The 42,812-nt window shown below is 41.9% G+C and carries 45 protein-coding genes; 8 read left to right on the forward strand and 37 right to left on the reverse strand.

All coding sequences use genetic code 11. The features are described from left to right. Positions 1-727: 727 nt before the first annotated feature. The 13 genes from deoC to gpr all read right to left on the reverse strand — a co-directional run bounded on the left by deoC (position 728) and on the right by gpr (position 15,932). Positions 728-1,399, reverse strand: a complete 672-nt coding sequence (gene deoC / locus ACFX4L_RS19385) for a deoxyribose-phosphate aldolase (protein WP_061464109.1) — start codon at positions 1,397-1,399, stop codon at positions 728-730. 156 nt (positions 1,400-1,555) lie between these two features. After that, on the reverse strand, positions 1,556-2,893 hold the full coding sequence (mtaB, locus tag ACFX4L_RS19390) for a tRNA (N(6)-L-threonylcarbamoyladenosine(37)-C(2))-methylthiotransferase MtaB (protein WP_289337326.1): 1,338 nt from the start codon (positions 2,891-2,893) through the stop codon (positions 1,556-1,558). Between the two features lie 6 nt (positions 2,894-2,899). After that, positions 2,900-3,652 carry a 16S rRNA (uracil(1498)-N(3))-methyltransferase gene (locus ACFX4L_RS19395; RefSeq protein WP_377405931.1) on the reverse strand — a complete coding sequence of 251 codons (753 nt, stop codon included), beginning with the start codon at positions 3,650-3,652 and terminating at the stop codon, positions 2,900-2,902. A gap of 140 nt (positions 3,653-3,792) precedes the next feature. Next, positions 3,793-4,734: a 50S ribosomal protein L11 methyltransferase gene (prmA, locus tag ACFX4L_RS19400; RefSeq protein ID WP_125160699.1), complete on the reverse strand. Its 942-nt coding sequence runs from the start codon at positions 4,732-4,734 to the stop codon at positions 3,793-3,795. 36 nt (positions 4,735-4,770) lie between these two features. Further along, the gene (gene dnaJ / locus ACFX4L_RS19405) at positions 4,771-5,886 is read right to left on the reverse strand and encodes a molecular chaperone DnaJ (protein WP_284470199.1); all 1,116 of its coding nucleotides are present in this window, start codon (positions 5,884-5,886) and stop codon (positions 4,771-4,773) included. Between the two features lie 328 nt (positions 5,887-6,214). Beyond that, a complete protein-coding gene (dnaK, locus tag ACFX4L_RS19410) occupies positions 6,215-8,047 on the reverse strand; it encodes a molecular chaperone DnaK (RefSeq protein ID WP_061464114.1) in 1,833 nt (610 codons plus the stop codon). Positions 8,048-8,083: 36 nt separating this feature from the next. Next, complete coding sequence (gene grpE, locus ACFX4L_RS19415; RefSeq protein ID WP_375166214.1) at positions 8,084-8,680, reverse strand: nucleotide exchange factor GrpE; 597 nt, start codon at positions 8,678-8,680, stop codon at positions 8,084-8,086. Between the two features lie 98 nt (positions 8,681-8,778). Then, the gene (gene hrcA, locus ACFX4L_RS19420) at positions 8,779-9,807 is read right to left on the reverse strand and encodes a heat-inducible transcriptional repressor HrcA (RefSeq protein ID WP_061464116.1); all 1,029 of its coding nucleotides are present in this window, start codon (positions 9,805-9,807) and stop codon (positions 8,779-8,781) included. Positions 9,808-9,931: 124 nt separating this feature from the next. Then, positions 9,932-11,083 carry a radical SAM family heme chaperone HemW gene (gene hemW / locus ACFX4L_RS19425; protein WP_377381461.1) on the reverse strand — a complete coding sequence of 384 codons (1,152 nt, stop codon included), beginning with the start codon at positions 11,081-11,083 and terminating at the stop codon, positions 9,932-9,934. A gap of 89 nt (positions 11,084-11,172) precedes the next feature. Next, a complete protein-coding gene (lepA, locus tag ACFX4L_RS19430) occupies positions 11,173-13,008 on the reverse strand; it encodes a translation elongation factor 4 (RefSeq protein WP_061464119.1) in 1,836 nt (611 codons plus the stop codon). 176 nt (positions 13,009-13,184) lie between these two features. Continuing rightward, positions 13,185-13,508: a YqxA family protein gene (locus tag ACFX4L_RS19435; RefSeq protein WP_377405933.1), complete on the reverse strand. Its 324-nt coding sequence runs from the start codon at positions 13,506-13,508 to the stop codon at positions 13,185-13,187. A gap of 19 nt (positions 13,509-13,527) precedes the next feature. Further along, positions 13,528-14,727 (reverse strand): stage II sporulation protein P, encoded by a 1,200-nt coding sequence (spoIIP, locus tag ACFX4L_RS19440; RefSeq protein WP_377405935.1) that lies wholly within the window; start codon positions 14,725-14,727, stop codon positions 13,528-13,530. Positions 14,728-14,813: 86 nt separating this feature from the next. After that, positions 14,814-15,932 carry a GPR endopeptidase gene (gpr, locus tag ACFX4L_RS19445; protein ID WP_284470195.1) on the reverse strand — a complete coding sequence of 373 codons (1,119 nt, stop codon included), beginning with the start codon at positions 15,930-15,932 and terminating at the stop codon, positions 14,814-14,816. A 275-nt stretch (positions 15,933-16,207) separates the two neighbouring features. Between gpr and rpsT the strand changes: the two genes are divergently transcribed. Further along, entirely contained in the window at positions 16,208-16,474 is a 267-nt protein-coding gene (gene rpsT, locus ACFX4L_RS19450; protein WP_034308554.1) for a 30S ribosomal protein S20, read from the forward strand. Positions 16,475-16,565: 91 nt separating this feature from the next. Here the strand turns inward: rpsT and holA are convergent, their stop codons facing one another. Then, complete coding sequence (gene holA / locus ACFX4L_RS19455) at positions 16,566-17,579, reverse strand: DNA polymerase III subunit delta (protein ID WP_377405937.1); 1,014 nt, start codon at positions 17,577-17,579, stop codon at positions 16,566-16,568. A gap of 344 nt (positions 17,580-17,923) precedes the next feature. On the opposite strand from holA, the gene ACFX4L_RS19460 reads away from it, so the two are divergent. Next, positions 17,924-18,058: a YqzM family protein gene (locus tag ACFX4L_RS19460; RefSeq protein WP_081108861.1), complete on the forward strand. Its 135-nt coding sequence runs from the start codon at positions 17,924-17,926 to the stop codon at positions 18,056-18,058. A 76-nt stretch (positions 18,059-18,134) separates the two neighbouring features. On the opposite strand, the gene ACFX4L_RS19465 is transcribed toward ACFX4L_RS19460, so the two are convergent. From ACFX4L_RS19465 to ACFX4L_RS19475, 3 genes are all read right to left on the reverse strand, one after another. After that, positions 18,135-20,441: a DNA internalization-related competence protein ComEC/Rec2 gene (locus ACFX4L_RS19465; protein WP_377405939.1), complete on the reverse strand. Its 2,307-nt coding sequence runs from the start codon at positions 20,439-20,441 to the stop codon at positions 18,135-18,137. A gap of 18 nt (positions 20,442-20,459) precedes the next feature. After that, positions 20,460-21,020 carry a ComE operon protein 2 gene (locus ACFX4L_RS19470; RefSeq protein WP_089361557.1) on the reverse strand — a complete coding sequence of 187 codons (561 nt, stop codon included), beginning with the start codon at positions 21,018-21,020 and terminating at the stop codon, positions 20,460-20,462. A 79-nt stretch (positions 21,021-21,099) separates the two neighbouring features. Then, positions 21,100-21,735: a helix-hairpin-helix domain-containing protein gene (locus ACFX4L_RS19475; protein WP_377405941.1), complete on the reverse strand. Its 636-nt coding sequence runs from the start codon at positions 21,733-21,735 to the stop codon at positions 21,100-21,102. 109 nt (positions 21,736-21,844) lie between these two features. Here ACFX4L_RS19475 and comER point away from each other — a divergent pair, with 109 nt between their 5' ends. Then, a complete protein-coding gene (gene comER / locus ACFX4L_RS19480) occupies positions 21,845-22,675 on the forward strand; it encodes a late competence protein ComER (protein WP_377405943.1) in 831 nt (276 codons plus the stop codon). Between the two features lie 102 nt (positions 22,676-22,777). On the opposite strand, the gene ACFX4L_RS19485 is transcribed toward comER, so the two are convergent. The 8 genes from ACFX4L_RS19485 to ACFX4L_RS19520 are packed head-to-tail and all read right to left on the reverse strand — an operon-like array spanning position 22,778 to position 27,791. Next, positions 22,778-23,521 carry a class I SAM-dependent DNA methyltransferase gene (locus ACFX4L_RS19485; RefSeq protein WP_125160706.1) on the reverse strand — a complete coding sequence of 248 codons (744 nt, stop codon included), beginning with the start codon at positions 23,519-23,521 and terminating at the stop codon, positions 22,778-22,780. Next, positions 23,518-23,874, reverse strand: coding sequence for a ribosome silencing factor (rsfS, locus tag ACFX4L_RS19490; RefSeq protein ID WP_057218744.1), 357 nt, complete (start codon positions 23,872-23,874; stop codon positions 23,518-23,520). The genes ACFX4L_RS19485 and rsfS overlap by 4 nt, the downstream gene beginning before the upstream one ends. Next, positions 23,874-24,446: a bis(5'-nucleosyl)-tetraphosphatase (symmetrical) YqeK gene (yqeK, locus tag ACFX4L_RS19495; RefSeq protein WP_089361560.1), complete on the reverse strand. Its 573-nt coding sequence runs from the start codon at positions 24,444-24,446 to the stop codon at positions 23,874-23,876. The genes rsfS and yqeK overlap by 1 nt, the downstream gene beginning before the upstream one ends. Continuing rightward, a complete protein-coding gene (locus ACFX4L_RS19500) occupies positions 24,436-25,005 on the reverse strand; it encodes a nicotinate-nucleotide adenylyltransferase (RefSeq protein ID WP_125160708.1) in 570 nt (189 codons plus the stop codon). Before ACFX4L_RS19500 ends, yqeK begins: the two co-directional genes overlap by 11 nt. Positions 25,006-25,016: 11 nt before the next feature. Continuing rightward, on the reverse strand, positions 25,017-25,307 hold the full coding sequence (gene yhbY, locus ACFX4L_RS19505; protein ID WP_061464130.1) for a ribosome assembly RNA-binding protein YhbY: 291 nt from the start codon (positions 25,305-25,307) through the stop codon (positions 25,017-25,019). Beyond that, on the reverse strand, positions 25,301-26,143 hold the full coding sequence (aroE, locus tag ACFX4L_RS19510) for a shikimate dehydrogenase (RefSeq protein WP_377405945.1): 843 nt from the start codon (positions 26,141-26,143) through the stop codon (positions 25,301-25,303). Before aroE ends, yhbY begins: the two co-directional genes overlap by 7 nt. Positions 26,144-26,163: 20 nt before the next feature. Continuing rightward, entirely contained in the window at positions 26,164-27,273 is a 1,110-nt protein-coding gene (yqeH, locus tag ACFX4L_RS19515) for a ribosome biogenesis GTPase YqeH (RefSeq protein WP_375166213.1), read from the reverse strand. After that, positions 27,270-27,791 carry a YqeG family HAD IIIA-type phosphatase gene (locus ACFX4L_RS19520; RefSeq protein WP_061464133.1) on the reverse strand — a complete coding sequence of 174 codons (522 nt, stop codon included), beginning with the start codon at positions 27,789-27,791 and terminating at the stop codon, positions 27,270-27,272. Before ACFX4L_RS19520 ends, yqeH begins: the two co-directional genes overlap by 4 nt. Before the next feature lie 465 nt (positions 27,792-28,256). Here ACFX4L_RS19520 and ACFX4L_RS19525 point away from each other — a divergent pair, with 465 nt between their 5' ends. Beyond that, positions 28,257-28,397: a sporulation histidine kinase inhibitor Sda gene (locus tag ACFX4L_RS19525; RefSeq protein WP_034311351.1), complete on the forward strand. Its 141-nt coding sequence runs from the start codon at positions 28,257-28,259 to the stop codon at positions 28,395-28,397. Between the two features lie 54 nt (positions 28,398-28,451). On the opposite strand, the gene ACFX4L_RS19530 is transcribed toward ACFX4L_RS19525, so the two are convergent. After that, complete coding sequence (locus tag ACFX4L_RS19530) at positions 28,452-29,237, reverse strand: phosphatidylserine decarboxylase (protein WP_377405947.1); 786 nt, start codon at positions 29,235-29,237, stop codon at positions 28,452-28,454. Positions 29,238-29,372: 135 nt separating this feature from the next. On the opposite strand from ACFX4L_RS19530, the gene pssA reads away from it, so the two are divergent. Further along, on the forward strand, positions 29,373-29,912 hold the full coding sequence (pssA, locus tag ACFX4L_RS19535; protein WP_061464135.1) for a CDP-diacylglycerol--serine O-phosphatidyltransferase: 540 nt from the start codon (positions 29,373-29,375) through the stop codon (positions 29,910-29,912). A gap of 66 nt (positions 29,913-29,978) precedes the next feature. Here the strand turns inward: pssA and ACFX4L_RS19540 are convergent, their stop codons facing one another. Then, positions 29,979-31,769, reverse strand: a complete 1,791-nt coding sequence (locus ACFX4L_RS19540) for a M3 family oligoendopeptidase (protein ID WP_377405949.1) — start codon at positions 31,767-31,769, stop codon at positions 29,979-29,981. 160 nt (positions 31,770-31,929) lie between these two features. Between ACFX4L_RS19540 and ACFX4L_RS19545 the strand changes: the two genes are divergently transcribed. Further along, the gene (locus ACFX4L_RS19545) at positions 31,930-32,232 is read left to right on the forward strand and encodes a hypothetical protein (protein WP_377405951.1); all 303 of its coding nucleotides are present in this window, start codon (positions 31,930-31,932) and stop codon (positions 32,230-32,232) included. Positions 32,233-32,426: 194 nt separating this feature from the next. Here ACFX4L_RS19545 and sigK read toward each other — a convergent pair whose 3' ends face one another. Then, entirely contained in the window at positions 32,427-33,149 is a 723-nt protein-coding gene (sigK, locus tag ACFX4L_RS19550; RefSeq protein ID WP_061464138.1) for an RNA polymerase sporulation sigma factor SigK, read from the reverse strand. A 189-nt stretch (positions 33,150-33,338) separates the two neighbouring features. Here sigK and ACFX4L_RS19555 point away from each other — a divergent pair, with 189 nt between their 5' ends. Next, positions 33,339-33,527 carry a hypothetical protein gene (locus ACFX4L_RS19555; RefSeq protein ID WP_377381427.1) on the forward strand — a complete coding sequence of 63 codons (189 nt, stop codon included), beginning with the start codon at positions 33,339-33,341 and terminating at the stop codon, positions 33,525-33,527. 381 nt (positions 33,528-33,908) lie between these two features. On the opposite strand, the gene ACFX4L_RS19560 is transcribed toward ACFX4L_RS19555, so the two are convergent. The 6 genes from ACFX4L_RS19560 to ACFX4L_RS19585 form a co-directional block, all read right to left on the reverse strand. Further along, positions 33,909-34,049, reverse strand: coding sequence for a YrzI family small protein (locus tag ACFX4L_RS19560; protein WP_081108862.1), 141 nt, complete (start codon positions 34,047-34,049; stop codon positions 33,909-33,911). A 491-nt stretch (positions 34,050-34,540) separates the two neighbouring features. Then, positions 34,541-34,807 (reverse strand): YrhC family protein, encoded by a 267-nt coding sequence (locus ACFX4L_RS19565; RefSeq protein WP_377381424.1) that lies wholly within the window; start codon positions 34,805-34,807, stop codon positions 34,541-34,543. A 115-nt stretch (positions 34,808-34,922) separates the two neighbouring features. Further along, positions 34,923-36,059 carry a bifunctional cystathionine gamma-lyase/homocysteine desulfhydrase gene (locus tag ACFX4L_RS19570; protein ID WP_089361565.1) on the reverse strand — a complete coding sequence of 379 codons (1,137 nt, stop codon included), beginning with the start codon at positions 36,057-36,059 and terminating at the stop codon, positions 34,923-34,925. A gap of 1 nt (position 36,060) precedes the next feature. Beyond that, on the reverse strand, positions 36,061-36,987 hold the full coding sequence (locus ACFX4L_RS19575; RefSeq protein ID WP_377381420.1) for a PLP-dependent cysteine synthase family protein: 927 nt from the start codon (positions 36,985-36,987) through the stop codon (positions 36,061-36,063). Between the two features lie 94 nt (positions 36,988-37,081). Beyond that, entirely contained in the window at positions 37,082-37,777 is a 696-nt protein-coding gene (gene mtnN, locus ACFX4L_RS19580) for a 5'-methylthioadenosine/S-adenosylhomocysteine nucleosidase (RefSeq protein WP_061464142.1), read from the reverse strand. A 16-nt stretch (positions 37,778-37,793) separates the two neighbouring features. Next, positions 37,794-38,432, reverse strand: coding sequence for a class I SAM-dependent DNA methyltransferase (locus ACFX4L_RS19585; RefSeq protein WP_061464143.1), 639 nt, complete (start codon positions 38,430-38,432; stop codon positions 37,794-37,796). A gap of 790 nt (positions 38,433-39,222) precedes the next feature. Here ACFX4L_RS19585 and ACFX4L_RS19590 point away from each other — a divergent pair. Further along, on the forward strand, positions 39,223-39,435 hold the full coding sequence (locus tag ACFX4L_RS19590; protein WP_061464144.1) for a DUF2536 family protein: 213 nt from the start codon (positions 39,223-39,225) through the stop codon (positions 39,433-39,435). A 68-nt stretch (positions 39,436-39,503) separates the two neighbouring features. Here ACFX4L_RS19590 and ACFX4L_RS19595 read toward each other — a convergent pair whose 3' ends face one another. From ACFX4L_RS19595 to greA, 3 genes are all read right to left on the reverse strand, one after another. Continuing rightward, positions 39,504-40,193 carry a YrrS family protein gene (locus ACFX4L_RS19595; protein ID WP_377405953.1) on the reverse strand — a complete coding sequence of 230 codons (690 nt, stop codon included), beginning with the start codon at positions 40,191-40,193 and terminating at the stop codon, positions 39,504-39,506. 86 nt (positions 40,194-40,279) lie between these two features. Continuing rightward, positions 40,280-42,031: a peptidoglycan D,D-transpeptidase FtsI family protein gene (locus ACFX4L_RS19600; protein ID WP_284470183.1), complete on the reverse strand. Its 1,752-nt coding sequence runs from the start codon at positions 42,029-42,031 to the stop codon at positions 40,280-40,282. A 122-nt stretch (positions 42,032-42,153) separates the two neighbouring features. Continuing rightward, positions 42,154-42,630, reverse strand: a complete 477-nt coding sequence (gene greA, locus ACFX4L_RS19605) for a transcription elongation factor GreA (RefSeq protein WP_056528546.1) — start codon at positions 42,628-42,630, stop codon at positions 42,154-42,156. Positions 42,631-42,812 lie beyond the last annotated feature (182 nt).

The following is a 42,812-nucleotide window of genomic DNA, read 5'->3' on the forward strand; positions in this document are numbered from 1 at the left end:
ATTTCCTCCTCAAAATTGCGCGCTTTAGCTTAATTTTGGGGCGTTTTCTTTTGCATTTTCATGACATTCACTCAATTTCGGTGCTTTACTCGTGAATTTTGCACTTTTACTCGTGAGTTTCAATTTCCTCCTCAAAATTGCGCGCTTTAGCTTAATTTTGGGGCGTTTTCTTTTGCATTTTCATGACATTCACTCAATTCCGGTGCTTTACTCGTGAATTTTACGCTTTTACTCGTGATATTGCGCTTTTACTCGTGAATTTCAGTGCTTTACTCGTGAATTTTGCACTTTTACTCATGAATTTCAATTTCCTCCTCAAAATTACGTGCTTTGGCTTAATTTTGGGGCGTTTTCTTTTGCATTTTCATGACATTCACTCAATTTCGGTGCTTTACTCGTGAATTTTACGCTTTTACTCGTGAGTTTTGCACGTTTACTCGTGAATTCCGGTGCTTTACTCGTGAGTTTTGCACGTTTACTCGTGAATTTCGGTGCTTTACTCGTGAATTCGCCGTTCTAACTCGTGAAACTCGCCGCTTGTGCGGTTTTCTTTAAAAGTTGCTGGTTCCAAAAATAACTAGTGAGAATTCAAAATAGATACATCTTTCATTTTTTGCCGTGGAGAGCTTTTTCTAGGACAGGAATGAAGCAAGCGCGATCAGACGTGGTGGGAAAAAGGGGAATAAAAAAAAGGCGGAGAAAAATTATTCTCCGCCTTTTAAAAAAATCAATAATCGGATTCAGCCGTTAAGCCCTTTACGATGGAGACACCTGCACTCGCACCAATTCTTGTTGCACCAGCTTCAATCACTTTCTGGGCATCACTCGTGTTGCGGACACCACCTGAAGCTTTGACACCGATATCGGGACCGACCGTTTTTCTCATGAGCGTGATATCTTCGACAGTCGCACCGCCGGTCGAAAAACCAGTTGATGTTTTAACATAATCCGTTCCCGCTTTTACTGCCAGTTCACAAGCACGGACTTTTTCTTCCTCAGTCAATAGAGAGGTTTCAATGATTACTTTCGATAGAGCCTTACCAGTGGATGCAGCTATCACAGCACGGATATCCCGCTCTACCAACTCATCATCCTTGTCCTTCAATGCGCCGATATTGATCACCATATCGACTTCGTGAGCACCATTGCTGATGGCATCTTTCGTTTCAAAAGCTTTAGTTTCCGGTGTGGTTGCACCTAGAGGGAACCCGATAACCGTACAAACTTTCACTTCTGACCCTTCCAAAAGTTCGCTTGCATACTTAACCCATGTCGGGTTTACGCATACGGAAGCAAAGTTATACTCTCTCGCTTCTTCGCATAATACCTTAATTTGCTCTTTGGTTGCATCTGCTTTTAATAACGTGTGGTCAATTAAACCTGCTACATTTTGTGACATTAATAATCCTCCTCAAAACAAACTATAACTAGTTGTACGTACCTCTAATCATACCATAATTTATCCACTTTGACGATATATATAGTCTTTACCCGAACGTTCCAAGAAAACACATCAAACAGAGAATAAAAAAAAAGACAGCGTAAATTAGCCGTCTTAAATATTTGATGCTTGTTGCAATGGTAAATCCTTTACGATCGTCACGAACTGTCCTTCACTAAATGGATAGCCAGACTTTGTAATTTTCACTTTTACGATTTCACCGACCATTTCATCTGAAGCCGGGAAAACGATTTTCATATAATTATCGGAGTAGCCTTCATAAAGGCCATTTTCCAACTTCGTTTCAGGAATGACTTCCAGAACTTCACCCTCGAATCGGGAGGCATACTCTTTTGCCAGCTGATCCGACAAAGCGATAAGCCGGTGGACACGTTCATTTTTGACATCTTCATCCACTTGATCCTCCATACGGGCAGCCGGAGTCCCTGTCCGTTTTGAATAAGGGAAAACATGAAGTTCGGAGAATTTATATTTTTCTATAAAGTTATATGTCTCCATGAATTCTTCTTCGGTTTCACCTGGGAAACCTACGATGACATCAGAGGTAACAGCAAGACCCGGAAGTGCAATTTTCAACTTTTCGATTCGATCACCGAAGAAATCCATCGTATATTTACGTCTCATCCGTTTTAGTACTGTATCGGAACCCGATTGGATTGGTATATGCAAATGACGTACGACTTTTTTCGAATTCGTCAGCACTTCAATGATCTCATCTGTAATTTGGCTGGCTTCAATGGATGAAATACGGATACGCTTCAGCCCATCGATTTTTTCCAAGTCCCGCAGCAGCATCGCCAAATTATAGTCCTTCAAATCGTCTCCGTAGCCGCCAGTATGGATTCCGGTCAGGACTAACTCCTTATAGCCTGCCTCGACAAGCTGCTCAGCTTGGTGAACGACTTCCTTCGGATCGCGGGAACGCATCAAGCCACGAGCCCAAGGTATGATGCAGAAAGTGCAGAAATTATTGCAACCTTCCTGAATCTTTAGCGAAGCGCGTGTACGGTCTGTAAAAGCAGGTACATCCAACTCTTCATAGACACGGTTTTTCATGATATTTCCTACAGCATTGATTGGTTCACGTTCCACCTTGAATTGCTCGATATAATCAAGAAGTTTAACCCTGTCCTGTGTTCCTACAACAATATCCACACCTGGTATGGCCATGATTTCAGCTGGCGATGTCTGAGCGTAACATCCCGTTACCGCTATGACGGCATTCGGATTTTTACGAATGGCACGACGGATGACCTGACGGCTTTTCTTATCGCCAGTGTTTGTCACCGTGCATGTGTTGATGACATATACATCTGATGTATTTTCAAACTCAACACGATCATATCCCCCAGTTTTAAATAATTGCCAAATAGCCTCTGTTTCATAATGATTCACTTTACAGCCTAATGTATGGAAAGCGACCGTTGCCATTTTTCATCACCTCAAAAGTTCTACATGATAAGAAACAGCGGAAAGTGCATATAAAGGTGCTGTTTCAGTTCTTAATATTCTTGGTCCAAGACCGCAAGCTACAAAACCGGCATCAGACAGTTTTTCAATTTCCTTATCTGCTAAACCACCTTCAGGACCAAAGACAAATAAGATCGATTGCCCTCCGGTGATATCCTTCAGGACCGAAGCGAGTACAGAAGTTTCCCCCCGCTTTGCCTCTTCTTCAAAAGCGATTAATTTATGATTGAAACCGGAAGCATACCCAGCTAGCTGATCTGCCGTCATCGGCTCCTTGATGGCAGGGATAACAGTGCGGTGAGATTGCTCGGCCGCCTCTTTTGAAATCTTCTGGAGCCTCTCCAATTTCTTGCCTACCTTTTTGTGGTCCCATTTTACCACCGAACGAGCAGCAATAAAAGGGATAAACTCAACCGCACCCAGTTCCGTACCCTTTTGTACGATATATTCCAATTTATCCCCTTTAGGCAGACCGCTCGCTATCACAACCCTCACAGGAAGTTCCTTTTCTTCATTCTTCCATTCGATAACAGTCCCTATAACAACATCATCAGTTATTTCGGAAATTTCCGTGACAGCAGTCATACCATTAGCTTTCACCGTGATTATCCGCTCTCCCGGTCCCATTCTCATCACCCTGGAGATATGGTGAAAATCATCACCTGATATCGTCACCCTGTTTCCATTGATGTCTTCTTCGTTAAGAAAATACCGTTGCACACTGCCACCTACTTCATCTAGTCTAAAATACATACAGCGGCTAACAGTCAGGTTTCCCGAATGCAAGCCATGCAAGGATTCAAGCTAAAAAAAGGTACTCTGACTATCAAAATACCCGATAATCAGAGTAACTTTTTCAATTAATCATTTCTTTTCGCTATTATTGCTACCCAATCTTCCATCAAGATCGTTTCCTCAATGGTGAATCCAGATCCTATAATCGCATCCTTCACATCTTGTTTCTTTGGTTGAATGATCCCAGAAGCGATGAAATATCCGCCAGGTTTAACCACTTTCGCTACATCATCCGTAAATCGCATGATCACTTCGGCAAGAATATTAGCCACGACGACATCCGCTTGTTCATTCACACCATCCAGCAAGTTGCCTTGTGAAACGGACACTTTATTCTGCACGTTATTAAGTTCCACATTTTGAATAGCTGACTGTACAGCCACTTCATCCAAATCAAGGGACTGGATTCGTTCTGCATCCAATAATGCAGCAGCAATGCTTAGAACCCCAGAACCCGTTCCTACATCAACAACTAAATCCCCTGGACGAACTGTACGTTCCAACGCTTGGATACACATGACCGTTGTCGGATGTGTCCCCGTTCCGAAGGCCATGCCGGGATCAAGTTCAATGATCAATTCGTCACTGCTGACTGGAGTATAATCTTCCCATGTCGGCACGATGGTAAACCGTTCGGAAATCTTGACGGGATTATAATATTTTTTCCAAGCCGTCGCCCACTCTTCTTCATTCACTTCACTAATTGAAACAACATTCTTCCCAAGGTCTATATCAAAATGAAGGAGATTATTAATTGATTCCTTTATAGCATCAACAGTTTCACCAAGGAAGCTGTTAACTGGCAAATATGCCTTAATCAATACACCTTCATCCGGATAATCATCTGGGTTTAAGTGGTAGATTTCGCCAAAAACATTTTCGCGTTCCTTGACTAATTCTAGAGGATCCTCAATGACAACACCGCTGGCACCTGCCTCATGAAGAATATTCGAAACAGGTTCAACCGCTTCATTCGTTGTTTGGATTGCAAATTCAGACCACTTCATAATCTACCAACTCCCAATTTGTTCTTTTACTTTTATTCACCTATCTTTAAAAGCACGCTTCACTTTTGAGAAAAACCCATCATGATGTTCATCAATACCTTGACCGCTGATATCGCTGAACTCACGAAGCAGGTCCTTTTGTTTTTCCGTTAATTTTTTAGGTGTGACCACTAATACGACCACATGCTGATCTCCTTGGCCATATCCTCTGACATTAGGAACACCTTTGCCTTTTAAACGGAAGCGCGTGCTCGTTTGTGTACCGGCAGGGATCTTCAGCTTCACTTTTCCATGAAGGGTCGGAACTTCTATTTCATCCCCTAGTGCGGCCTGAGCAAAAGTAACAGGCATTTCACAATAGATATCATCGCCATCCCGCTCAAAGAATTCATGACTGCGCACATGGAAGACTACATACAGATCTCCGGCTGGTCCGCCATTGATTCCTGGCTCGCCTTGTCCGGTTACACGCAATTGCTGGCCATCATCAATTCCTGCTGGCACCTTAACTTGGATCTTTTTACGTTTTTGGACTTTTCCGTCCCCGCCGCATGTTGAACATTTATTAGGAATGATTTTTCCTGTTCCTTGACAATGATGACATGCTCTCCGGTTCACAATCCTTCCGAACGCTGTGTTTTGTTCTACATTCAATTGACCGGTCCCATGACAATGTGAACAGTTTTCCACTTTTGTACCTGGTTTTGCACCTGATCCTTTGCATGTATCACAATTCTCTTCACGCGGAATTTCAATTTCAGTCTCTTTTCCAAATGCAGCCTCTTCAAAAGAAAGCGTCATCGTATACTGTAAATCCGCCCCTTGACGTGGTGCATTCGGATCTCTCCTGCGTCCGCCGCCCCCAAAGAAACTGCTGAAAATATCTTCAAAACCGCCGAAACCACCAAAGTCCTGACCGCCAAAGCCCTGATTTGGATCTGTATGTCCGAATTGGTCATAATGGGCCTTTTTCTGGTCGTCGCTCAATACTTCGTAAGCTTCCTTGATTTCTTTAAATTTATCCGCAGCATCGTCCGCTTTATTAATATCAGGGTGATATTGTTTGGAGAGCTTACGATACGCTTTTTTGATTTCATCCTTCGAAGCACTCTTCGAAAGGCCTAACACCTCATAATAATCGCGTTTACTCATATCTAAAATCCACTCCCGATTCGATTCACATAAAGGTAATATTATCACTGAACGAAGATAATAATCAACTAGAAAAGTACAAACGGCTTTAACACTTTTTTGTAAATTGTAATGCCAGTCCCAATTTGCACACATTTCTCTCTAAATTTCCATGATTCCCCACCAGCGATTGTAAGAACAAAAGAAAATCAGATGCCAACACTTCCTGGCAATGATTCCATCCACTGTAAAAAAAGCCAAAGTCAAGATAACCTGACTTTGACTTTTCTACAATGGCAGGCAGAAATCAACTGCCCAATATATATCAGTGTCCCGATTGGGTCACTTTTTATTTTTTCTCTTCTTCGTTAACTTCCGTGTACTCTGCATCAACTACATTATCGTCCTGAGCAGATTCGCCAGCACCGGCTTCGCCAGCTTGCTGAGCTTTTGCCGCTTCTTCATAAAGCTTCATTGTCAAAGCTTGAACGATTTCATTAAGTGCATCTTTTTTCACGCGGATTTCTTCAAGCTCATTTTTCTCGATTGCAGCTTTCAGTTCGTCCTTCGCTTCATTCGCTTTAGTTACTTCCGCTTCGTCAACTTTACCTTCTAGATCTTTAAGCGTTTTTTCCGTTTGGAAAACTAATTGATCAGCTTCGTTACGAAGTTCGACTTCTTCTTTACGTTGTTTATCGCTATCGGCATTTTCTTCCGCCTCACGTACCATGCGGTCGATTTCTTCATCAGAAAGGCCTGAAGATGATTTGATGGTGATCGCTTGTTCTTTGTTCGTGCCAAGATCTTTCGCACGAACGTTCACGATACCATTTTTATCGATATCGAATGTCACTTCAACTTGTGGAATTCCACGCGGTGCCGGTGGAATGTCACTCAATTGGAAACGACCAAGAGTTTTGTTATCCGCTGACATTGGACGTTCACCTTGCAGGACATGGATATCAACTGCCGTTTGATTATCAGCCGCTGTCGAGAATACTTGTGATTTACTTGTCGGAATCGTAGTATTACGGTCAATCAGTTTCGTGAATACTCCGCCCATCGTTTCAATTCCAAGTGAAAGTGGAGTTACATCCAGAAGGACTACATCTTTAACATCCCCTGTCAATACGCCACCTTGAATTGCAGCACCCATGGCCACTACTTCATCAGGGTTTACACCTTTGCTTGGTTCTTGACCGATTTCCTTTTTGATCGCTTCAACAACCGCAGGAATACGTGTAGATCCGCCAACAAGGATTACTTTGTCGATTTCAGATGCTGAAAGGCCAGCATCTTTCAATGCTTGACGAGTTGGTCCCATAGTGCGTTCCACAAGACCTGAAGAAAGCTCATCGAATTTAGCTCTAGTCATCGTTACGTCCAGGTGAAGCGGGCCAGCATCTCCAGCTGTGATGAATGGTAAAGAAATTTGAGTTGAAGTTACGCCGGAAAGATCTTTTTTCGCTTTTTCAGCTGCATCTTTCAAACGTTGAACCGCCATTTTGTCTTTTGAAAGGTCGATTCCGTTTTCTTTCTTGAATGCTTCTACTAGGTAATCGATGATGACTTGGTCGAAATCATCTCCACCTAGACGGTTGTCACCGGCTGTCGACTTAACTTCGAAAACGCCATCCCCAAGTTCCATGATCGATACGTCAAATGTACCGCCGCCAAGGTCGAATACAAGGATCGTTTGATCTTCTTCCGTTTTATCCAAACCGTATGCAAGTGCTGCAGCTGTCGGTTCGTTGATGATACGTTCCACTTCAAGACCAGCAATTTGACCGGCATCCTTAGTTGCTTGACGTTCTGCATCATTGAAATAAGCAGGTACAGTGATAACCGCTTTTGTAACTTTTTCGCCAAGATACTCTTCAGCGTATGATTTTAGGTATTGAAGGATGATTGCAGACACTTCCTGAGGTGAGTATTCTTTTCCTTCAATTACTTCTTTATGGTCGGTACCCATATGGCGTTTAATGGAAATGATCGTGTTAGGGTTAGTAATCGCTTGGCGTTTTGCCACTTCCCCCACTTGTCTTTCTCCATTTTTGAATGCCACTACGGATGGTGTTGTACGGTTTCCTTCTGGATTCGGGATTACTTTTGGTTCCCCGCCTTCAAGTACAGATACACAAGAGTTTGTTGTACCTAAGTCAATACCAATAATCTTGCTCATAGTTTCACTACCTCCCAATTATTATATGTAAAAATCTTATTCGTTCACTTTTACCATTGCAGGTCGAATAACACGGTCTTTAAGAAGGTATCCTTTTTGGAATTCCTCGACGACGATGTTAGAACCGAAGTTTTCATCTTGAACTTGCATGACCGCTTGATGCAAACGCGGATCGAACTCTTCACCAACCGAACTAATCGGTTCGATGCCTTCTTTAGTCAATGCATCAGTAATCGCTTTGTAGACCATTTCCATGCCAGATAGCAGGGATTTCGTCTGTTCATTTTCCGCTTCGATTTTTGTAGCTCTTTCAAAATTATCAAGAGCCTCCACTAAATCAACGGCAATACTTTGAACTCTATATTTTTGAGCCGCCTCCATATCAAGCTTGGCACGGCGTCTTGAATTATCAAAATCGGCCTGCAGACGAAGATAACGGTTATCCATTTCTTCGATTTTTGCCTGAAGCTCAGCAATCTTTTCATGAGCCAATTGAAGTTCATCTTTTTCAACCGGAGTTTCCTCCTGGTTTTGTTCAGCTGGAATTTCATCTTCAGCGAAAACTGCATCTGCAGCGCTTTCCTCGATTGTTTCATTTTCCAATGTTTGTTCTTCGTTTTTATTTTCTGTCACAATCTCACCTCCCTAAAAGGGTTATACAATTTATGCTAAAGTAATACGTCAGGCTGCGGAGTATGACCTCCGCCACCTTAACAATATTACCTTTGCTCCTATTTTTGATACAGTTTTGTCATCAGGGCCGTTAAATCTTTCGAGAAAAACGAAAGCAAACTGATCACTCTCGAATATTCCATTCTCGTTGGACCCAATATGGCTAATGTGCCCACTTGCTCCTGCCCGATTGAGTAGGTTGCCGTAATCAAACTGCAGTCATCGAGCACTGTGTTTTGATTTTCACGGCCAATCTTGACGTGGATGCCCGATGGATTTTGGGTAATGAGTTCATAAAATCCCTGTTCCTGCTCAATCATTGATAAAAGCGTGCTTACTTTAGCAATATCATGGAACTCCGGCTGCCTCAGCATATTCGTTTTCCCGCCGAAAAATATCTTTTCGGGTTTTGTGTCCGTCAGGGTATCCGCCAGGACCGAGACCATCGATCCATAGTTATGGATGTGACGGCTCAAAAGAACAGCCACTTCCTTATAAATCTTATCCTTTAGATCAACCAGCGGAACATCGACTAAACGGGAATTTAATATGTTCACCATCTTTTCAATTTCGTTTATATCCAAAGAAGGCGGTAAGGAAATCATTCGATTTTCCACATGACCTGTATCAGTGATAATGATGGCTATTGCCGTTTCTGGGCTCAGAGGAATGATCTGGATTTTTTTCAGCTTATGCTCATTCACTTTTGGCCCCAGTACAATCGCCGTATAATTCGTCAGTTCCGAAAGTATTTTCGCTGACTTTTGAACGATCTTTTCCAATTCATAAATTCGTTCTACAAAAACGGATTTTAATATCTTCATTTCATTCTTTTTCGGAGCTTGAGGAGAAAGTAAATGATCCACATAATATCTATACCCTTTTTCAGAAGGAATCCTACCGGAAGAAGTATGGGTTTTTTCTAAAAATCCCATTTCTTCAAGATCGGACATTTCGTTTCGAATTGTGGCAGAGCTGAACGTAATTTCATCTTTCTTCGACAAGCTTCGTGACCCAACTGGCTGTGCAGAATGGATAAAATCCTCGATTATCACTTGTAGAATCAATAATTGACGATCAGTTAGCATGTATGATCACCTCTGTTAGCACTCTGTCTCTCCGAGTGCTAATATACTAATAAATTATCAAATGAAGCTTATGATGTCAACAATGAAAACCCCTAATTCATCGTTAAAATAACATAGATTTACTTCACTCGGAATCAATAACGCCTAAAAATGATTGGAACACTTCATTTCCAAGCAATTTTCCCCGTTCGGTTAAGCGCACGAACCCGCCTTCTATCTTAAGCAGACCCTTTGCCGATTCTTCTTCGAGCGGTTTCCTGAAAATCTCCGTCATTTCAACAAAAAATTTATTCTTGAAGTTTTCCAATGAAACTCCTTCCGTTTTTCGGAGACCCAAAAACATCTCCTCTTCCATCCGTTCATGAAGCGGTACTGGGTGCTCCTCCAAAACAGGCAGCTGGTTCGCCATCAATGGTGCGATATATTTCTTCACCGGACCATGATTGGCCACTCTTGTTCCTCCAGTATAGCCATGTGCACCGGCACCAATCCCATAATACTCCACATTATCCCAATATGTCAGATTGTGCCGGCTTTCAAACCCTTCACGGGCAAAATTACTGATTTCATATTGATGCAGACCATGCTTCTCCATCTCTTCCATCAGCCTCTCATACATCGAAGCCTCGAGCTCCTGCGGCGGCAGGCTTAATTTACCCCTTCGCATCTGATTATAAAAAACCGTCTTCGGTTCAACGATCAATGAGTAGCTCGAATAATGCGGCAATTGAAGGGCAATCGCTTTATCCAGCGTATCATTGAAATCTTCCATCGTTTGGCCCGGCAATCCATAAATCAAATCGATGCTGATATTCGTAAAGCCAACCTCTTGAGCCAGATGAATCGTTTCATATACTTCTAGAGCCCGGTGGGTCCGGCCAATTCGTTTTAATAATTCATCATTGAAGCTTTGCACACCAAAGCTAAGTCTATTGACACCTGAATGATAAAGTATCTCGAGTTTTTCTCTCGAAAGATCCCCTGGATTGGCTTCAAATGTATATTCAGCCTTTTCGGGGTCAAATGGCAGGGTTTCATTGATTGCTTCACATAAGAATGCAAGCTGCTTTTCATCTAGAGAGGTCGGTGTCCCTCCACCGACAAAAACAGTATCCAATCCTGCAGTCGGGTATTTGGAAAGCTGCATCACCATTTCCCTTTTCATCATCTGTAAATAATCGTCGACCGGCTGTCCCTGCAAAAACACTTTATTAAAATCACAATAGTGACAAATATGTTCACAAAATGGTATATGGAGGTAGGCGCTTTTAATCATTGTGTTCACAACCTTTTAATCGAATGAGTCGATAGAAAAAGAGGCTAGATCTCCTCTACCCTCTTTTTTCTATCTATCGTTTATTTTATTTATTTTTTTGGTGTCGTATCATCCATTTTCAAAACAGCCATGAAAGCTTCTTGCGGCACTTCAACGGAACCTACCTGTTTCATCCGCTTTTTACCTTCTTTCTGTTTTTCGAGCAACTTACGTTTACGGGAAATATCGCCGCCGTAACATTTAGCCAATACGTTTTTGCGCATTGCACTAATCGAAGAACGGGCCACGATTTTTTGCCCGATTGCCGCTTGGATCGGCACTTCGAATTGTTGTCTTGGAATCAATTTCTTCAATTTTTCAACAATGACTTTACCGCGTTCATAGGCAAAGTCCTTATGAACGATGAAACTTAAAGCATCGACAGTTTCAGCATTCAGTAAGATATCCATCTTCACAAGCTTGGACGGTTTGTAGCCAATCAACTCATAATCGAATGAAGCATAGCCTCTTGTATTGGATTTCAATTGATCGAAGAAATCATACACGATTTCCGATAAAGGTATTTCATAATGAATGCTCACACGGGTCTCATCGATATATTCCATATCAATGAAGTTGCCGCGTTTATTTTGACAGATTTCCATGATCGTTCCGACGAACTCCGTCGGTGCCATCATCGTCGCTTTGACGTACGGCTCCTCGACCCGTTCAATCTTTTGAGCATCTGGCATATTAGACGGGTTATCTACTTTCAGGACCGTTCCGTCTGTTTGGATCACATCATAAATAACACTCGGCGCAGTTGTGATCAGATCAATTTTGAATTCACGTTCAATCCGTTCCTGGATAATTTCCATATGAAGGAGTCCAAGGAATCCGCAACGGAAACCGAAGCCCAATGCTTGCGATGATTCCGCTTCGAACTGCAGCGCTGAATCGTTCAATTCCAATTTCTCTAACGCATCCCGTAAATCATTGAATTTCGATGCGTCAATTGGGTATAGACCGCAATATACCATCGGATTCATCTTCCGGTAGCCCGGCAATGGTTCTGTCGCACTATTCACGGCACTGGTAATCGTATCACCAACAGTCGTATCACCAACGTTTTTAATGGCTGCCGTAAGGAAACCTACATCACCGACGTTCAGTTCATCCAACAGCTGGGTCTTTGGATTGAAGACACCCAATTCGGTTACATCAAATTCCTTGCCCGTGGACATCATTTTGATTTTGTCGCCCACTTTAATGGAACCTTCAACAACACGGATATAAGCAACCACACCGCGGTACGCATCAAACAGTGAATCGAAAATAAGCGCCTTGAACGGGGCATCGGGATCTCCCTGTGGAGCTGGGACCAATTCAACGACCTGCTCCAAAATCTCCTCGATTCCGATTCCCGCTTTAGCTGAAGCCAAAACTGCATCGGAAGCATCCAACCCGATTACTTCCTCGATTTCTCCACGTACCCGTTCTGGATCAGCACTCGGCAAATCAATTTTATTGATGACCGGAATGATTTCCAGATTGTTGTCCAAAGCTAAATACACGTTTGCAAGCGTTTGGGCCTCAATACCCTGTGCCGCATCGACAACAAGGACAGCCCCTTCACAAGCTGCAAGGCTTCGTGACACTTCATACGTAAAATCGACATGTCCCGGTGTATCAATAAGATGGAAAATATATTCTTCGCCATCTTTCGCATTATATTTCAATTGAATCGCATTCAATTTAATCGTAATTCCACGCTCACGCTCTAAATCCATGGAATCCAACAGTTGACTCTTCATTTCACGCTGAGTCATGGCGTTCGTTTTTTCAATGATACGATCCGCCAATGTAGATTTACCATGATCAATATGAGCGATGATGGAAAAGTTACGAATCTTTGATTGTCTTTTTAATTTTTCTTCTCTATTCATGACGTTCACTCCCACTAGTCGACACAATACACTATTTTTTATTATATCAATAGAAAATGCAAGATTCAACAGAATAGTTACAAAAGAAGCATCATTACAGGGCAAAGCATAAAAAAAGGCTGCATTCCGGATTCGGATGCAGCCTTTGGATAGGGAACACTCAACTTATTCCACACCTAAATCATATCGATAAGTGCTTGGAAGGCCCCTGATATGGTATCTCCAAGTGCTTTGCCGATCGTAGAGAAAAAGTTGAATGCTTTCATTTCTTCAAGCTTTTCTTTTTTCGCCTCCAAATCATGACTTGTTACTTTTTGTCCAAGGATATCCGCTTCCATCTCCCCTTTGTCCGATTGGTTAATGATGAATGCACTATTCAAAGAGGGATCCTCATACCCCTTCATTTTTTTCATCCCATCGTTCGCTTGCTGCATCCCAATAAGGACACCTAAAAATAATACGAGTACAATCCCTGTACATTTCAACCAAAATCGAACCATGATAGAGAACTCCTTTCAATTACTTCGCTTCCGATTCCCCAGTCGTTTTATCCACTGCCTTGGCATCCCAATAAAATTCGCTGAAAGCATCGCTAAAGGCATCAACGGTTAAGTACATTTCCTCGAATGTATTATCAACACCGCCAATTTCAATGAGCATGGCATTGCCTGACAAATCCTGATTATATATACCATTATGTCTAGTTCCGCCCTGTTTCATAAGCCCGCGTGAAATCCCTGGGTATTTTTTCTCCAAAGCTATATGAAGCTTATTGGCAAGTGCGGCATTTTTTTCATAGTTCGGATTATTGCCCCCGATCACGAAGGCGATTTTGGCATACTCTTTACCTTTGATCGTAATTGTCGTATCTTTTTTCCGCTTTGCATCGCGATGGATATCAATCAGATATTCCAAATCTTTGTTAGTGGCCAATGCCGTCTGGACTGACTTTCGGGATTCTTGATAGGATTTGGTATAATTCAATCCTTTATTATTGAGATTTCCCATGATATCCGTTTTATCGAGCGAGGAACCAATCCCCTTATCAGCCAGATCTTCAACCATCCTTTTCCCGAGTTTCGTAATATTGATTTTAGAATGGTAGGCCAGATCCGGATTGGTCACGCCTTTTAAATAAGGAAGGTACGATTCCCGGTTATGGCTATGATAAATCTCGACCACTTTCCGGCCATTGGTCGTTTGATTCGGCTGATTGGCCACTCCTTTTTCCGGTTCTTCAATCTCATCCAGGTTTTGCAGGGATGCATCCCTTTCTTCATTCAGGACGTCTACTGGCGGTGAGGATTCAAACGGCATATTCGTATAATTCGTCCCCTCCCCAGCCACGAGGATTTCATTATCAAAAATCGAGAAGCCAGGAAGTTCGCGGCCAAGTAAACTTCGCGGGTCCTCAAATGAAATGTTAGTCGAGACTTTTATCAATTGATTCGTGATCACCGATTCCTGCTTACCTTCTGGCAGGGCATTAAAAAAATAATGATTTTCATTTGCCAGCATCGCGAACAGCATTTTTCCTGAAAATTGGTTCGCAACGGTATGTACGGAATTCGAGGATATCCGATATTCCGGTCTTAGGGAAGTCATGACCCCGCTGACTGAAAAAACAAAAAGAAGCAAGGCGAGAATACCTAGAAAAGTTTTTATTATTGTTGATCCGTGAATGGCTGTTATGATTCCTGGCGAATTTCTTCTTTTCATTCTTCCACCCTCTCTATAGCTTGTCTATTAATACCTATGACTTTGCTAGAAAGGGTAGAACACCATTTTTGGGCACTTAAAATGATTTAACGGGTATAGTAACCGGTATTTTCTTGATTTATTGAATGATGCAGCGCTGCATTTAACCCATTGGCTATCAAATTGGCCATATCCTCAATGAAAACATCCACTTCCTTCGGTGTAACCATTAAATTTTGGCCAAGCGGTGACAGCACCTCATATATCAATTTCCGTTTCTCTTCATCAGGGAGGACACCTATCATCCCCAAGAAGGTTTGGCGTTCCTTTTCGCCTGGCATATCCTCTTCGGTCAGCTTTGTACGTTTTCCAAAACTGAATCCAGCGGGTGCCAATGAACGTGATGGTCTGTCCCCTTCATTCAATTCCTTGCCAAAATGCTTCAATATATAATCAATCGTATCACTGGCAATGGATACGGCATCTACTACGGTTGGTATTCCAATAGCTATAACAGGAACTCCCAGTGTTTCCTGACTCAATTCTTTTCGTTTATTTCCGACACCAGAACCTGGATGGATGCCTGTATCCGTAATTTGAATCGTTGAATTCACACGGTCGATCGAACGGGCAGCCAAGGCATCAACGACGATCAGGAAATCAGGGTTACTTTTTTCGATGACCCCTTTTATGATGTCACTCGTCTCGATTCCCGTAATCCCCATCACACCAGGGGAAATCGCACTGACCGGGCGATAGCCTTCCTTGACGGACTCCGGCTGCAATTCGAACAAATGCCTCGTGACTACAAGATTCTCAACGACAGCAGGCCCTAGAGCATCGGGAGTAACATTCCAATTACCAAGTCCGACAACTAAACAACTGCTTTCTTTGGTGATTTTATTCCGTTGCAAGAAGTAAGCCAGTTCGTTGGCAAACACCTTTTCCACCCGCTGCTGGGTATCCGTATCCTGCTGGCGGATCCCCTGGACTTCGATGGTCAAGTAGCTGCCCTTTTTTTTACCGATTTCTTTTTCCCCCTCAGCCGTGACCTCGACTAAGGATACCTTCAGATCATCCACTTCTTTTTCCTTAATAATGACCCCTTCGATTCGGGATACATCCACTTCCTCAACAACACCTTTATGTTCAAGGGCAATTTCCTTTGCTTCAATCGCCAAATCTGTTCGAATTCCGTATTCTCTAAGGTCCAAATTATTTTCCATAACGGCCTCCTGATGTTTGAATTGATATCTAATCTAGTAATTTCCATAGTCTCTCTTAAACATTCTGTCGTTTTTGCTTTTTTATTATTCATTTTTTTGGTACAATGAACCATGACGAGATGAATTTATTCCTGAAATTATAATTCCTTTTCGATTCTCAATCTGAAGTATTGCATATTTATGAGCAGTCTGATAGAATATCACTTGTGCTATTTGATATGGATTTGAAAAGTCGAGTTCATATAATCTCGATTTCTTTGTAGGAGGTGAACGGAATGCCAAACATTAAATCTGCTATTAAACGTGTAAAAATTAACGACAAAAAACGCGTTCATAACATTACTGTTAGATCAACTATGCGTACTACAGTGAAAAATGCTGAAGTTGCATTAGCTGGTGAAAACGTTGAAGCTGCTAAAGAAGCTCTATTAACAGCTGCTGTGAAATTAGACAAAGCTGCATCTAAAGGATTAATCCATAAAAATGCGGCAGCCCGTAAAAAATCTCGTTTAGCGAAAAGACTTAACGCTCTTAACGCATAATGACAAAAAATTAAACGATCCAATTGGATCGTTTTTTTTGTGCGTGTTTTTTTGTTCAAAAAAGGTGACAGGGTTTCTGCCACCTTTTTTATCATCTAATTTTCAAGAGCAGCAATTCAAGTGTTATCGCCTTATCTGCCTGTCCAGTCTTCATTTTATAATCCGCCTCCGCTAAGTCGTTCATGATGCTCAACAGCTCGCGTTCCTGGAATTTTCCCGTCTTTTCAAGTGCCAGCTTTACCCTGTAAGGGTGCACCTTCAGTTGTCCTGCAATTTTTTGCTGGCTATAGCCTTGACGTGAAAGCTCTTTCACCTGATACATTAACCTGACCTGTCCCGCCATAACACTCAATATCTTGATCGGCTCTTCATTCTGCCTGAGAAGATCGTGTAAAATCGTCATGGCACTCTCCATCTTCCGCTGCAAAACATGGTCAACAAGCGTGAAGATATTCTGCTCAAGGGATTTAGCGACCAGCTTTTCCACTACCTCGACCGTAATGTGTTTATTAGCTTCAGCATAAAGCACCATTTTATCCAATTCATTTGTTAGCATCATCAGATTCGTTCCTGCAAGTTCAAGTAAAAGCTCTGTAGCTTGTTCATCTATTTGGACGGAAGAGGCTGCGACCCGCTCCTTCACCCACCCCTTTAATTCATGGTCACCAAGCTTCTTTGCCTCAACGAGGACCGCCTTACGCTTCAGTTCCTTGGTGATTTTTTTCCGTTCATCCAGTTTCTCATAAGGTGCGGTCAACACGACAATAGAATAAGGAACGGGATCAGCCAAATAGGCTTCAAGCCTTTTCACATTATGTTCAACTCTTGACTTCGTTTTTTCAGCTGTCAGAAAAAATGGGTTTTGCATGAAAACAAGACGCCTTTCCCCGATAAACGGGAGGGTTTCAACATCTTCAAGCGCTGTTTCAACAGGCGTCTCTTCCAAATCAAATTGAGAAAAGTTAAAATCCATCTCATCTTCGTGAAGGACATTCTCGATCAATAGCTGCTTCGTTTCATTAATTAGATAGGCCTCCGTTCCATATAACATGTATACTGGCGCGAATTGCCCTTTTTTTATACTTTTCCATACGTCTAATACCAATAGAATCCGCCTCTTTTTTATGTATTCTTCTCTAATGGTATAGGTGGATGGACCATTTGACAAGCTATAAAGGGAACTAGCCCTCTAAAGGGCTAATTCCGGATCTATATGAACACTTTCAAGAAAGGCCCGGGTAATCTCCCTTGAAAGCGGGTAAAGTATTCATGTAGAATTCAAAAATTGAGCTTTGCTTTTTGGCTTGCTTTGTTTGTACTTTTATTTTGACCTCAAAATCCCAAACTATTTGTGACAACTCTTGTCAGTAAAGGAAATGAAGAAGTGTAGCCTGTAGATTTTTTTTTGGTAATGTTTTATACTATTAGCAGAAATAGGAGGGGTAAACAATGAACGAATTCGAAAAGAATGTCCAATCAAAAACAGATGACGTCGCTGATTCCGCTATGGGATTCATCGGTTCTTTTGTATTTTTCGCCGCCATGTTCACCATAGCTGTCGTCATTAAAGCTGTCGGATCCTGATTTCATTTACTACATGCACTTATTTTTCCTGAAGGAGGCTGCCGTTGCAGTCTCTTTCTTATTGATTTTCTACATACTATGGAAGAGTCTTCCGAAAGGTTCCTTTACTTTTATAATACTTGTAAATAATAGCTCCATCCTCATCCGTCCTGAACACCTTAATGCCATTTCCCTCCAGATTTCCAATTACGTCTCCATGAGGGTGACCGTAGCGATTATCCTTTCCAACTGAAATAAGCGCAGCTTTCGACTGTAGCTGTTCAAGGAAGGGCGTGGAAGAAGATGTTTTACTGCCATGGTGACCAACCTTCAAGATATCCGCCTGCAGCTGCGGAAATGTGCTTAACAGTTCCCTTTCCCCCTCTTCTCCCATATCTCCAGTCAATAGCCATGACAATCCCCCAAGCTTTGCTAATAGAACTATCGAGGAATCATTCTTATCCTCTTTTTTTTCATATGGACTTAGCACGGAAAACGCAGCTTCGCCCACTGCCCAATGATCCCCCCTCTTCGTAACCGTCATTTTAATCTTTTTAACTCTTGCAATGGACACAAAATCCAAATCCCGATAATGCTCTTCACTCCAGCCTCCAATAACAATCTCCCTCACCTTGAAATTTTCAATTAATTCCTTTGCACTTCCCATATGATCTGAATCTGCATGAGTTAAAATCAGTTTGTCCAAGTGCTGGATTCCCTTACTTTTCAATAATGGAATAATGATATCATCCGCCGTATTGAATTTCTTTCTCCTTTTTGCCCATGTTTCGATTGGAAATGTAATTTGCCCTCCCGTATCAATCAGATAATTACCGCGATTGAACGGCAGGATAATTAAAATGGAGTCACCTTGTCCAACATCGATTATCTGTACTTCACCAAAAGGTGAGAACCTTTGTAAATTATATTGAAAAAGCAAAAGGACAATCATGATTCCGCACCAGATTTTACATTTTTCAAAAGATTCATCCCAAGTCAGGTATAACCCTAAAAGGGAAATAACAAGTAATGTCATCATGATGAAAGGCGGTTTTCCAAACGTAATGGATGCAAGGGGCAAATCCGATACCGCATCCGCGGCTTTATTAGAGAGCATGAAAGTGAAGTTCAAAATTGATATGAGGGGTTGCCCTAGGGAAGGTAGCAATAAATGAATGAAAAGGGTAATCAGTGAAAATGGCAGCAAGATGATGGAATAAAGAGGAATATACAATACGTTCAAGAACACGCCAAGAAAAGATACTTCAAAAAAGTGAAAAAGTAAAATGGGAAGGGCAACCAATTGGGATATGGAACTGATGATAAATAGCTGCATCGTTTTTTGCGGGTATTGTAAGAAAATGCTTGAAGACATGATAATGGAGAAAGTGACTGCGAATGAAAGCTGAAAGCCTATATCATAGAGCATATTAGGCTTAAAAAACAACAGTGCCATGTAAACCGATGCAATTGTGGCACCCGCCGAGATTCGCTTTTTGAACAGCAGGAGTAAAAAGAAAAGCATAGCCATTAAACACGATCTAACCACTGATGGGCTAGCACCTGAAAGTATCATGTAAATTGGAAGGAAAATCAGAATGGCCACCATCATATTTTCCCTTGTAATTCCAACCCTGATGCCAAGATAAAATAACATTCCCGTTAAAAAACTTACATGAAGACCGGAAATCGCCAGTAAATGAACCAGACCCAACCGCTGATAATTAGTAAGGTCGACTTCATCTATATCTGTCTGGTCGCCGAATATGAGAGCTTTGACAAAACCGCTCGATTCTTCCGGAAAGTGTTCACTAATATACCCAACTCCCTTCATTCGCAAATTACGAATCGAAACGACAATCGAGTTTCCAACCTCTTGGCATTCTCGAAATGAAATGGAATCAGCTTTAAATATCCAATGGGTGCCTTGTCGCAAAAGATAACGCTGGTAATCGAAACTGTTTTCATTCCTGTTTTTGTCGGGAACTTGCAAATTCCCTTCGGCCGGACATGATAAACCGATTCGCAGAAGCTGGCTAAGCTTTGCTTTTTCTTGTTCGGTGGTGATGTTATAACGAAGCATTAGCCGCTCGCCTTTCTCACTGCCAACGAATCCTTTTAATGAATTTCCATCAATATTCGGTGGATCGGTAAATGTGATGATGAATCGACTTTCCGTTCCATGATATACAGAGTTGTTCCGGTGATCGGAGAAAGAGGCAGCCCCTAAGAAAATCCCCATGATCACTAAATGAAAGCTAAGGGCCTTTACGCTCAACCCGACTGATAAATAAAGGAAACAGAGAAAAATAAGGATAATGATCAGCTGCCCTACATGTAAAAATGAATGGGCCGAAACCCCAAATGTGGCCGAAACGGCTAATAAGATAAGGTGTCTAGCCATGCCTGCCCCCCGTCCTATTTAATTGTCAAATATCTGTTTGGCCTGCTTTTCCAGCTCCAATACAGCTTCTTTTCCAAGACCTGTTCGTTCAAGTTGAGCTAGCAACGAGAACACAAAGTCCTTTTTCTCTTTTCCATTAACATCTATGGCCCCTTTCGCTTCGACCTTTTCTGTCTTGACACCAGCCTGTTTAAATAACTCCAGGGCATATGGATGGTTTTTGTAATCCTCCGCATAATAAACAGCTTTGATTCCAGCTTGGATGAGTGATTTACAGCACTGAAGACATGGAAAATGTGTCACATATATTTCTGCCCCATCAGCTGGCACTCCAAATTTCGCACATTGTAAAAGTGCATTCATTTCAGCATGTATCGTTCTGACACAATGATTATCAATTACATAACAGCCATCATCAATACAGTGCGTCCCTCCTGCAATGGACCCATTATATCCTCCCGCAATGATCCGGTTATCCCGGACGATCGTCGCTCCTACAGCGAGTCGTGTACATGTGCTTCTTAAAGCTAATAAATGGCTTTGCGCCATGAAATATTGATCCCAACTAATCCTGTTCATGTTGTATCCCCTTACTCCCTAGAATGATTTTCTTCAATTTTACCCTCTTCCTGTCCATTTGTGTAGCAAATTCAATCATTCATTGCACCGAAATGGAATCCTGTAACTTTTCAAACGTTTTATCGCCGATTCCCGATACCTTCTTCAATTCATCTACCTGCTTGAATTTCCCCACTTTTTCCCTGTATTCCAGGATCGCAATCGCTTTGGATGGTCCAATTCCCGTCAGTGTTTCCAAATCTTCCTGCGTAGCTGTATTCAAGTTCACCTGTCTCCCTGACGGCCCCTTAGCGGCGGCATTATCAGGCGAACCGACTTGTATATCCTCCAAGATTCCCTTGTCTTCTTCACCTATTTCCGGTACATAGATGACCATTTGGTCTTCAACGATTTGGGCAAAGTTCACTTTATCCTTATCGGCCTTGTCCGTAAAACTGCCCGCATCTGTGATCAAATCGATTACCCGGTCACCTGCCTGGGCCGTAAATAAGCCTGGGGCCTGCACCGCTCCTTTAACATCCACTTTAATGATTACTGGTTCGGCAGGCGTTTCATTTTCACTTTGTTCGATTTTATCTTCATTTGCCGTAACAGCAAATATATCTTCCGTATCAACCGGACCTTTCCCTTGTTGCAAAAAAAAGTAAATTCCTGCTGCCCCAGATACCAACGCAACGGTAATCATCGCCATTTTCTTTTTTAAAATTTTTTCCATTCATTTTCCTCCTTGCTAGTTTTCGCACAATACATTGTCATAGGACAGATTAAAAATACATAGGGTTTCTAGGAGAATCAATCGCTTAAGTGAGAGGAGTTGATCGGCATTGAAGAAAATCGGTGTAATCGGAACCGGCAATATGGGGACCATTTTAATCGAGGCGTGGCTGGAGGCAAAAATATTGAATCCGGCTGATCTAATCATTACTAATCGAACAATTTCCAAAGCATTGACGCTGAAAGAAAAACACCCTGGTATCGGGGTTGCGGAGAGCGCTTTCGAAATCGTCCAGCAAGCGGACTTTATTTTTATCTGTGTAAAACCATTACAAATAGATAGCCTGTTGCAGGGAATCAAACATCATATAAAAAGGGATCAGCTGGTTATTTCCATCACAAGCCCTGTTTCAGTCTCCCAGCTTGAATCGGCAGTGAATGCCCCCTGTGCCCGTTTTATACCGAGCATAACGAACCGTGTGGGTTCAGGAGTATCGTTACTGAGTTTCAGCGAGAGCTGCAGTAAGGAGAAAATGTCAGCTTTATTTGATTTGGCCTCCGCCATATCGGCACCGGTCATTATTGAAAATGATATTACACGGGTAGCTTCCGATATCGTCAGCTGCGGTCCTGCCTTCTTCAGCTATTTAGCACAAGCTTTTATTGACGCGGCTTGCCAAACGACGAAGATAGATAAAGAAACCGCTACGACTTTGACTGAAAACATGCTGGTTGGCTTAGGGGAACTGCTTGGTAAAGGAGTTTATACATTGCCGACCTTGCAGGAAAAGGTTTGTGTAAAGGGTGGAATCACGGGTGAGGGGATCAAGGTTTTAGAAGCTGAAACCGGGGAAATGTTCCATCATCTTTTTCAAGCGACACATGAAAAGTTTGCAGAGGATCTTCACGAAGTTGAGAAGCAGTTCGGCCATCCTTATTAATATTCGTAACATATATCTCATTTCCTTCTAAAAATAAAAAAAAGAAGAGGTCAGACCTTCACTCGTACAGGGATGTACGAACGGGGATCTTGACCTCTTCTTTCATTTACTGGCTACAAACAAGATTCTTTCGGTTTCCGTTACAAGCGGTGCTTCTTCAAGATCCGCCAGTATTTCAGAAACCGTAAAACCTGCTTCCTTCAACCACTTTTTGTATTGTTCAACCGGATAGGTCCGTTGATAATGCAACTCATCAAAACGGTCGTACAGACCACTTTCATCGTCCCTCACGAAAAAACTTAAATCATGTTCCACACTGTAAGGTTCTTCCCCCGGGAAACAGTCCCATATATAGGATACTTCCTCATCATTGACAGCAAACGTATTATCATGAAAGATTTTTTCCATTTTATAAATCGAATGGATATCGAACAAGAATAATCCGCCATCCTTTAAATGCTCATGAACCCTGCTGAACGTTTTTACTATATCCGCCTCGTCGCGAAGGTAGTTCAGCGAATCACAAAAAATCGTGACACAGTCAAATTGACCAAGTCCCTCGAGTTCTGCCATATTCTGTTGGAAAAGTGGAATCGATAATCCAAGCCTCACCGCTTTTTCATTGGCAACAAGAAGCATTTCATCAGATAAATCCACGCCGGTGACTTCAAATCCGTGTTGTGCCAATTCAACGGTCATTTCCCCGGTTCCACAAGCTAAATCCAGGACTTTCCTCCCACCAATTCCGTACTGTTCCAGCTTCGCCGTAAGGATTAACAGCCATTTTTCATAGGGTGCGTCCTTCATCAATTCATCGTATACATAGGCAAAGCGTTCATAAGTCATGGAGTCAGTTCACTCTCTAGATCTTCAAAAGGTGCATCTCCCCATAAACGTTCAAGGTTATAATAGTTTCTTTCATCCTTATGGAAGATGTGGGCTACTACATCACCAAGATCCACAAGCACCCATTTCGCTTCGTCAAAACCTTCAAGACGTTTTACATTGATTCCTGATTCATCAGCTTTGCTCTTCATTTCACGAGCTATTGCTTGTACTTGTTTTTCAGAATTACCGTGGCAGATCAAAAAGTAATCCGCTACAAGGGAAATACCTTGCATATTCAATGCTACGATATCCTCCGCTCTTTTATCATCTGCCGCTTTTGCTGCAATTACAAGAAGTTCACGTTCAGTCATTACATCTTCTCCTTCAAATTCATGATCAAATCATTATATGTCTTAAATGTGTCAGGGTAAATTGCCTGATTTCTTTTCATTAAAAAAACAACTGTATTCCTTAAAGCCTGAATGACAGCATGATCCAAATTTCGCTTTGCTGTCAGCCTGACTTCGTCGACTCCAGGAAAAGAACGTCCCGGCTCAATATAGTCAGCAAGGTATATGACCTTATCCAAAAGGCTCATGCCAACCCTGCCAGACGTGTGATAGGCAATCGCATCCAATATTTCTACGTCAGTGATACCCGCTTCCTTTTTCACGAGAAAAGCCCCGACTGGAGCATGCCACAGCTCCATATCATAATCAAGTAACTCCGGCGCCATTTTTTCAGCGATTATTATTTGCTTCATTTCCTCTTTTGGACGAAATTTTGCATAATCATGGAAAATGGCTGCCAATTCTGCTTTTTTGACGTCGGCACCATACAGTTCAGCAAGTTCAATCGCTGATCCGACTACGCCCAAGGTATGAATGTACCGGCGCTCGGTAATTTGTTCTTTGACCAGCACCAATGCTTTCTCACGATTCATATAAACCATTCCCTTTAATATACTTCACCACTGGATCTGCTATTAAATATTTCACGGTTTTCCCCGTTCTTAGCTTCCTCCGTATCATGGAAGAGGAAATGAACATCTGAGGGACTTTCACCATCGTGATTGGGTATAGGGTCTTTTCATTATAACCTGGGCGCTTCACCCCAACGAAATTGACCATGTCCACCAGCTCGTCAATACGGTGCCAATTCGGTAAATACTCAATCATATCTGCGCCAATTATGAAATAGAACTCATTGGTTGGCTCAAGTTCTTTCAGCAATTTTATCGTATCATACGTATAAGATGTGCCTTTTCTTTCTATTTCAATACCTTCAATATAAAAAGATGGGTTTCCGGCTATCGCGTTTTCCAACATAGCCAGCCTGTCCATATCGGTTACTTCCTCCGATTTTTCTTTATGGGGAGGAACATGATTTGGCATGAATCTAATTTCATCTAGCTCAAGGGCATCCAACACTTCATTCGCTATTATTAAATGCCCAATATGTGGAGGATTGAATGTACCGCCAAGAATTCCAATTTTTTTCATAGATAGGTTCCTTAAGGTAATTTAAGTTGTTTGTTTTCTCTTGATTCTTTATACAGCACAATTGTGTTGCCGATAATCTGAACCAATTCCGCTCTTGCACCTTTTGATAAAGAACGTCCCACATCATTGCGGTCCTCTTCACAGTTTTGCAGGATGCTGACCTTTATTAATTCACGTACTTCAAGCGCCTCACCAATTTGCTTGATGAGATTATCATTGACCCCGCCTTTACCAACTTGAAAAATTGGATTGAGGTGATGGGCCTTTGATCGTAAAAATCTTTTCTGTTTTCCTGTTAACATGTGTTACCTCCTAGTTTGTTCAAGACAATCTCTGTCATTCTTGCTGTATCCGGCATAACGCCTGTCCATATCTCAAATGCAAGCGCAGCCTGGTTGATGAACATCCCCAGACCATTTTGCGTTTCCGCCCCTTTTTCCCGCGCTTCAAGCAGCAGCTTGGTTTGCAGAGGGTTATAGATGATATCACTGACGATTGCACCGGTTTTAAGCTGGTCGACCTTCAACGGTGAATGGTCCAATTCCGGACTCATTCCAGAAGAAGTCGTTTGGATGATTAAATCATATTGTGATAAGCTTTCTTCCGCTTCGATAATCGAGAGTGCCTTCGATACTTTATCATATGGGCAATCAGAAACAAGCTGGGCCGCTCTTTCCTTTGTCCGGTTTGCAATATCAACTTGTTTTACCCCTTCTTTAACAAGAGTAAAATAAATCGCACGCGCAGCACCGCCCGCTCCGATCACTAACGTTTTTTTAGCCTTAATGTCACCTGATATTTCATCGCATAAAGATTTGAAAAATCCTTTTCCGTCTGTATTATACCCTATAAACCGACCATTTTTGTTAACAACCGTATTTACAGCCCCGATTGCCAGGGTCAGTTCATCCACTTCATCAAGGAAAGGGATGATTGAAGTCTTATGAGGAATCGTGATGTTAAACCCTTCTATACCAAGGGCTTTCATGCCTTTCACGGCATCGTTCAAACCTTCTTTCGTCACATGAAAATGATGATAAACCGCTTCTATATTTTCTTTTTCAAATGCATCATTATGAATGTCCGGGGACATCGAATGTGCAATTGGATCTCCCATTACTCCATATATCTTTTTCATAGACTAGACGACCCCTATATTTAGATTAATGATTTACGAACGATCACATTGACACCCTTAGGGACATGTGCAACGATTTTCGCTCCTGGCTCATTGACCGTAACCCAGCCAAGTCCAGAAAACACAATATCCATTTTACCATCTTTCAAGGAGAATTCATGTGGAATCAGCTTCGGAAACTCCTCGATTTGTTCAGGGCGTGGGGGCGTCAATAATTCCCCGGCATGGTTTTTATACAATTCATCGGCATTTTCCAATTTCGTACGGTGGATATTCAATTCATTCGAAAGGTAGCAAGTGAGTGAACGCCTTCCGCCTGAGACATAGTCCAACCGGGCCAATCCACCGAAAAATAGCGTCTGCCCTTCATTCAGTTGGTACACTCTCGGCTTGATTTCCTTCTTCGGCATAATCACCTTGAAGTCCCGTTTGTCCACATAATGAGCCATTTGATGATGATTAATGATACCTGGTGTATCGATCAAAGCCTGTCCATCATCCAAAGGAATTTCGATCATATCCAGGGTTGTGCCTGGGAAGTGGGATGTCGTGATGATATCACCTTCACCACTCACTTCTTTTATAAGACGGTTGATGAAAGTCGATTTACCTACATTCGTACAGCCCACGACATAGACATCCTTACCTTTGCGATACCGCTCAATCGCATCAGCCGCTTCAAGGATGTGTTTTCCCTTTTCCGCACTGACAAGCAGGACATCAATCGGGTTAAGCCCCAATTCCTTGGACGATTGCTTCATCCAATTGATCAACTTGTTCGGTTTTACTGATTTAGGCAATAAGTCGACCTTATTACCGATCAAAAGAACATCATTTCTTCCGACAAATCGATGCAGGCCCGGAAGCCAGCTTCCATTGAAATCAAAAATATCGACGATTTTGACGATTAAAGAATCGGTTTCGCCTACTTTATTCAAGATTTTCAAGAAGTCATCGTCAGTTAAGGATACATCCTGAACTTCGTTATAATGTTTCAATTTAAAGCAGCGCTGACATACGATGCTCTCTTTTTCCAGGGCTGATTTAGGGGCAAAGCCCAACTCCTTCGGATCTTCCGTCTGGACCTTCACACCACAGCCGATGCACACTAATTCTTGATGATTGTTCAATTGTGATCCTCCCATTCTATCATTCCTTTTCGTTTAAAAAATGCCATGATCTTTCTTTCAAAATAACGATTGATCTTCGTTCTGAATTCGTCGGTCTGCGCAACAGGGACCACTAAGATCGTATGGAACCCGCCTCTGTTCCCTCCCAATACATCCGTCAATAATTGATCGCCGATTACCACCGTTTCTTCTAACTTCAATCCCATCGTCTTACGGGCTTTATGGAAAGCTCTTGCCATCGGTTTTCTGGCCTGGAAGATAAACGGAATGTGAAGCGGATCGGAAAAAGACCGAACCCGTTTTTCATTATTATTGGACACAATCGTCACTAAAATCCCATGATCCCGCATATTGTCGAACCATTTGATTAAATCGGGGGTGGCTGTTGGCCTGTCCCATTCAACGAGAGTATTATCCAAATCGGTAATGACTCCCTTTATCCCTCTTTTTTTCAATTCTTGAGGATCTATATTAAAAATGCTTTTAACATGTTCACTCGGCAAAAATAATTTAAGCATATTGGCACCTCTATATTTTCGTTAAAATTTACCGTCTCCATCATATCGAATTTTCGGCTCACTTTCAAAAAAAATTAGGAAAGAAGGTCTGACGGTAAAAAAACATCATAATGTATGTTTTCTAATATGGAAAGGCATTTTTTATTAAAGAATGGGAAATTAGCAGGTAAACCAGACCCAAAGAACTAATTATTCCTAAAAGATTTCGACAAAAATTTCATATATCCAACCTGTGGATAACTTTACTAACATTATCCATACTGATGTGCATCATTTCGTTCACCTTGTAAACAACTTAACCACAGGTTATCCACTTTTAACTGTGGATAACAGAACGATTGTTCTCCAAGTTTATTTCTGATACAGTAGGGGTACATCAAGGAAGACTTATCAATATATGCAAGTAAACACCAAATTATTCCTCGCAATCCCTACTGGAGGTGAGCAGCCGTATATGGCGTTCTGATGCAAAAACTATCTGATGACCTGTTGCTGGAATCCTATTTTAAAGCGCAGAATTTAAAGTTAAGTACCGATTTCATCCGCCTCATAGAAACGGAAATTCATCGAAGATCCTTAACACATAAAATCCGATCAATATTCTAATATGAAATACATAGGCTGACATCAAATGTCAGCCTTCTTATTTTTCATTTGAAGTTAGACGGGTCTCATGAATCCGATTGTTTCACCGACACGGACATCAGCGGGGATGGTTATGTTTCCTTCAAGTTCAAAACTGCCTTTTTCAAAAAGAAGGACCACTGTCGACCCAAAGCTGAAATAAGAAAATTCCTGTCCTTTTTCCAATTCATCCGATTCATCAGTAATGACGATCGAATTTATGAACATGGCTCCAACTTTCACCATTGCCAGACTTCCCGCTTCATTTTTAAGTTCAGTTATTGTACGATAATTTTTTGCCAAAGGCTCTTTTCCATATTTCATTCCCCATTTATTAACGGGGTACGATTTCCTTCCAAGAGTCCAGCGTTTGACCACGGAGCCCTTGATTGGTGCATGGATCCTGTGGTAATGACTCGGGCTTAAGTATAACACGAGATATTTGCCGCCTATGTACTTTTCCAAAAAAAGCTCATCCCCGAGCATCTCCTCCATTGAATACACCTTTCCCTTAACGACGATCTTTTTATCAGCGCGTATCTCCCCTGAATCCTCGAGTACACCGTCGACGGGAGAAGCCACTGCAGAAGGAGCTGCCGTAATAGGCCTGGCGTCCGCCTTTAACCGCCTTGTAAATAGCTCATGAAGATTCGTATACCCTTTTAAATCCTTACCAAATTCTTGTTGATTAAGGTTGAAAGTTTTTACATATAGTAAAATCAAGGGCCTGCTCCAACGAGATTGGCTAAAATGCTTTAATAAACCTGATGAATACCGACCATTCGTCAGTTCAATAAGAATGCGATACAAAGACTGATACAAATAAAACCACTCCAAATTGTAAAATTATTCAAAAATTACTTGCATAAATTGTGTTAAATAAAATATTATTATATAATAAATACTTATGTTTATTATATTTTGTTTTATTTTGTTTCATTTGAAAGGAGTGAAAAGATGTTTTTATTACACGCCCTAGATCAAACCATTAAAAAAGTGAAAGCACAAACAGCAAATATACTTACTTTAATTAATTTATCCCTTGGTGGATTTGCGATAATTGCCGTGATGCATGGCCAATTGAATTTAAGCCTGCTTTTAATCTTCTTGGCTGCCCTTGCAGATCGCTTTGACGGTATGGTTGCACGAAAGTTTAACATTGAATCGGAATTGGGTAAGCAACTTGATTCCATGTGTGACATCATTTCTTTTGGAGTCGCACCAGCCCTATTATTATACCAAGGAATATTAATAGAATTCGGGGCACCTGGCACACTATTCACGGTTTTCTATATTGGCTGTGGCGCATTTCGCCTCGCCCGCTTCAATATAAGTGAAAGCAATGGATATTTTACAGGAGTTCCCATTACAGTTGCAGGCTGCATCGCTACCTTAAGTTTTCTCGCTATCCCGTATTTTCATCCGGTCTTTTTCTTATCCCTCATGATTATATTATCATTACTCATGGTCAGTCCATTTAAACTAAAGAAAGTTTAAATAAGAAAGCGGATGTCCTTAACTCGGACATCCGCTTTTTTTCGTTCATATTCACCTTAAACTTATTTATGCCTTTCGGACAAGCGGATCGGTCAAACGCATGAATTCTTCTACATCCTTCATACAGGCATTAACCGCTTCTTCCCAAAAATCCCGGGTCGTCAAATCGACGCCTAAATGTTTGTCAGCCAAATCCTCGACCTTCATCGAACCAGTATCCTTTAATAGGGCGATATATTTTTCTTCAAATCCTGCCGGTTCTTTCAGGGCATTCGCGTAAATGCCTAATGAGAATAAGTAGCCGAATGTATACGGAAAATTATAAAATGGTACACCTGTAATATAGAAATGAAGCTTTGAAGCCCAGAACGTTGGATTATAATCACTTAATGCATCACCATAAGCTTCTTTTTGTGCATCAACCATCAGTTCATTCAATCGTTCGGCACTGACATATCCTTGTTTCCTCTCATCATAAAATCTTGTCTCGAATAAGAAACGGGCATGGACATTCATCAATAATGTTACGGAACGCTGAATTTTATCTTCTAAAAGAACCAGCTTTTCTTCCTCACTGGCCGCTTCCTTCACAGCTGCATCCGATACGACCATTTCAGCAAAAGTAGAGGCGGTTTCAGCCACGTTCATTGCATATGATCGGTTCAATGGATGGATTTCCCTCATCGCATAAGAATGGAACGCATGCCCCAATTCATGGGCCAATGTCGATACATTTGAAGGGGTACCCGAGTACGTCATGAAAATTCTTGACTGCTTATTTAGTGGAAAGCCCGTGCAAAAACCGCCTGGCCTCTTACCTGGTCTGTCCTCCGCTTCAATCCAGCTGTCCTCAAAAGCTTTTTGGGTGAAGTTTGCTAATTGAGAGCCGAATTTAGAGAATTGCTGTATGATGAAGTCTGCACCTTCTTGATAATCCATTACTTTGGACTCTGCTGTAACAGCGAGCGGTGCATCCAAATCCGCCCAACTTAATTTATCCAAATCAAGTAACTCTGCCTTCCTTTGCAAAAATCGCACAAGCGGCTCCTTATGATCGGCAATTACATTCCACATGCTTTCGAGGGTTTCTTTTTTCATCCTCCCTATTTCCAGAGGCTCCTTCAAAATATCATCCCAGCCCCTTTTATCATTCACACTGAGACGAAATCCTGCTAAGTGGTTCAAAGTCCGGGCAAAAAGGTCACTTTTCCCTCCCCAAGCTTGTTCCCAAGCAGTAAATAATTCTTTCCGTGCCTTTCCATCAGGATCCGAAAATTTATTCGCCGCTTGGCCTACAGAAAGATTTTCACCCTTATGGGGGATAGTCATTGAACTAACGATCGTATCATACATTTGGCTCCAGCCTTCGAAACCGTCCATGGACAATTGAGTGATTAATGATTCTTCCTTAACTGAAAGCTTTTCCTTTGCCCGTTCTCGACGTTCGTCCAATACGAATTTCAATTCATTCAATGGTTCTTTTTCAAGGATTTCTTTAAAAAACGCTTCATCAAGCTGTATCAACTTTTCATCCAGCTTACTTAACACCATTTTTAGTGAAGCGACTATCTTCATTTGTTTGATCCGCAGCTGACCTGCCTTTTTATCCTGCGCATTTTGAGCTTCCAGGCATCCGATGAAAGCACCGGCCTGAGACGATTTCATATTTGTATTTTTTAAAAAATCAAATGCCTGAATTAAACTTCCATCATCGTTTCCTTCTGGATTGATATTGCTAACAAGCCGGTCCAATTCCTGTACCTCTTCGTTAATTTCATTTAAGAAAAGCAGGAACTCCTTAGAAGAGCTTCCCCCTTTAAAAAAGATATCCAAATCCCACGTCAAAGCATATCCCATACTGCATTGCCCCCTTTTTATCAATAAGCCTATTATAGAGCTTTATTCAATATTTTTCTAATTAAAAAGAATTTTCAGTATACTTTAGAACATTTTTGTTTATCCCACAATAAAAGCATGATATGATGAATATATTCTTCGGAAAGGGGTGGTTGATTGTATGAAATTCTTTATCCACTTGTCTGCTGTCGTCCTAATTCTATGGACACTGCCGATACAGTTCCATCATCACGGACAGCAGCTAACCCTTGAAGAGCACATTGATGTTCATCACTGGGAAAAGGCCGACAAGAAACTGCCTTTCGTCCCTTTCCTTAGTTCCTGGCAGTCCATTATCATTATTATCATTTTTGAATTTTCCATTTTAAGTTTCCTTTATTTTCATTTAAATCTTCGCCGACGATATCTCGGTCCAGTTTTTTTTCAGGCGAATTACGTTGCCACACACTCTGACATTTTATAAAAAAAATAAAATCGAGGAGTGATTTATATGTGGTTCAGACTAATAATGATAGGGGTATTTTCTTTAACCGCTTCACGCATGTTCCTTTTTCAGGGGATCGAGATTTATAATGCTTTTGCAGATTTGATCAGAAATAAATATTAAAAAATAGAGTGCGGGGGAATTCCCCCGCACTCTTTTGAATTTTAGCATTCCTATCCTTTTGCTTTCTTTTCCTTCTCTTTTTCTGCCCTGTAAAATTCGTGAAACATCTTCATCAAGGCACGCTTTTCGATCCTTGATACATAACTGCGGGAAATGCCAAGCTCTTTAGCGATTTCACGCTGGGTTTTTTCCTTTTTTAAATCCAGTCCGAACCTGCCTACAATGACTTCCTTTTCCCGTTCATCCAAAATATCAATATACTTTTTCACTTTTTCAATTTCCATATTAAGCTGAATCGTATCAATGACATCTTCCGATTCCGATTTCAGTACATCAATTAAACTGATTTCATTTCCTTCTTTATCCTGACCGATTGGATCATGCAGGGAAATATCTTTTTTCGTTTTCTTAGTCGCTCGTAAATGCATCAAGATCTCATTCTCAATGCATCGCGCCGCATATGTGGCCAGCTTCGTACCCTTCCCATCCGAATAACTCTCAATGGCCTTTATCAAACCAATTGTTCCTATTGAAATCAAATCCTCTGTATCTTCGCCCGTATTCTCGAATTTCTTGACGATATGGGCAACAAGTCTGAGATTATGCTCGATCAGGATGTTACGGGCATCACCATCTCCCTCACTCATAAGCTTCAGATATTTCTTTTCATCCTGAGATGACAAGGGCTGGGGAAAAGCGTTGTTTTTGACATAGGAAACTAATAAGTAAAATTCTTTGATAATATAGCCGACAGCTGTAAGTATTCCGGGCATTGGTTTCATCCCCCGTTTCTTTGGTTCCCTATTCATACCTATGCAACGGTGGGCTTGTACGTGTCTGTCCCACTGAAAGAAATCATGAAAGTATTAAATGTTCAAACCAGAATGGATGAATTCCCAAACGGACGAATACAAACGTACATATAATGAAAGTGAATTTTTAAGGAAAGGGGGGGTTTTAGGATGGGATATAATTTGGGACCATACGGGTACAGCTATGGTTATCCGCCTCCTGCACCTTGTAATGAAGGATTCGATTACTTGTATAGTTATGGCCTGTTTATTGTCCTCTTGATTTTATTGCTCATTTTCGGGTTTTGGTGGTTCCCGGGATGTGGGTTTGGTTATGGCGGACCAGGTCCGTGCTGCTGATGCAAACAAAGAAAAAAACTCGGCCAGAGTGCCGAGTTTCCCCTTTTACATATTCATTTCAGCGGCTGATAGGCTCAACGGAGACATTGACGGATATCTCAGTTCCGATGACCTCAGTGTTAATTAGCGTCATCCACATTGAGAACATGATGAATCACTCCTCACCTCGATTCATCATGTTTCCAACATCCTTTTCCGCTGTTTAGGTGAACATTTTTTTATACAAACCATGTCTATACTGTGAAACGTCGGCAAAGCCGTTAGCCGGTATCCTTCTCCTGCCAATAGCAACGCTTCTCTCCTTTTGCATTTACCAATTTATCCATATTACCCTCCCACCTTTCTTAAAAATCATTAATGGAATACCAACCTCATATCTCTTTAGAAAAAAGGACGATGCTTCAGCGCTTTATCTAGATGTTCTTCTCGGATCTTGTGGATTCTCTCCTGTTGCAAACATTCCTCGGCAGTCATTTTTTTCAATTTAATCGTGATGGTGAAGAAAAGCATATTCAGTGTCATAATATCACCTCCTTTAAGGGAGCGGCCCAACAAAAAGGCATAAAAAGGCCGCAGAAAGTTACGTCCTCCTGCGGGATTTTTTAAATATAAAAAGGCCGCAGGATAAAACACTTCTCCCTGCGGCCGCTATGTCTGAATGATTAATAAAGCCAAATTGCTTTAGAAATATTCCGCTTGGCACAGGTCGAATGGTATGTGATTGTTATTTGAAACGGACCGGCTAATCTGATTTGTGACGATTCCATATAAATACAATTTCATTTTACTCGACCTCCCTTTGGAATATTTTATATTACCTGGTAAGTATATCCACAAATTCAATATTTGTAAACGGCTTTTGCCCATTTTTTTGAAATCTCTTTCTTTCTTCCTATTTTCTCTTAGCCATTATCACTTAAATGAGGCAATGGGTAGGATATATCTGCCCATATAACAGGCAATAACGTAAGATAAACAAAAAAACCTGATTCTTGAAAGAATCAGGTTTTCTTCTATTGTTGTAAAGAGTCCTGGTCATCCATTTCCGCCAGGGTCTTTTTATATTTTTTGGATAATCGGAAAAATACTATGGATATGCCAAGGAACATGATTGTCGCTCCCATATAGACATATGTGTCAATCATCGCTTTGTCGCCAGTGGGAAGGATGGTTCCTAAATAGAAGAACGAGCCGACACATAGCAAGGTGATCGCAAATTGTTTAAAATCGACCATTTTCGAACGCAGCACTGCAGCCGTTTGTTTTTTGCGGTTTTTCATGCCATTCCACCTTCTTTCAAGCTAATAAGATATCGATATCTCATTTTACCATATTCATTCCAAATGACAGGGTGTAAATAATGGCAGCAAGCTATGAAGCGGTCCCTCTTCCGATTTATCCTTTTAGCGCTTGTTCCAAGTCTTCCAATAAGTCTTCAACGTCTTCCAGACCAACTGAAATACGAATCAACCCATCTGTTATTCCAAGCTCTGCACGGCGCTCTGCCGGAATCGAGGCATGCGTCATCAAGGCCGGAATCGAAATTAAGCTTTCCACTGCCCCTAGACTTTCAGCAAGTGTGAAGAATTTCACTTTACTCAAAACCGATTCGGCTTTTTCGGCACTGCCGACATCGAATGAAACCATACCGCCGAAGCCACGCGATTGTTTTTTTGCAATATCATGGTTTGGATGGTTTTCAAGACCTGGGTAATAGATTTTCGAAACGCCTTCATGCCCGGATAGGAAACGGACGATACGAGATGTATTTTTTTCATGTTCTTCCATTCGAATTCCCAGCGTTTTAATTCCACGCATTAGCAACCATGAATCTTGGGGCCCTAGCACGCCCCCTGTAGAGTTCTGGATGAAATGAAGGTCATTGCCAAGTTTTTCATCATTCACCACGACAAGGCCCGCTACAACATCGCTGTGTCCCCCCAGGTACTTCGTAGCGCTATGAAGCACGATATCGGCTCCAAGTGTAAGTGGATTTTGCCAATATGGCGTACTGAAGGTATTATCCACAATGGTGAGGATGCCGTTTTCTTTAGCTATTTTTGATACCGCCTCTAGATCAGTGATCTTCAATAATGGGTTCGTCGGGGTTTCAATGAAAAGTGCCTTCGTATTATCCCTGATCTCTTTTTCGATCGAGTGTATGTCACTCGTATTGATGAACGTAGCTTCCACCCCGAAGCGGTTAAGAACTTTCGTGATGACCCGGAAGGACCCTCCATAAACGTCATCTGTCATCAATACATGATCACCTTGACTGAACAGCATCATGACCGCCGTCATCGCTGCCATTCCTGACCCGAAGGCGAATCCTCTTTCTCCTTCTTCGAGGTCCTTGATCAATTCCTCGAGGGCATGGCGGGTTGGGTTGCCCGTACGGGAATATTCATATCCCCGATGATTCCCCGGACCATCCTGCTTATAGGTGCTCACTTGATAAATCGGCACCGAAACCGCGCCTGTTTTTTCATCACCAAAAATGCCGCCATGGATCAATTGTGTTTTTTTTCTCATTTTATATACCCCCCTGATAAATTTTTTTGCTTAAGTATCGTTCACTGGAATCCGGAAATACGACGACGATATTCGTCCCCCGGTCAGCCTTGGCCGCTTCTTTCATGGCCGCTGCAAATGCCGCGCCGGAAGAACTGCCGACAAGCAAGCCTTCTTTCATCGCCAATTCCTTCACCATATGGAAAGCGTCACGATCACTTATCGTATGAATCTGATCAAAATACGTCTCATCCATATAAGCAGGTAAAAATTCCATCCCTATCCCCTCGGTTTTATGGGGTCCTGCTTCGCCTCCGTTTAAAATCGATCCTTCTGGTTCGACTATGACCGTTTTGACAGAAGCTGCATTCTTTTCTTTTAAATATCGCGATGTTCCCATGAATGTCCCTCCCGTTCCTGCTCCGGCAACAAACACATCTACATCGCCATCCATCTGTTCCCATATTTCAGGTCCCAGCGTTTTATAATAGGCATCAGGATTGGATGGGTTGGCAAACTGTTGGGGACAATAAGATCCTGGAATTTCAGCCAGCAGTTCCTTAGCCTTCGCAATCGCTCCTGTCATTCCTTCCTCTGTCGGGGTCTGGATCACTTTGGCCCCAAGGGCACGCATCAATTCCTGTTTCTCGGCACTGAATTTCTCCGGAACACAAAATATCACGTCCACTCCACTGTTTATTGCCGCCAACGCCAAGCCAATCCCAGTATTTCCGGCAGTCGGTTCAATGATTGTCCCACCCTTTTTCACCTTCCCTGTCTGTAACGCTTGGGCTAAAAGTTCTTGACCAAGCCGGTCCTTCACACTGCCTCCCGGATTAAAGTATTCCAGTTTGGCAAAGATACGGACTTCATCTGGAAGCGGGAAATGGGTTATTTCCATCATCGGCGTTTCCCCGATCAACTCATGAATGTTTTTAAAGACTTTCATATTCGGACATCCTTTCATAGTTATCCTACCAATTTAATAAGAATTATGCAATAAAGAATAATCAGCGGAAAGACTTCCGCTGATCACTAATCATTCATTTCATTTTTTCAACCATTTTCAAAATCAGTGCCGCTGAATGTAGAGCCGCCGTTTCCAGGAATTTATCAAAGGAAATATTGGACTCCTTACCTGCGATATCCGAAAGGGAACGAATGATGACAAATGGTGTTTTGAATTGGAAGGCTACCTGTGCAATGGCTGCCGCTTCCATTTCCACCGCGTATAAATCGGAAAATTTCCCTCTGACGAATTCAACCCTGTCAGGATCATTCATGAAAGAATCCCCCGTCACGATCAGCCCTTTCGCCACTTGCATATTCTCTATTTCTTTAGCTGCTTCTTCTGCGATTGCAAGAAGTTTTTCATCAGGGATGAAAGCTGCAGGCAGCTGAGGGACTTGACCGTACTCATATCCAAAAATCGTCACGTCCACATCATGATGGCGAACTTCCGAGGATATGACCACATCCCCGACATTCAGTGCTGTATGATAACCGCCGGCAGAGCCAGTATTGATGACCGCATCCGGTTTGAATTTTTCTAAAAGGATCGTAGTGGACATTGCCGCATTCACTTTACCTATTCCCGATTTAAGCAAAATGACCTCGATACCATTCAGTGTGCCTGTATTGAACTCGGAACCGGCAATGGTCACCTGCTCCAAACCTTCCAATTTATCACGTAAAATTGTAACTTCTTCTTCCATTGCTCCGATTATGGCTACTTTCATTAGTAAAAACCTCTTCCTATAATTTTTCCGCCTCCATAATCCAGACAAATTGATTGCAGCGCTCGAAGTTCACTTTATATCCATTTGCTTCAAGTGCTTTTTCCAAAAAAGGAATCGTCGTATAATATTCCGTTTGCAAATCGTTCGCCAAATTATGAAAGCCCGCCTGCCTTGCATCAGAAATCGCTTGTTCATGCGCTTCCCTGGATTGATACATCGTATCCGCAAACACTATTTTACCACCAGTATTCAGTAACTTTCCATAGCTGGCTATCGCTTTTTCTTTTTCTTCATCGGTTAAATGATGAAACGCGTACGTACTCACGATCGAATCAACCTGTTCCGGCTTCGGAAAATCGATAAAATCGCCATCTACAATTTCTGTTTTCCCTTGCAACTTGCTTACCGCTATTTCCCTCATGGCAGGTGATGGCTCGATTCCCGATACCTTCAGGCCTTTCTTCAAAAGCCTTTCCGTCAAATTCCCGGTACCTACGCCAAACTCAAGCACATGGCCATGAACCCGATTGGTGACGCTGTCCAATATCCTATCATAATGTTTAAAAACCTCTTGATACTCAATATCGTGTCCACCAACCGTATCATCATACGATTTCGACCATTCCTCAAATAAATCTATAAATTCTCTGCCCATTTTATATACCACCCTGATAAATTTTTTTCTAAAGTATCGTTCACTGGAATCCGGGAATATCACAACGATATTCGCCCCCACTTGAAGCCTTGGCTGAATCCTTCATGGCCGCTGAAAATGCCCAAAAGAATTGCCGACAAACAGGCCTTCTTTAATCGTCAATTCCTTCACCATATAGAAAAGCTTCACGATCGCTTTTCGAATGGATCTTATCAAAATTCGTTTCATCCATATAGATTGGTAAAAATGCCATCCATATCCCCTTGGTTTCCTCCCGGATTAAAGTATTCCAGTTAGCCAAAGATACGGACTTCATTCAGTAACCGGAAATGCGTGATTTCAAATCACCGTCTTCTCCCCAATCAACTCATGGATATTAGGAAGGACTGTCATATCAGGACACCTTTCTAAGTTATCCTACCAGTTTAATGAGGTTTATGCAATATAGAATAATCGGCGGAAAGGCTTCCGCTGTTCAATAGATTCCTTGTACCTACGCAGGCCTTGTAGCACGTGACCATAAGCCTAATTGGTGAACTTTCCAATATCCTATCAAAATGTTTAATAACGTCTTGATACTCATTATCGTGTCCACCACCGTATCATCATACGATTTCGACCATTCTTCAAATAAATCTATAAATTTCTCTGCCCCTATGATTAGATAATAAAACCTATCAGCATAATATGAAATAAACACAAAAACAGTTCTTGTTTTTTAGGCAAATCCATTCATTCAGTTCAGATTGGTGTTAAACTAACAGTATCTAAATGTTGGAGGGGAACAGTCATGAGTTTTCAACTAGACTTAAACTTATTCGAAGATAAAATAGAATTTTTCGAGGCAGAAAGCATTAAAAACCTCGAGGAAAAAATTCAATCACAAATTGAAATCAATAAAGCGATCATGCTTCAGGTTCAATCCGTATCACACCAAATGTATGTAAGCGAGGAAGGCAGACGTTTTTACAGTGCAGTCGTACACTTTAAAGCAAAAAAGTGACCACAATGAAAAAACCCCCGAAAAGTGGAATTCCTTTCGGGGGTTTTTCGTTAATATTTTTTTATCCATTACCTTTTATCGTTTGTTTTCAGCTCTTCGACTTTTACAGGCTTCCAACCTGATCCGTCCACCCATTCGATATGGACCCGGAAGGTTTTTGGACGGTTCCCCTCAGAAACGGTACCGATCGCCGTATTAGGCGAACCGCCGTTTTGAAGCCACCAAAGTCTCATGCTTCCTTCATCGATTCCGGCTCCAAGAGCAATGGCCTTACTCATTTCATTCCAATCGACTGAGCCTTTTTGGAAGCTTGTAGTGTGTTCCCCGGATTGCTCAGTTCCAACTGGTTTCCAGCCCTCACTCGTATATGTAGCCGCGACATTGCCATCTCCGCTGCCTTCCACTTCCACAAGTTTGGCATCCCCTGCTTTTTCTGGGTCTGTTCCATCTTCAGACTTCTCTGCGGTATCTTCCTCCGTTGCTTTGCCATCTTCTTCTGTTGCTTTACTATCTTCTTCTGCCACTTCCTTCCCTGAATCGGTTTCTTCCTCTTTCCCAGCAGGTTTGTCCACTACTTTCCCCTGTTTATGGGCGATTTGTTTTTGTTCAGTCGTGGCTTTTTTTGATTCAGTGCCACCATCACTTAAGAAAATGGTGACAGCAACAATGACGATTAAAATGGAAACGATGGTGATTGCAATATTATATATTTTATTTACTTTTCTTTTTTGATCTCTCTGATTAAAACGTGAGCCCAAGGTCCATTCCTCCCTTACCATTTCTTACTGCCTCATTTTAACATGATTTAGCTAGAGATAGAAGGGAAGGGTTTCCTACACTTTCGTCAATTCTCGCTATTGTCCTGGTCCTTGGAGTACAAGACTTTTACAATATCTGAAAAAAGAGGCGTCATGCTGGAACTGTTTTCCTTCGTTTCAAAACTTACGGTAACTAGAGCATATTTGGGATTTTTATATGGGAAGTAGCCTGCAAACCATTTATTGAGCTCCCCTTTTTCAATATTCGTCTGAGCTGTACCAGACTTGCCAGCTACCTCCACAGGCAAATCTCTCAAGGAAGCACCCGTCCCTTTTTCTTCCGTTACGACCTTCCTCAGGAGGTGCTGCATTTTCATCGTTGTATATGGGGAAAGTGTCTCACCGCCAATACTTTGATCGGGGAAATCGACTACGGTCGTACTATTGTTAAATTCGACCCTAGAAACGGCTTTGACCTGTTCCTTCTTGCCACCGCGGGCAATCGTTGCCATCATATTCGCTATAGCGAGCGGTGTCGTCTGGACATCCTGCTGGCCAATTGCTGTTTTGGCAATCATTTTGGGGTCCTTTTTTAAGCCGTCATCATGCCAGACCTTCCCGGTTTGTTCATGATGCAACTGGGTAACTTCCGTGTGATAAACATCCCCTTGCCAGCCCGTTTCGCCAATCAACCCTAGCATTTTTGCGTATTTATCCAAAAAGTCAGGATTCTTCTTAGAAATTTCCTGTGACAATTCGGCAAACGTCCTGTTACAGCTTTGGGCAAAGCTATTTTCAAAATTAAGCATGCCCAGTTCCCTCTGTTTATCCGTTTTCCCGTCAATCGTTAAATTACAATTAAATGTCCTGGTAGGACTAGCCGCTTCATAATCGATGGCCGCTGCTGCCGTGACCGTTTTAAAGACGGAACCTGGCGTTTTTTGAGTCAGCATCATATTGACGGCCCCTTCGCCATTCGGATCTTTTATATTAAGCGCAGGGCGTGATACCATTGCAACGATTTCACTTTTTTCGATATCGATCAGTACGAGACCGCCTTTTTTTATCCCGCGTTCATCGACGAGCTTCTCCGCTTTTTCCTGAATCTCTTTATCAATGGTCGTTACGACCTTGACTGGGTAGAGGGGATTCGCTGGTTCCACATATTTAACATCGACACCGAACATTGGGCCTCCGCTGGCATCCACGTGAAAAACGAGCTTCGATTCCCCAGCGGAAAGCAAGAACTCATCAAAGGTCCTTTGCAGTCCCGTATTGCCGATTTTCGTTTCAGGAGATAAATTCATGTCGGGATAACGTTTTTTCTTTTCCGCATCTGATATATTCGTCGTGCCGATCAATTGCGCTGCAGGGGTTTGATCGTGATATAATTTCTCGTTCACGGCAAAGACCCCGGGAATCTTCAATTGATTGATTGCCTTCGATTGGCTGGGCGTCAACTCTATCGGTTCATCTCCGCCAAATACAAATGGTTCATCCGCTTGTTCAATTGCCCGTTTCAACTCCGTTTCCGATCTGCCTATTATCGAGGCAATTTCATCTATAGGCCATGTCATTTTTTTCAAAAATGGAAATAGGACGAGCGTCGGGATCTCTTCATGTGCAAGTGGTTCCCCATTTCTGTCATAAAACTTTCCACGCCCATCATCAATCTTTAATATCTGTGAACGCTGATTCACACTTGCTTCTATTAGGTTCACATCATGCTTTGAAAAAGATTCTGTCGATACAAGTTGGATGTAGGCGAGCCTTCCTATGAGCATCAGCATGAAAGTGGTCAATAAAATAGCCAGCAACCTCATTCGTTTCTTTTTCATAAAATACACCTCGTAACCATTGTTGACGAGGTGCGAATTTTTAAACAATTATGAACAAATTTATCAATTCATTTTTCCGATAAAAAAGAGGATGCCCCTATGGACACCCTCTTAAGCCGTATTTAGCTGATGGAAACAATCTTGACGCTCATTTCGCCGCCAGGTGTCATGATCGATACCTTGTCGCCGACCCTTTTCCCTATTAGGCTTTTCGCGATTGGAGAATCATTGGAAATTTTCCCTTCGAATGGGTCCGCTTCAACACTCCCTACGATGGAGTATGTTTCTTCGTCACCATTTGGAAGTTCTACGAATGTTACCGACTTCCCAAGTGAAACTGTATCTGTATTCGAATCATTGCCTTCAATGATTTTAGCATTACGGATCATGTTTTCGATTGTTGTAATTCGTCCTTCAACGAATGCCTGCTCTTCTTTTGCGGAATCGTACTCCGAGTTCTCGGAAAGGTCCCCAAAACTGCGGGCGATTTTAATTCTCTCCACCACTTCTTTACGTTTAACCGTTTTTAATTGTTCCAGTTCCTGTTCAAGCTTTAACTTTCCTTCTTTAGTCATTGGATACTCTTTTTCAATTGCCAAAACCCTTCACTCCTTCTAATTCTTTACAGCAAGCATTCGCTGTGACAAGTTTATGTACTATAAGTGCTTAACCCTAATACTCGAGTCAAAATATATAATTGCGCAAATAAAAAAGTACGCGCATTGATACTAAGAAACATCCGTTCCTTAGTATATAAACCGACTGCGGTGAGCAGCCGGTT

Origin of the sequence: Peribacillus sp. YIM B13482 (genome assembly GCF_042787975.1) — a bacterium.
Lineage (GTDB): Bacteria > Bacillota > Bacilli > Bacillales > DSM-1321 > Peribacillus > Peribacillus simplex_A.

What these genes read in the sequence shown, in the direction of transcription:
- rsfS (WP_057218744.1), bottom strand. Translation starts at nt 23,874, where the DNA reads ATGACTGAACGTGAACTTCTTGTAATTGCAGCAAAAGCGGCAGATGAT.
- ACFX4L_RS19600 (WP_284470183.1), bottom strand. Translation starts at nt 42,031, where the DNA reads ATGAAAAAGAAACGAATGAGGTTGCTGGCTATTTTATTGACCACTTTC.
- pssA (WP_061464135.1), top strand. Translation starts at nt 29,373, where the DNA reads ATGTTTTTATTACACGCCCTAGATCAAACCATTAAAAAAGTGAAAGCA.
- sigK (WP_061464138.1), bottom strand. Translation starts at nt 33,149, where the DNA reads ATGCCCGGAATACTTACAGCTGTCGGCTATATTATCAAAGAATTTTAC.
- lepA (WP_061464119.1), bottom strand. Translation starts at nt 13,008, where the DNA reads ATGAATAGAGAAGAAAAATTAAAAAGACAATCAAAGATTCGTAACTTT.
- dnaK (WP_061464114.1), bottom strand. Translation starts at nt 8,047, where the DNA reads ATGAGCAAGATTATTGGTATTGACTTAGGTACAACAAACTCTTGTGTA.
- ACFX4L_RS19575 (WP_377381420.1), bottom strand. Translation starts at nt 36,987, where the DNA reads ATGAAAGTCTTTAAAAACATTCATGAGTTGATCGGGGAAACGCCGATG.
- ACFX4L_RS19475 (WP_377405941.1), bottom strand. Translation starts at nt 21,735, where the DNA reads ATGGAAAAAATTTTAAAAAAGAAAATGGCGATGATTACCGTTGCGTTG.
- rpsT (WP_034308554.1), top strand. Translation starts at nt 16,208, where the DNA reads ATGCCAAACATTAAATCTGCTATTAAACGTGTAAAAATTAACGACAAA.
- ACFX4L_RS19555 (WP_377381427.1), top strand. Translation starts at nt 33,339, where the DNA reads ATGGGATATAATTTGGGACCATACGGGTACAGCTATGGTTATCCGCCT.
- ACFX4L_RS19545 (WP_377405951.1), top strand. Translation starts at nt 31,930, where the DNA reads ATGAAATTCTTTATCCACTTGTCTGCTGTCGTCCTAATTCTATGGACA.
- yqeK (WP_089361560.1), bottom strand. Translation starts at nt 24,446, where the DNA reads ATGAATCGTGAGAAAGCATTGGTGCTGGTCAAAGAACAAATTACCGAG.
- dnaJ (WP_284470199.1), bottom strand. Translation starts at nt 5,886, where the DNA reads ATGAGTAAACGCGATTATTATGAGGTGTTAGGCCTTTCGAAGAGTGCT.
- ACFX4L_RS19470 (WP_089361557.1), bottom strand. Translation starts at nt 21,020, where the DNA reads ATGAACAGGATTAGTTGGGATCAATATTTCATGGCGCAAAGCCATTTA.
- ACFX4L_RS19500 (WP_125160708.1), bottom strand. Translation starts at nt 25,005, where the DNA reads ATGAAAAAAATTGGAATTCTTGGCGGTACATTCAATCCTCCACATATT.
- ACFX4L_RS19525 (WP_034311351.1), top strand. Translation starts at nt 28,257, where the DNA reads ATGCAAAAACTATCTGATGACCTGTTGCTGGAATCCTATTTTAAAGCG.
- ACFX4L_RS19590 (WP_061464144.1), top strand. Translation starts at nt 39,223, where the DNA reads ATGAGTTTTCAACTAGACTTAAACTTATTCGAAGATAAAATAGAATTT.
- ACFX4L_RS19460 (WP_081108861.1), top strand. Translation starts at nt 17,924, where the DNA reads ATGAACGAATTCGAAAAGAATGTCCAATCAAAAACAGATGACGTCGCT.
- ACFX4L_RS19485 (WP_125160706.1), bottom strand. Translation starts at nt 23,521, where the DNA reads ATGACTTATGAACGCTTTGCCTATGTATACGATGAATTGATGAAGGAC.
- yhbY (WP_061464130.1), bottom strand. Translation starts at nt 25,307, where the DNA reads ATGTTAACAGGAAAACAGAAAAGATTTTTACGATCAAAGGCCCATCAC.
- aroE (WP_377405945.1), bottom strand. Translation starts at nt 26,143, where the DNA reads ATGAAAAAGATATATGGAGTAATGGGAGATCCAATTGCACATTCGATG.
- ACFX4L_RS19520 (WP_061464133.1), bottom strand. Translation starts at nt 27,791, where the DNA reads ATGCTTAAATTATTTTTGCCGAGTGAACATGTTAAAAGCATTTTTAAT.
- mtaB (WP_289337326.1), bottom strand. Translation starts at nt 2,893, where the DNA reads ATGGCAACGGTCGCTTTCCATACATTAGGCTGTAAAGTGAATCATTAT.
- prmA (WP_125160699.1), bottom strand. Translation starts at nt 4,734, where the DNA reads ATGAAGTGGTCTGAATTTGCAATCCAAACAACGAATGAAGCGGTTGAA.
- deoC (WP_061464109.1), bottom strand. Translation starts at nt 1,399, where the DNA reads ATGTCACAAAATGTAGCAGGTTTAATTGACCACACGTTATTAAAAGCA.
- spoIIP (WP_377405935.1), bottom strand. Translation starts at nt 14,727, where the DNA reads ATGAAAAGAAGAAATTCGCCAGGAATCATAACAGCCATTCACGGATCA.
- ACFX4L_RS19560 (WP_081108862.1), bottom strand. Translation starts at nt 34,049, where the DNA reads ATGACACTGAATATGCTTTTCTTCACCATCACGATTAAATTGAAAAAA.
- ACFX4L_RS19570 (WP_089361565.1), bottom strand. Translation starts at nt 36,059, where the DNA reads ATGAGAAAAAAAACACAATTGATCCATGGCGGCATTTTTGGTGATGAA.
- ACFX4L_RS19435 (WP_377405933.1), bottom strand. Translation starts at nt 13,508, where the DNA reads ATGGTTCGATTTTGGTTGAAATGTACAGGGATTGTACTCGTATTATTT.
- ACFX4L_RS19465 (WP_377405939.1), bottom strand. Translation starts at nt 20,441, where the DNA reads ATGGCTAGACACCTTATCTTATTAGCCGTTTCGGCCACATTTGGGGTT.
- hrcA (WP_061464116.1), bottom strand. Translation starts at nt 9,807, where the DNA reads ATGCTAACTGATCGTCAATTATTGATTCTACAAGTGATAATCGAGGAT.
- hemW (WP_377381461.1), bottom strand. Translation starts at nt 11,083, where the DNA reads ATGATTAAAAGCGCCTACCTCCATATACCATTTTGTGAACATATTTGT.
- ACFX4L_RS19565 (WP_377381424.1), bottom strand. Translation starts at nt 34,807, where the DNA reads ATGAAAAACCGCAAAAAACAAACGGCTGCAGTGCTGCGTTCGAAAATG.
- mtnN (WP_061464142.1), bottom strand. Translation starts at nt 37,777, where the DNA reads ATGAAAGTAGCCATAATCGGAGCAATGGAAGAAGAAGTTACAATTTTA.
- gpr (WP_284470195.1), bottom strand. Translation starts at nt 15,932, where the DNA reads ATGGAAAATAATTTGGACCTTAGAGAATACGGAATTCGAACAGATTTG.
- ACFX4L_RS19540 (WP_377405949.1), bottom strand. Translation starts at nt 31,769, where the DNA reads ATGGGATATGCTTTGACGTGGGATTTGGATATCTTTTTTAAAGGGGGA.
- ACFX4L_RS19585 (WP_061464143.1), bottom strand. Translation starts at nt 38,432, where the DNA reads ATGGGCAGAGAATTTATAGATTTATTTGAGGAATGGTCGAAATCGTAT.